This is a genomic window from Pseudarthrobacter sp. CCNWLW217, assembly GCF_037203985.1.
Lineage (GTDB): Bacteria > Actinomycetota > Actinomycetes > Actinomycetales > Micrococcaceae > Arthrobacter.
Genome location: NZ_JBBCBT010000001.1, coordinates 171793 through 228889 on the forward strand (window position 1 = coordinate 171793; position 57097 = coordinate 228889).

The window sequence follows — 57097 nt, forward strand, 5'->3', positions numbered from 1 at the left end:
CCAGGGCTTCCGCGAGATTCGCCACCAAGGCGTCGCCAGCCTCGTAGGGAATGAAGATGAGGCCCGGCTTGGTGCACAATTGCCCGACGCTGCTGGTGATGGACGATGCCAGTTGGGCTGTGATCCGACGTGGTCGCGCCTGGGCTGCGGCCGCTGTTACTACCAGCGGGTTAAGGCTTCCGAGTTCACCGTAGAAAGGGATCGGCGAGGGGCGGGATGACGCGAGGTCAAAAAGGATCCGCCCTGCTGTTGTGGACCCGGTGAAGCCCACCGCTTGGATGTTCGGATCCATAACCAGGTTGCGCCCCGCTTCCATTCCCGTGACTAGGGCAATGGTGCCGGGGGGCATGCCGGACTTGGTCACTGCCCGCTGGATCGCTTCAAAGGCTAGCTGGCTCGTGTGCGGATGCCCGGGATGGACTTTGACGACGACGGGACACCCTGCGGCGAGGGCGGAAACAGTATCTCCGCCCGGGACCCCGAAAGCCAGCGGAAAGTTGCCCGCCCCGAAGACTGCCACAGGTCCGAGCGGAATCCGCGTGAGGCGCGTATCCGGTGTGGTGGCCGTTGCATGGTCGATGGCGGCCTCCAGGTACCCGCCGTCGTCGAGTACTTCCGCAAAAAGGCGTGCCTGCCGCGCAGTCCGCGCTAATTCGATGGAAAGCCGACTGGCGGCAAGCGAGGTTTCCCTCGCAGCGGCGCCCTCTAACGCTTCCCGGTTTTGCTCCAGTTCGTTAGCCAGCTCGTTAAGGAAAGCCGACCGCTGAGATCGGAGAGAGCCACCGAGTTCGGCAGCGGCATCAGCCGCTGCCGAACATGCGGCGGTCACTTCAGCCGGAGTGGAATCGGCCACAGCCGAGGTCCTGAGAGGGTCAGCAGGGTGATCCGTCGCCGTGTTCATCCCTTGACGGCACCGGCACTAAGACCCTGGACAAGGAACTTCTGCACGTAAGCGAACAGGAGGACCACCGGGATGATGGCGATGACCCCGCCTGCGGCGAGGGCCCCAAAGTCGGCACCGAATTCTCCGAGCAGATAGCTGAGCCCGACGGGCACGGTAAAGCGGTCCTGGCTGCTGATAAACATGATGGCGAAAAGGAAGTTGTTCCAAGCGCTGATGAAGGCAAATGAACCTACAGCAACGATTCCCGGCTTCAGGAGCGGCAGGACCACAAGCCGGAAAGCCTGGATTCGAGTGCACCCGTCCACCCACGCGGCTTCCTCCAGTTCCATGGGAACATTCCGGATGAATCCGGCCATCAGGATCAGGGACAACGGAAGGTGGAACACGGTATCAGAGATGATGAGGCTCCACAGGCTGTTGGTCAGGCCCACCGCGTTGAAGATCTCAAACAGCGGGATCAGCATCATGGCTCCGGGAACGAACTGCGTGCAGAGCATGGCTACCAGGAACAATGCTTTTCCGCGGAACCTGAACCGGGCCAGGGCATATCCACCGAGCAGCGCGATGACGGTGGAGCAGAGCAGGCTCATCACAGCGACGAACAGGCTGTTCTTGAAGTAGATGCCGAATCCCGAGCCGTTCCATACCGTTTCGAAGTGCTCGAAAGTGATTGGCCACGGCACCAGTGAGGTGGAACCGGTAGGCCGGAAGGCAAACAGCAGCATCCAATAGAAAGGAACGAGCGTAAAGATGAGGAACAATGCCAACGGAAAGTAGGTCAGCACGCGGTCGATGCGGCGTGCCCGCTTCCTCAGTGGACTGACGGGGCGGGCCTCCTGCGCGCTGTCAATGTCTGCCAGTGCTCTGGCCGATGGTGCCTTGGGAAGCAACGAGGTCATTTCTCATCCTCTTTGGACTTGGTGATACGCAGGTAGACCAGCGAGAAGAAGGTCAAAATTATGAACGCGACGACGGTGAGCGCAGAGCCGTAGCCGAAGTCCCTGTCATGGATGGCAGTCTGGGCCACGTAAAGAGGCAGCGTGGTAGTGGAGCTTGCCGGACCACCACCGGTCAAGGTGTAGAGCAGATCAACATTGTTGAACTCCCACACGGCCCGGAGCAGGGTGGCGATGATGACCGCCTGCCTGATGTGCGGCCAGGTGATGGACAGGAACTTCCGGACCGTGCCGGCGCCGTCCACCTCCGCGGATTCGTAGAGCTCAAGGGAGACCGATTGCAGGTCCGCCAGGATAAGGATCGCAAAGAACGGGATGCCCTTCCACATCTCGGCGAGGACTACGGCCCAAAACGTCGTCCCACTGCCTGAAAGCAGCGATACTCCGTACTCGCCAATGCCGATGTCGGCGAAGTAGCGGCCAATACCGGTTGAAGGGTTGTAGATGAGGATCCAGATGGTGGTGGTCAGGATTCCGGAGACGGCCCAAGGGGAGAACACGAGGGACCGGGCAAGCCCTCGCCCGATGAACGTCTTATTAATCAGGAGGGCCAGGGCGAGGCCAAAAATGAACTGGAGGCCTACTTCCACTGCCACCCATTGGACGGTAAAGGTAAGGCTCCGCCAGAAAAGGGGATCAGAGCCCATGGCAACAAAGTTCTCCAGCCCGGCGAAGCCGTCGTTCCAGGGTTGGGTCACATTCGAATGCTGGAGGCTGTAGTAGAACACACTGCCCACCGGGTAGACGAGGAAGACCAGAGTCAGGACAGCGGCCGGGGCGATGAGGAAATAGGGGTAATAACGTCGCAGTTTGGCATGCCGGCCCGGATGCTTGGACCGGGCAGGCCGCGGGGGTGCTATGACTGACATGGGGCTACTTCTTCAGGAATTTTTGCTGGGCTTTGGTGAGTTTCTCCGCTGCCTGGGTCAGGAACTCTTTCACTGAGAGCTCGCCCTGGAGAACCCGCTGCCACTCCGGAAGCATTTCAGTGGTGGTGATCGAGTTGAATTCCGGCAGGTAGAAGGGCTGCTCAAGCACCACGGCGTCCTTGTTCTCGACTGCCTTGATGGAGGTCTGCATGGCGGGGTTCTCAGTGACCCAGGGTTCCTTGGCGACTTCGAGGTTGCCGGGGAGATAGCCCGATTTCTGTGCCCAGAAGCTGTTTCCTTCAGCACTCATGGTGTATTCGAGGAACTTCCACGCGGCTTCCTGGTGCTCGCTTGCCTTGAACATGGCAAAACCCGTAGTCATCCGGCCGGAGAGGACTGACTTGCCCGATTCGGACGGGAAGGGAGCCACGGCTGCGACCTTGTCGGCGCCGAGGGCTGCGACGTGGGTGGGGTAGGACCCGATGCTGTGGCTGAGCATGGCAGCGCCTCCTGAGCCAAACTGGGCAACCATGGTCTTGAAGTCGGCGGTCAGGTCGCTTTCGGCGGTGTCTTTGCCGTAGAGGTCAACGTAATCTTGTGCCGCGGCGATAACAGCCGGATCGTCAAGAGTGGATGTCCCGTCTTCGCGGAAAAACCTGTCCACGCCGGCTTGCGGGTAGACCATCTGGACGAACTGTGAAAAGAATCCATTCCCTCCCCTCAGCGTGTAGCCGAATTTCCCGGCGGACTTGTCTGTGAGTTTGTCGGCTGCGGCATAAAAGTCGTCCCACGTGGTGGGCGTGGCCAGCCCGGCGTCCTTGAAGAAGTCCGCCCGGTAGTAGATGACGTCCGCAAGGCTCGTGGCGGGAGTTAGGTAGAGCTTCCCATCCGGCGACGCGGCCTTAGAGGATTTGGTCATTGCCTGCGAGACCTTGTCATCCCAGCCGCCGCTCTCGAATTTCTCATCGAGCGGGGCCAAGGCACCTTGGGCCACGAGTGCTGAAACGTCGGACGCCTTGGGCGTAACGATGTCCGGAGTCGCCTTCGTGGCAATCGCCGTGCTGATCTTCTGCATGTAGGAATCCGTGGGAAGCCCAAGGTAATTGACTTTGATAGTGGGATTCTTTGCCTCAAACATGCTGATGAGCTTCTTGAGGTTCTCAGTACGTTCCGGGCGTGTGTCGGTGTCCCAAAGTTCGAGCACCACCTCGCTACCCTCGGCGCTGCTGCTGCCGCCGGACCCGCACGCCCCAAGAGCCATGGAGCTGGCGAGGACTGCGGCCAAGGCCAGTGCTGCCCTCTTCTTACCAGTCCTGATTGCCGATGGGCCCTGGTTCATACGCTTCATTGCGTTCCTCTCGTTAGGCGCCGGCCGGAGAAACCGGTGAATCGCCGCTGTCATACATCATATACTACATACGATACACCTGATATGATGGGCAGCATGGAAAGGAATTATTGTGATCACTGAATCCACGCCCAGCGGTCTGCTGCCAGCCTCGTCCCGGACCGGCCTTGTGGTGGAGGCGCTTCGGCGGTCCATCCTCACTGGCGAACTACCTGCCGGGCAGCCCCTGGTTGAGACCGAGCTGGCCCGCCGATTCGGCATTTCCAAAACTCCCGTGCGGGAGGCCCTGAAGACGCTCGTCGGCGCAGGCCTGGTCACCATGAGCGAATACAAGGGCGCCACTGTGCGGGTAGTGGATGAGGAGATGGCCCGCAGCGTCTTTGATGTCCGCTCCCTTCTGGAACCGGTGGCCGTCGCGCGGACCATTGAACGCGGCTTCGACGTAGAGCTTGCACAGGAAGCGCTGGACCGTGCCTCGTCGTCAGTCGATGAAGCTGAACGAAGCCTGGCCAACCGCGACTTCCATCAGCTGCTGTATTCCAACTGCGGCAACCCTGTCCTCGTGGACATGCTGGACGGCCTGCGCGAGCAGACCGCCCTGATTTCAGTCAATGCCTGGATCCAGCAGCCGTCGTGGGATGAGGAGGCGGCCGAGCATGCCGAGATTCTCGCTGCGGCGCGCAACGGCGATGCCGGCCGGGCAGCGGAGCTGGTCCTCAACCACATCAACAGTTTCGAGGTCCGAGCAGTCGGACAGATCGCTGGCAGAAAACGATGACATTCTCCGAGCTCCGGACAGCTCTTGCAGACGTGGTTGCGATTCCCGTGACCCCCTATCGGAGCGGCGCCGTGGATGTCGCTGCGTTCAAGAAGCTGCTGCGGCGGCTGGTGGACAACGGCGTCACCACCATCACGCCCAACGGCAACACCAGCGAGTTCTACGCACTGACTGCCAGGGAACGCCATCAGCTCATCGAGGCTTCGGCTGAGGCGGTTGGCCCGGAAGCCTACCTGCTTTTGGGTGTCGGCCACGACGTGGACTCTGCCATCGCCGATGTCCGGGCCGGCGTGGCAGCTGGAATCCGCATGGCGATGATCCACCAGCCGACCCATCCCCATGTCTCTGCTGCAGGCTGGGTGGAGTATCACGCCCGGATCGCCTTAGCCGAGCCGGACGTCGCCTTCGTGCTGTACATCCGCAATGAGTGGGTGACAGCAGCAATGCTGGTTGAGCTCGCCGGCCGCTGCCCGAACGTCATCGGCATCAAGTATGCGGTGCCTGACCCCGCGCAGTTTGCCCGGATCCGGGATCTGGCCGGCGCCGACCGGTTCGTCTGGATCGCCGGACTGGCGGAACCGTATGCCCTGTCCTACGCGGCCCACGGTGCCACTGGTTTTACTTCCGGCCTTGTCAACGTGAACCCGCAGCTGTCCCTCTCCTTGCGGGACGCCCTGCGCGCAGGGGACTACCGGCTGGCAGGAGTGCTGCTGTCCCGGATATCCAGGTTTGAGGAGCTGCGGGCTGAGGACAGATCGGCCAACAACGTGAGCGTGGTCAAGGAAGCGCTGTCCCAGCTGGGCCTTTGCGAGCGGACCATCAGGCCGCCCAGCCACGAGCTCAGTGAAGGCGCCCGCGAAGAGATCGCCGGTATCCTGGCGGACTGGAGCACCGTTAACGACCTCTTCGCGGTGGGCGCCCACACGGACACGGCAGTGAACGCATGAAGATCACCGGGTTCAAGACCTTCATGCAGCGTGTGGGCAACCGGCCAAGGCTGCTCTTGCGCGTGGACACGGACGAAGGCATTTCTGGCTGGGGCGAGGCATACAACCACGGCCCGGACTGGGCCCTCGTGCCAGTGCTGGACTACCTGTTTGAACAGGTCAAGGGCGACGACCCCCGCCGCGTGGAGTATGTGACCCAAAAGCTTATCCGCAAGGCGCGCTTCCCCCAGGGGGCGATTGGCCTCGCCGCGATCTCCGCCGTCGACCATGCGCTCTGGGACATTTCGGCCAAGGCACTGGACGTGCCTGTGTATAGCCTTCTAGGCGGGACTGTGCGCGACAGGGTTTCCGTCTACGCCGGCGTCTACTCGGCGCCGGACCCAGCTGAGTGCCGCGCCGTGACCGAGGAGCTGAACGAACGGTACGGCTTCACGGCCTTCAAACTCAGCCCGTTCCGGGGCGACATCCACAACCGCCGGTGGGGCCTCGTCGTGTCCGAGACGGCGAATTATTTCGCCGCCGTCAGGGAGGCCTGCCCCGATGCCTGGGACTTCGCGTTCGACGCCCACGCGAAGATCTTCGAGCCTTTCCAGGCCATCCAGCTGGGCAACGCGCTCGCGCCGTACCAGCCGCTGTTCTTCGAGGAACCTATCCGGCCTGAGTTTTTCCCTGCCTGGCACCGGTTGCGCGCCGAACTCCAAGTGCCACTTGCCACCGGCGAAAGCCTGTACTCGCCCAACGAGTTTCTGAGCCTGCTGTCCGGAGGCGGGGCAGATATCGTCCAGCCGGATATTTGCGTGGTGGGCGGAATTTCCCAGATGCGCAGAATCGCAACCATCGCCGAGGCGCACTTCGTCACGGTGGCGCCGCATAACCCGATGGGCCCGCTGGCGGTTGCGCACAACCTCCACTTCGCGGCAGCGTGCAGCAACTTCTCCATCCTTGAGTACAAGCTGGAGGAGACCACCTGGTGCCCGGACCCCTACCTTCCCGTCGACGGCCATCTCGAACTTCGGCCTGACCGATCCGGCTGGGGAATCGACATCGATGAGGCGGCCCTGAGCGAGCACGACTACATCCACTGGGAACGCCAGCTGCCCACCAGGCCCGACGGCTCCCTCGCGTTCTGCTGAGCAGCGCCGGCCTGGCGGTCCCGCTTCAGGCGGCCTACGCGTCCTGCAGCGGGCGCCGGGCCAGCCAGGCCGCGACGATGGCGCCGGAGATGTTGTGCCAGAGCGAGAAAACGGCGGACGGCAGGGCAGCCAGGGGCGAGAAATGGGCGGTGGCCAGCGTGGCCGCCAGCCCGGAGTTCTGCATGCCCACCTCGAACGCGAGGGCGCGCCGTGCCTTGTCATCCAGCCGGCCCACCTTCCCGGCCAGGTAGCCCAGGCCCAGGCCGAAGCCGTTGTGCAGCACCACTGCCAGGAACACGATGCCGCCTGCAGCGACGATTTTGCTTGAGCTGCCGGCCACCACTACGGCAACGATCAGGGAAATCACGACGGCGGACGCCCAAGGAAGTGCGGGGAGAACCTTCGCCACGAGCTTCTTGAGGAAGAGCCGGGCGAGGAGGCCTGCGACGACGGGGAGCAGAACGGTCTTGACGATGTCGCCCACCATGGCGCCGGCGTCGATCTGTAGGTAGGAGCCAGCGAGGAACAGCACCAGGAGCGGCGTGACGATGGGTGCAATGAGGGTGGAAACCGAGGCCACCGCCACGGAGAGGGCCACATCGCCCTTAGCCAGAAACGCCATCACATTGGACGCGGTCCCGGACGGCGCGCAACCGACCAGGATGAGCCCCACCGCCAGTTCAGGTTCGAGGTTCAGTGCCACGGCAATCAGCCAGCCCGCGCCGGGCATGATCACATAGTGCGCCACGATCCCCAGCACTACGGCCCAGGGGCGTTTGGCCACCGCGGCGAAGTCCGGCGGGGTGAGTGTCAGGCCCATGCAGAACATGATGATGCCGAGCAAGTACGGCACGCTGGGACCCAGGGGCTGGAAGGCTCCCGGAATGAAGAATCCCAACACACCTGCCGCTACTACCAGGAGCGGGAAGACGGTGACCGCGATCCGGGCGATCTTCGCTTCCGCGGCCAACGCAGCATTGACGGGCGGCTCGACAGGGGGATTCTGGGATTTTGTTGCCTCAAGCATCTAATCATGCTGGCACCGCCGGGCGTCCGGTGCCAGTCGGTGACCCGGCACGGTAACAACCCAGGCCGTCTGTTTGTGGGTTTCTGCCCGGTACGGCGCGGAGCAGTGCGATACTGAGTTTTGCATCACATCGGCGTCTGGGGGAACTCGAAACATGGTTCTGGATACGGCAACCCTCAGGGTGGCCTTCGGCCTTATGGCTTTGGTGCTGGGACTCCTGTTCTATTTTTCGGCATACCGCATCACGCGCTCGCCCTACAGCGGCTGGTGGTGCCTGGCGCTGGTTTTTTTCCTCGCCGGATCCGCGGCTTTCCTCCTGGACGGAACGGCGCATCAGTGGTGGGCCAATCCGCTGGGAAACGTGTTGCTGGTCCATGGCGGGGTGGCGGTCTGGGCGGGCGCCAGATCGCTCCGGGAGGTCCGCCCGCGGCGCTTGCTTTTCACAGTGGTACCACTGGTTACCCTCGTGGCTTCAGCACTCGACAATCCTGCGACCAACACTTGGTCAGGTGGTCCCGTTTTCCTCGGCTCGATGTGCCTGACGATCGGGCTCGCGTCGCGGGAGCTTTGGCGGCTTGAACCCGGATACTCCCTGGTCAGGGTCCCGATGGCGGCAGCCGCGGGAGGGCTGTCTGCGTTCTACTTCGGCCGGCTCGTCTTCTTCCTGCTGGAGGGTCCGGGCGGCCCCACCTTCGACACGTACTTCGGGTCCGAAGTGACCACGCTGGTCACCATGGTGCTGCTGGTAGTGGTGTCCTTCAGTATGGCGGCGCTCAGCAGCGAACAGCAGACCCGTGCCCTCCGAATGGTAGCCACCCGGGACGACCTCACCGGACTCCTTAACCGCAAGGCCTTCATTGAAATAGCTGACGAACACCTTGCCGACCCTGCCGTCACCCGGGCAACGGGGGCCCTCATTCTCGCCGACCTGGACCACTTCAAGGCCGTCAACGACACCTATGGCCACGCCGCAGGCGATGTGGCCCTTCAGGCTTTCGCCGCAGCCTGCCGGGAAACCGTGCGCTCGACCGACCTGGCTGGCCGGTACGGCGGGGAAGAGTTCATTCTCCTCATCCCCGGAGCCACAGCCGACCGTGCCGAACGGATTGCCGACGCGATCAGCCAGCGGCTCGCGGATTCCGCCCACCGGGAGGGGCCAAGGATGCCCACGGCCAGTTACGGCATCGCCACGTACGACGCCGGGACGCCAGGTTTGGAGGCCCTGATCGCCGCCGCTGACGCGGCACTTTACGAGGCCAAATCGCAGGGCCGGAACCGCACCGCCCGTAGCGACACAGCGCACTGACGGGCGCCGGTTCAGTGGCCAGCGTTGAGCTTGCCCGCCAGCCGTTCCCGCATCTGGATGCTGGCCGAGTTCAGTCCGATCAGGTCCACATCCCGGCCGTGCCGGCGGTACTTTTCTGTCACGGCGTCCAGCACTGCAATGGTGGAAGCGTCCCAGAGGTGTGAAGCGTGCAGGTCAATCACTACCCGGCTGATCTCCGGCTCCGCGTCCATCGCGTACTCGAACTGGGTGTAGAGGTCGTTGGAGGAAGCGAAGAAGAGTTCGCCGTCCACGGTGTAGGTTGCCACCGACTCGCCGTTCAGCTCCACGATGGTGCGCTCGACCGTCACGAAGTGGGCCACCCGGCGTGCGAACATGGCCATCGCGGCCAGCACGCCTGCGCCGACTCCGATGGCCAGGTTGTGCGTGGCTGAGACGACGGCCACGGTGATCACCATAACGGCCGTTTCGGACTTGGGCAGACGGCGAAGGGTCCGCGGAGCAATGGAGTGCCAGTCGAAGGTGATGGCGGAAACAAAGATCATCACGGCCACCAGCGCGGCCATGGGAATGAGCCCCACTACGTCGCCCAGCGCTACAACCAGCACCAGCAGGAAGACGCCGGCCAGGAATGTGGACACCCGGCTCCGTGCTCCTGAGCCCTTGACGTTGATCATGGTCTGGCCGATAACGGCACAGCCGCCCATGCCGCCCAGGAAGCCGGTGACGATGTTTGCGACGCCCTGGCCCCAGGATTCCCGGGTTTTGTTGGAGCGTGTGTCCGTGATGTCGTCCACGAGTTTTGCGGTCATCAGCGATTCCAAAAGCCCCACCAGGGCCATGGACAGCGAGAACGGGGCGATGGTCTGGAACGTCTCCCAGGTCAGCGGCACGTTGGGGATGAACAGCGAGGGCAGGCTCTCAGGCAGCTGGCCCTTGTCCTGGACGGCCGGCACGTCCACCCCGGCTACCACCACAAACGTGGTGAGCAGGACGATGGCCACGAGCGGTGAGGGTACCGCCGTCGTTATTCTCGGCAGGAGCACCACGATGACCAGGCCCACTGCCACGAGCGGATAAACCATCCACGGCACGCCGATCAGCTCGGGGACCTGGGCCATGAACACCAGGATGGCGAGGGCGTTCACGAACCCCACCATCACCGACCGCGGGATGAAGCGCATCAGCCTCGTCACCCCAAGGACCGCCAGCAGGATCTGGAAGACCCCGGCCAGGATCACTGCCGCGATGAGGTGGTCCAGGCCGTGGCTGCGCATCAGCGGTGCTATCACCAGTGCCACGGCGCCGGTGGCCGCCGAAATCATGGCGGGCCGGCCGCCGACAAAGGAGATGGTGACGGCCATGGTGAAGGAGGCAAACAGCCCGATCCGCGGATCGACCCCGGCGATCACCGAGAACGCGATGGCTTCAGGGATGAGGGCAAGGGCCACCACCAGTCCTGCCAGTGCCTCGGTCTTGAGCCGGCGGGGGGAGCGGAGGGTGGCCCTGACGGACTGTAGCTGCAGGGGCTGCATGGATCCCTATTTCTTGGTCTGGCGGTAGCGCTCGATCTGTTTCAGCCGCCGCAGGAGGCTGTCGCGCCGGGGGTGCGGAACGGCGTCGGGCGCCTCGGCGGTGAGGTCAATGTGCTTGGTTCCGTACTGCCACAGCAGGAGGTCATCCAGGAGGCGGTCCGGTCCGGGGGAGTATCGGTGGTCCAGTGCTTTGCGGACCTCGGTGATCCGGTTGGCGCTGAGCAGGCCGGCTAGCTGCACGGTCTGGTTGAGGCCGTGTGCCGCCATGAGTTCGGCGGCCCAGCCCCAGTCATCATCAACTTTACGGTCCACGTGCGGCAGCAGGGTCCGCCAGACATCCCGGATGCGGTTGGGAGTGAGCTGGGCCGCGCCTTCGCCTTCTAGGTCCCAGTAGCTGCGGACTTCCTCATAGCGTTCGTGCAGGTCCGCGAACGCGCTCTCCACGGTCTCCAGCATGGCGGCCGTGGCCGTGAACTGGCGGTCGAAGTGCGGCGTCCAGGCGCGGGGGTCCTCGGCCTTGAAGCGGATGTCGTGCTCGATCTCGCTCCAGGCGTGCGCAAAGACGGTCCGGATCTGGCACTCGAAGAAGTAGCTGCCGTTGGGCTGGATGTCCGGGTTGAAGACCTGCTGGTACTCCTTGACTGCCTCGTTCTGGATGGTCCGCAGGATGAGGTGGCGGCTGGAGTAGCCGTACGTGCCCGACTCGATGGAGCCGATGTCCTTCTCGCGGTCGCCTCGGCAGTCGAACACGCTGCGCTGGCGCTTGATCAGATTGGCCACTAAAGCGTTTTCGGCCGGCAGCTTGGTGATGACGCGGACACCCACCATGTCGTTCAGGGTCCGGAACGGGTCCGGGAACTTCAGGACTGGCGGGCCGCCAGGTTCCAGGGGTTCCTCGATGCGGGAAATCTTCTCCCGGAACGACTCAACGCTCTTGGTGCGGCCGGTGACAAAGAGCGGGGTGACTTCGGTGTCCTTCAGCATGTCGCGGAGGATGTAGAGAACGTCCTTGGTGACCAGCTTGAGCGCAGGCCGGACGCGCTCGTAGATCTCCACGTTCTCCTGCACGGATTCGCGGAGGCTGACATCCAGGCTGTCCCAGTTACTCGGCATGGCTCCAGCTTACGGCGGGGTTCCGACAGCGGCGTCCCGGCGCTCACGGTAGGCTCGGGCACATGGCTGGGCTGCGGCGTCGGGCCCCTGACCGCCGCATGTTTGCCAGGCACGCAGGGGACCGTCTCCCGCGGGAGAGGGCGCAGTGCAGCGGCATAAGTACCAGTACGGTGAGGATCCCAGCCAGTGGGGGGAGTTGTATCTCCCGGAAATGCCCGACGGCGGTGCGGACCGCGGCGTGGTGGTGGTCATCCACGGCGGCTACTGGCGCTCGCAGTACGGTGCGGAGTTGGGTGAGCCCCTGGCCAGGGACCTGGCTGCTCACGGAATTGCAGCGTGGAACCTGGAATACCGACGGGCCGGTAATGGCGGCGGCTGGCCCAACACCTTTGCTGACGTACTGGCCGGGATCGACAAGCTCGCGGACCTCGCCGCCGGCCATTCCCTGAACCTGGACCGCGTGGTGGCACTGGGCCACTCGGCAGGCGGACACCTGGCGGTGTGGGCTGCGGGACGCGACCGGCTGGCCCAGCTGGGACTGCCCGACGCCGACCGTCAGGTCCCGCGGCACGACGGCGCCGGTGCGGTGCGCCTGACCGGCGTGGTCAGCCAGTCCGGGCTTCTCAACCTGGCTGAGGCGGAGAAGCTGGACCTCAGCAATGGTGCCGTGTGCAACCTGCTGGGCGGGTCGTCGTCGAAGTATCCGCTGCGGCTCCGCTATGCCGATCCGATGACCGCGATCCCGCTGGATATCCCTGTCCACGTGGTCCACGCCGTAGGGGACGGGGACGTACCGCTGAGCCAGTCTGAGTCCTATGCTGCTGCCGCCAGCGCGGCCGGCATGTCCGTACGGCTCACCAAGGTGCCGGGGGACCACTACGACCTGATCGATCCCAGGTCCACCGCGTACAGGCAATGCAGGGAAATGGCGCGGTACTTGCTGGGCTGATCCGCCCAGTTCTGTGGACGTTCGCGGTAGGGGAATGTGCCGCCATGCCAAAAGGATTTTCCTGAATCCCGCATTGTGTGACGGGCCCCAGCACTAACCGGCCAGCCAAACTCCAAATGTGATGCTTGACACCTCTCAAGCGATGGATCTATATTGTTGCCAAGTCGTTTTAGCAAAACGATTTTTCACCCCAAGCATCTCGCCATTTCCGTTCGAGAGAAAGTGAGTCGACAGCGATGTCCACTCGAAAGACCATCAACAGGTTCGCCACCATCGGCGGCATCTGCACCGCCGTCGCACTGGTAGCCACCGGCTGCGGCGCAGGGGGCCCGACATCCACGGGTAGCGCCGGCACCAGCACCGTCAACGTCCTCGTGGAGGCTGGCGGCCACGCCGAACTGACCGGCGTTGCCGAGCAGTGCAAAAAGGACGCGGGAGTCGACGTGAACTTCGTCGAACTGCCCTACGACGGCATGTTCAACCGCCTCTCCAGCGAATTCTCCTCCGGCAACGTCTCCTTCGACGTTGCAGCCCTGGACTCCGTCTGGCTGCCCAGCTTCAAGGACGCTGTCCAGCCCATTGACGAGATCTTCACCGACGAGGCCAAAAAGGACATCTTCCCCGCCCTCGTCAAGGAAGCGAACGTGGACGGACATTTCATCGGCCTGCCCGCCTGGACCAACGCAGAGATCATCCTCTACCGCAAAGACCTCTTTGAGGACGCCAAGAACAAAGCAGACTTCAAGGCCAAGTACGGTTACGAGCTGACCGCCCCCACCACTTGGAAGCAGTACCAGGACATCGCGGAATTCTTCACCAAGGACGGCATGTACGGCACCGACGTCAAGGGCGCGGTGGAAACCGAATGGCTCGCCCACGTCCTGCAGGCGGGCTCCCCTATGGTCCTGGATGAGGACAACAAGGTGGTCATCGACAACGACGCCCACAAGGAAGCACTCGATTTCTACGTCAGCCTTTCCAAGTCCGCCCCGTCCGGCGCCGCCCAGGTGGATTGGGCTGCCGCCCAGAACCTGTTCAACCAGGGCAAAACGGCAATGACCCGCTTCTGGGCACACGCGTACAGGCAGATCCCCAAGGATTCGCCAGTTGCCGGCAAGGTGGGCACCGCGCCCATGATCGCCGGATCCGCCGGTATTGGCGGTGTCCCGGGACCGTGGTACCTCACGGTCCCGAAGGCCACCAAGAACACTGAAGCGGCCAAGAAGTTCATCAAGTGCGCCTACGACAACAACAGCATGGGTATCGAATCCAGCCTCGGCCTGGCTTCCCGTATCTCCGCGTTCGAGAAGTACCAGGACAAAGAGGGCTACGAGAGCTTCGGGCCGTTGATCGAGACCCTGAATGGTAAAGCGACGGCCACCCGCCCCGCGACTGAAAAGTGGCAGCAGATCGTAGACACGGTACTGGTTCCCATGCTCCAGAAGGCCGTGGCCGGCGGGGACTCCGCCACCCTCCTCGCAGACGCCAAGAAGCAGATCGAGGACCTCCTCAAGTAAGACCCCCGTGGCCGGCACCTGCCGATACGGCACTCGTAGTCCGGTGCCGGCCACGGTCCCAACCAGCGGAAGAGAAAACCGTGCGTATCTCCGATCGCCGCTTCGCATTGTTCCTGATGACACCAGCGGCGCTGTTCCTGGCAGTTTTTGTCGCCTTCCCGCTGTTTCGCCTCGTAGCGGACAGCTTCTTCAAGATCTCGCCGATCGCCGGCGGCCCCCGCGACTTCGTGGGCCTGGATAACTACTTCCGGGCCTTCGCCTCGGAAGCCTTCATGGGCGCAGGTTGGCGGACCCTGGCCTACACCCTGGTGGTGGTCACCCTCGAATTCGCCCTCGGGCTGGGCATGGCGCTGCTGTTCACCACCCTCGGGCGCAGCTCCCAAATCTGGCGGACCGTGTTCATGTACCCGCTGATGATCGCCCCGATCGTGGCAGGCCTCCTGTGGAAGTTCCTGATGATCGATAACTTCGGGCTCATCGGAACCCTCCTGCACCAGGCCGGCATCCTGTCCAACCCCAATCAGATCGGCTGGCTGTCCGATCCCAACATTGTGCTGTTCTCGGTGGCCATTCCGGACATCTGGTTGACCACGTCCTTCATGTGCCTGGTGCTCTTTGCCGGCCTGCAGAACATTCCCGGTGACCTGATCGAAGCAGCGCGCCTTGACGGTGCACGCGCACCGGCTCTGCTGTTCCGCATTATCCTGCCCCTGCTGCGGCCGGTCATAGCCGTCGCCCTGGTAGTCCGCGGAATCGACGCGGCCCGGGCCTTTGACACCATCCTTATCCAAACCAACGGCGGACCGCAGTCCGCCTCGGAAACCATGAGCCTGCTGATCTACCGGACCATGATCCGCTTCGGTGATCCCGGGCTGGCAAGCGCCATGGGCACCCTCTATCTGCTGGCCATGCTCGCCGTTGCATTCGTCGCGGTGTCCACCATCTGGCGGCCAGGAAAGGACAACTGATGCGCGTCGCTGAACGAATCAGGCCCGACGGCGGGAAATCGCGTGCGGTGACTGCCGAGAATTCTGTGCCAACCACGCATGCCGGTGGCCGCAAGCGCCGGGGCGTCAATCGCGAAGGCCTGGAGGCCGGCCGCCGAAGCACCAGGGCACTGCTGTGGATCCTCCTCGCGGTAGCTATGGTGCTCTACGGATTCCCGTTCCTGTACCTGCTCTTCACGTCCTTCAAGACGCCGATCGATACCATCGCGGTGCCGCCCACCATCCTTCCCCGGGAATGGACGCTGGAGAACTACACCAACGCACTGGGCCGCAACGGAGTCCTCGCCTCCTTCATCAACAGCACCCAGACGGCCATCATCAGCACCGTGCTTTCGCTCGTGCTGGCGGTCCCGGCGGCCTACGGCATCACCCGCTACAAAACCCTCAGCGGCAGGATCTTCATCATGGCCGCCCTGGTGACCCGCATGGTGCCGCCGGTGGCGATCGGTATTCCGCTGGCCTCGATGATGGCAGCCGTTGGCCTGTCAGATACCCCCATTGCCCTTTCCATAGCCCACACCACCATCTCGCTGCCGCTCTCGATCTGGCTGATGTCCAGCTTCTTCGAAGCGGTGCCGCAAGACTTGGAGGAAGCCGCGACCGTGGATGGTTGCAGCCGGCTCGGAGCCCTGTGGCGGGTGGTGATCCCGGTGGTCTCCGGCGGTATCGCCGTCACCGCGATCTTCGCCTTCCTGGCCTCCTGGAACGAGTTCCTCTTCGCGCTCCTGATGACAGCGATCCGCTCCCAGACAACGCCGGTGGTGATCGCGAACTTCCAGACCCAGTTCGGCCTGGACTGGGGCTCCATGACCGCGCTGGCCGCCGTCTACTCCATCCCGGTCATCCTCCTCACCCTTCTCTTACAGCGCAAGATCGTCGCAGGCATGACGCTCGGCGCGGTCAAGGGCTAGCGATGGCAACGAGTAGCCTACTGGTAACCCTCAGGGGCATCGCAGACCATAAGGACGTGGGAGACAGATGAGCAACAAGAACATCGGGATCAAGGACGTGGCCGTCGCCGCCGGTGTGTCCGTGACAACTGTCTCCCACGTCCTCAACGACGTTTCCTACGCTCGAATCAGCCCGGAGACCAAGGACAAGGTCAGGAGCATTGCGGAGCAACTGGGCTATGGCCCCAACCGCCTTGCCCAGGCTCTTCGCACCCAGAGGACCGGCATGCTGGGCCTGGTCAGCGAGGATATCGCCACCACGCCCCACGCCGGCCGGATCATCCTCGGCGCTGATGAGGCCGCCAAGGCCCGGGGTTATAACCTCATGATCATCAACACCTCCGGTTCGGCCAGTTTGGAATCCAGGCAGGCCGATGTCGAGGCACTGTTGGATCGCCGGGTGGACGGAATCCTCTACGCCACGATGTACCACCGCAATGTGGAACTGCCGGCCAACCTCGGCAGCGTGCCCTCCGTCCTGGTCGACTCGGTGGCCATTGGCGGAAATATCACAGCGGTGGTCCCGGACGAAGACGGTGGTGCACGTGCCGCCGTTGGCGCGCTCCTGGAAGCAGGGCACACGCGGGTGGGCTTCATCAACAACACCGACGATGTCCCGGCAACCCGTCAGCGGCTCCAGGCTTTCCGGGCCACGCTCACCGAAGCAGGGCTCGACGGCGAGGCGGCACCTGTCGAGTCCGAGATCTCCGAGGTGCAAGGCGGCTATGAAGCGGCCCGGCGGATCCTGGCACGCGAGGACCGGCCAACCGGCTTGTTTTGCTACAACGACCGGATGGCGATGGGAGCCTACCGCGCCGCTGCGGAGTTGGGACTCACCATCCCTACTGACCTTTCAGTCGTCGGCTTCGATGACCAGGTTTTGATCGCCGCCAACGTCCACCCCGGCCTCACCACCGTGGCCCTGCCCCACTACGAGATGGGTGCGTGGGCCACCGAGCACCTGATTGACGCTGTCGAGGGGAAGACCGACCTCACCCTCATGGCACTCCACCCGACCATTCTGAGCTGCCCCCTGGTGCGCCGTGATTCCATCGCGGCTCCCCGGCAATAGGCAGCCATCCCCTTCCACTTCCCCAGAGGAACGCCAGACATGACCAGTGCCCTTGATGCCGCACGCCCGGAAACAACCCCTGCCGGAACCTCGAGGTTCCGGCCTGCCATCCACTTCACGGCAAGGGATACCTGGCTGAACGACCCCAATGGCCTGGTTTTCTACGAGGGCCTGTACCACCTCTTCTTCCAGAACAACCCGTACGGGAACGTCTGGGGAAACATGTCCTGGGGCCACGCCACCTCCCGTGATTTGCTGCACTGGACCGAACACCCTGTTGCCATTGCCTGCGACGAGGCAGAGGACATCTACTCTGGCAGTGTGGTAGTCGACTACGGCAACACGTCTGGTTTCAGCACGGCCGACGAACCTGCCCTCGTAGCCATTTACACCAGTGCCTACAAAGCCGCATCTGAACACAGCGGCACGCAGGCGCAGTCCCTGGCTTACAGCACAGACGCAGGAATGACGTGGCGAAAATACGAAGGCAACCCAGTCCTCACCAGAGACTCCGCGCACTTCCGCGATCCCAAAGTCTTCCGCTATGACGGGGACGAAGGTGCCTGCTGGATCATGGTCGCCGTCGAAGCGCAGCACCAAAAGGTGGTCTTCTACCGTTCGGAAGACCTCAAGTCCTGGGACTTCCTGAGCGATTTCGGGCCGGCCAACGCCGACGCCGGGGAATGGGAGTGCCCCGATCTTTTTCCCCTGGCGGTGGATGGGGACCCGGAGAACATCAAATGGGTCCTGATTGTAAACATCAACCCCGGCGGAGTAGCAGGAGGTTCCGGCGGCCAGTACTTCGTCGGCCATTTCGACGGCGTCCGCTTCGTTCCGGACGCCGGTTCACTCGCGGCGCCCGCCGGGGTGTCCGCCATCGCCGACCCTGAGGCGGCTGCTGCCGCCCTGCGGCAATGCCAATGGCTGGACTGGGGGCGCGACTGCTACGCCTCCGTATCCTTCAGCAACGCCCCGGAAGGCAGGCGCATCATCATCGGTTGGATGAACAACTGGGACTACGCCAACGAGCTGCCCACCGCCCCCTGGCGGTCCTCGATGACCCTTGCCCGCGAAGTGCGCCTCACAGGAGTCAACGGCTCTGCCTGCCTGATCCAGCGCCCGGTCCTGGCCGGCCCGGGTGCAGGAGACGAGCGGCCTGCTGCCAAGGACCAAATGACCGCAGACGCCTTTGAGCTGCGGAATTCGGCCCTCCGGTTGCCGGATGCGGTGCCTGGTAGCGCCCAAATCATCGAGGCGGAGATACAGCCAGGGAGCGCCGAACGTTTTGCTTTCCGACTCTTCGGAAGCCGTGACGGGAGCCAGGGCACCCTCCTCAGCTACGACACGACCAGCGCCCAGCTCATCCTTGACCGCAGACAGTCAGGCAACACAGGATTCCACGGAAAGTTTCCATCCGTGGCATCAGCCCCGCTGGTACTTGATGACGGCGTGCTTAAGCTGCAGATCGTCGTCGACCATTGCTCGGTGGAAGTCTTCGCACAGGGCGGCAGGGTGGTCGTGACTGACCTCATCTTCCCTGAAACCGAAAACTCGGAGAACTGGATATCGGCTGAGGGCGGCTCAGCAACAATACTGAAACTCGCGGTCTCGACACTCACCTAGGGGAAGAACCTATGTCAAGCAACAACTACTACGACGTGACGACGTGGCCGGTCGGCAATCCGTCCGAGGACGTCGGTAAAGTAATCAACAGCATCATCGCCGATATCAAGGACCGGCAGAACGTCACCGATGCGAACAGCGGAGGAAAGCCGGGCGCGGTGATCTACATTCCGCCGGGGGACTACCACCTCCGTACGCAGGTGGTGATCGACGTCAGCTTCCTTCGAATCCAGGGCTCGGGACACGGCTTTACGTCCTCAAGCATCCGGTTCAACGTTCCCGAAGACGAATGGCCCAACTTGCATGAGCTGTGGCCAGGAGGCAGTCGCGTTATTGTCGACATTCCCCTGGGAGAAGGGCGGGGGGAATCCAAAGGAGCCGCCTTCTACGTTGAGCGAAGCGGGAGCCCGCGAATCAGTTCGGTCGAGTTCTCCAACTTCTGCATCGACGGGTTGCACTTCACCTCGGATGGCTCGGGAATGCCTTCGGAGAACACCTACGTCAACGGCAAGACCGGTATTTATGTGGCGAGCGCCAATGACTCATTCCGCGTCAATGGCATGGGGTTCGTCTATCTTGAGAACGCCCTCACCATCTACAAGGCGGACGCCCTATCCATTCACGACAACTTCATCGCTGAGTGTGGAAGCTGCATCGAACTGCGGGGGTGGGGACAGGCATCAAAGATCACCGACAACCTGGTGGGAGCAGGCCCTAAAGGCTATTCGATCTACGCAGAGAACCATGGCGGGCTCCTGATAACCGCGAACAACGTCTTCCCCCGTGGTGCGAGCAGCGTCCATCTCAGCGGCGTCACGCGTTCAAGCGTCTCCAACAACCGTTTGCACTCGTTCTACCCAGGGATGGTGATTCTCGAAGCCGACAGTTCGGAAAACCTCGTGGCCACGAATCACTTCTTGCGTGACCATGAGCCCTGGACGCCGTTCCTGGGAGTGGACAACGGACTGAACGACCTCAACGGACTTCTCTGTGTCAGCGGCAGCAACAACTCCGTGATCGGCAACCACTTCTCCCAGATCATCGACTCAGAGAGCATCCGGCCAGTAGGAGCGATGCCTGTCATCATCCGGCTGCTGGCCGGGTCGGGCAACTTCGTCTCCAACAACCACGTGGTGGCGATGGACGTTCACTCCACGTCAAGCGACTCCTGCTTCGAGGCTCAAGTGGACGCTCTGTTGACCACCCAGGCTTCGGATGGGCTTCCCGTTACGGCCGTGATGGTCGATTCCGAATCAGTTCGGAATACGATCCTGGATTCCGGAACTGAAGCCCAAGTTATCGCAGATAGGGCTGTGAACGCCTTGAGGACCACGCCCACGGTTGGTTTCACAGAACAAACCTCAGAAGCCCTGGACCCCCGCCTCAGCACTCCGGCGCCGCCGCAAAGCAGCCCGTAATGGTGGCCGGGATGGATGATGGCGGGTGTCCGGGACCAGCTTCTCTGGCAGAGTATGACCCATGCTCACTGTAATCGGCGAGGGCCTTGTTGACGTTGTCCAGCGCGCCTCCGGAATCGAAGCCCACGTGGGCGGCAGCCCCCTCAATGTAGCGGTAGGGCTCGCCCGCCTGGACCACCCGGTCCAGTTCATCGGCCGCTATGGCCGCGACGCATATGGTGATTCCGTCGCTGCGCACCTTCGCGCCAGTTCAGTGATGCTGCCGCAGGGACCGGACGACCTCCCCACCAGTGTGGCCACCGCCCTGATAGACGACGACGGCGCCGCCACCTACACTTTCGACCTCACGTGGGAACTCCCAGGGCTGGCGGACCGCCTCGCTTTTATGCTGCAGGGCACCACCCTGCTGCACACTGGATCCATCGCCACGATGCTGGCGCCGGGCGCGAGCGCGGTGCTCGCCGCCGTCGAATACGCACACCCGCGCGCCACCATCAGTTTCGATCCCAACTGCCGGCCCAGCATCATCACCGACGTGGATTACGCACGGAACCAAGCGGAGAAGTTCGCCGGCCTGGCGGATGTGGTCAAGGCCTCTGACGAGGACCTGGAGTGGCTCTATCCCGGGGTTGACCCGCTGGACTCAGCCCGCCGCTGGCTGACCCTCGGCGGTACGGAGGGGCCGGCGATGGTGGTGGTCACCCGCGGCGCTGCGGGCCCCTGGGGCATCACGGCGGCTGGCGAAGCGGTGTATCCCGCGCCCGAAGTAGTGGTGGCAGACACCGTTGGCGCCGGCGACTCCTTTATGGCGGCGCTGCTGTCCGGGATCGTGGACCGTGGCCTGGACGGTGCGCAGAACCGGAAGGACCTGCGTGAGCTTCCGGCCGAGGGGTTGGCAGACCTCCTGGCCCACGCCTCCCGCGCGGCCGCGGTCACCGTGTCGCGGCCCGGCGCCAACCCGCCGACACGTGCGGAACTGAACGCCGTCCCGGGGGAGTAGCCCCGGGTGCCCGAGGGGGCTGGGCAGCCGAGTCAGACATCCGTCCCATGGATACCAGCTATCTCAAATGCTTGATTCCCCGATAGCCCAAGCCTTGCCAGAGTGAGGGAAGTCACTTGGCGCCCATATCAGCGCCGTCCCTTAGTGACCACCAAGAGGCTAAGGAAAATTCAATGGAGAATACTCAGCTCAAGGGCACCGAAACCAGGAACGAAACGCCCGGTCCCGCGCCGTCGCGGACGGCCGGACGACTCCAGGCGACCCTCCTGGTTGCCGGCAGTTGCATGCCGGTGCTGGGGGCCGTACTGCTTGCACCCATCCTCCCCACCCTGAACCAGGCGTTCGCGGACACCCCTGGCGTTGCCATTTTGGTGCCGCTCACCCTGACCCTGCCAGCACTGTTCGTGGCGCTCTTCTCGCCCCTGGCCGGCTATGTGGCCGATCGCGTGGGGCGGAAGCAACTGCTGGTCTTCGCCATGCTCGCCTATGCCGCCTTCGGCACAGCACCGCTTTGGCTGACCACCCTGGAATCCATTGCCGTGTCGCGGGTCGGCGTCGGCATCGCTGAAGCCGCCATCATGACCTGCTGCACCACCCTCATCACGGACTACTACTCAGGCGAGCAGCGGAACAAATACCTTGGGCTTCAGACCATGGTCAGCGCGCTCGCGGCCACCGCCTTCTTCGCTCTCGGCGGCGCCTTGGGCAGCATCGGCTGGCGGACGCCGTTCTGGCTCTACGCTGTCAGCGCAGTCATCGTCATCCCCATGGTCTTCAAGCTCTGGGAGCCGGCCAAGAGCCAGCGCACGACGGCGGCCAAAACGCCGGTGCCGTGGCGGCAGATCGGTGCCCCGGCCGCGGTGACGCTCTTCGGCGGAGTCGTTTTCTACGCACTCATCGTGCACTTGCCGTACGTCATTACCGGGCTGGGTGTGGGCGATGCCGCCCTTATCGGACTGGCGGCAGCCATCGCGTCCCTCGCTACCGCCGCAGGAGCCATCTCCTTCCGCTACCTGGCAAAGCTGGGCACACGGAACCTGCTGGCACTCGCGTTCGGGCTGGCCGCCGTCGGGCTCTCCCTGGTCTCGGTGGCGGGCAACGTGCCACTGGCGATCGCAGGGGCAGTCATCGCCAGCGCTGGAACGGGTGTGCTGTTGCCAACCCTGCTCACGTGGGCCGTGAATGGCCTCGAATTCCAGCAGCGTGGCCGGGGGACAGGCATCTGGACGGGGACGCTGTTCATCGGCCAGTTCCTGACGCCCATCGTCCTCGGAGTAGCCGCCGCAGCACTGGGCAGTCTGGGCTTCGCGTTGGGGGCACTGGGAATCGCGTGTGCGGTGGCGCTGCTGGCGGTCCTGATCCGGGGTCCGCGGACGGTGCCCGTCAACCTCTAAAGGACTCTGGTCCATGTGTGGATAACCTATGGGTATGAAGAACCTGGACCTGAACCTGTTGCCCCAGCTGCAGGTCCTGCTGGAGCTGAAGAACGTTTCCCGTGCCGCAGAGCGGCTCCAGCTGAGCCAACCGGCCACCAGCGCGGCCATGGCCAGGCTCCGGCGGCATTTCGACGACGAACTCCTGGTCCGGAACGGCCGCACGTACGATCTCACGCCCTTCGCGCATTCCCTGGTCCCGCTGGTTGATGAAGCCATGCTCCACATCCAGCGGGCCACGCGCGTCCGGTCCGGTTTCGATCCCGCCACCAGCGAGCGGGAGTTCATCATTGCCGCCTCGGACTACGCGGCGGCGCTGATCGTTGGGCCGCTGCGGGGCATCCTGCGGGAGGAGGCCCCCTCCGTGTCAGTGGATTTCGTCCCTACTGCCGGTTCCAGGTTCCAGGGCCAGATGGCTGACTATTCGAAAATCGACTTGCTCGTGGGGCCGACGGGGTACCACATGCAGGGCGCCAGCAAGCAGTTGTTCCGCGACAGCTTCGTTGCCGTGGCTGATACCGATAACCCGCTGCTCCGCCAGCCCCGGCTGACCCTGGCGGACCTGGTGACGGTTCCCCACGCCGTCGGCTATTTTGGGGAGGGAATCAGCACTCCTGCCGACAAGCTGTTCGAATCAAGCGGGATGCAGCGCCGGGTAGCCGCAGTAGTGGCAGGTTTCCTGTCCCTGCCGTTGCTGGTCGAGGGAACTGATTTGGTGGCGGTGGTTCCACGCATGCTGGCAGCCAGGGCGCAGCGCGGGGCCGAGATCGTGGTGCTGGAGTTCTCGGAGGGGTCCGAAGCTTCCCTGGTGGAAGCCATGTACTGGCATCCGTCCCAAACGGAGGACCCGGCCAGCGTCTGGCTGCGCTCGGTGGTCCAGCGCGCGTGCTCCAGGCTGCACGAACTCTTCCCGGTCACGGCCCACCCGGTGCCCATCACCATCCCAACTAGGTAGCAGTTGATGTCGTTTTCGGCGCTCATAACGACATCTGCTGCTACCTAGTTGGGATTAGGGGACGGGTCAGCGCATCGCGTCCGAGACTGACTTGGCGCCACCGTGGCCAGACTGGCCGCCGTCCACCGGAATCTCTGCGCCCGTCACGTAGGAGGACAACGGGCTCAGGAGAAACAGCACGACGCCGGCTACCTCCTCCACGCTTCCAGTCCGGCCCAACGGGGTCTCGGCCAGCGTGGCCTGCTTGAATTCCGGCTTGGCGCTCGCCGTCATGGGCGTTTCGATGAAACCCGGGTGGACGGTGTTTACCCTGATGCCGCGCGGGCCAAGTTCCATGGCCGCCACTTGGGACAGTCCCCGCAGGGCCCACTTGCTGGCGGTGTACGCCACCGGATAATGCGCCGTCAGGCCTGCGACGGAGCCCACGTTCACAATCGCAGAGCCGCTGGCCATCAGAGGCGTGAGGGCCTGGATTCCGAGTAGGGCTCCGGCGACGTTCACTTCATAGACCCGCTGCAGGTCAGCCACCAAGACATCGAGCAGCCTGCTCCGCTGGGTGATCCCGGCGTTGTTGACCAGTCCGTCCACCTGCCGCCCCTCGGACCGGATCCAGTCAGCGAGGCCGACCCAATGCGAGGCATTGGACACGTCGAGTTGCCGGTACAGCAACGCGCCCGCCGAGGCTGGAGGCAAGGCCAGCTCAGCCGGCATCTCCGCCGCGAGGTCGGTGGCGATGACCAGCGCCCCGGCTTCCGCCAGCAACCGGGCCTCGGCAGCACCCTGGCCCTGCCCGGCGCCGGTGACAACCACCGTCCGCCCCTCAAGCTGAAGGGATAGCACGCTAAATCCCGGACGTAGCCGCAGAGGCAACCCGGTTGCGTGGGCGGGGACGGGCCGGAATGCGGGTCACAGCTTCACGCCGTGGGCCTACGGTGTTCTCGATGCTGCCGATTCCTTCGATCGTCATGCGGACAACGTCGCCGGTCTTCAGCGGCGGGGGAGTCTTCGCGCCGTTCCGCCCCCAGAGCTCGGCGAGGCAGCCGCTGCCGCACGTTCCGGATCCCAGGACATCCCCTGGCCGCACCACGGAATCCTGGGAGGCGTAGGCAACGAGTTCGGCGAACGGCCAACCCATGTTGGAGAGCAGGTCCTGCCCGATGGTTTCGCCGTTTACTTCCACGGCCATGGAGATGGGCAGGAATCCCTCGGCGTCGTGCCGGTCCTCGAACTCGTCCGCGGTGACAATCCAGGGCCCCAGCGTGTTGGCGAAGTCCTTGCCCTTGCACGGGCCGAGGCTGACTTTCATCTCGCGGCGCTGCAGGTCGCGTGCGGACCAGTCGTTGAGGATGGTGTAGCCGAAGATGTGCTCGTGTGCCCCTTCCGCCGTCAGGTTCCGGCCATCGCTGCCGGGAACACGTCCGACGACGGCGGCCACCTCCGTTTCAAAGTCCAGCTCCTCACAGCCCGCCGGAATACCGATCACCTCGCCGGGGCCCGTCACCGTGTGCGGATTCGTGAAGTAGAACGTGGGTGCCTCGTACCATTCGGGCAGAACGCCGGCCACGCCGTCGATGCTCTTCCGAACGCCTTCGACGTGTTCCTCGAACGCCACAAAGTCCCGGATGGTGGCGGGGACCAAGGGGGCGACCAGTTGCACGTCGGCCAGTGGGAGAGGTGCGGCGGAAGCGATGGTTTCCTTGGCACGGGCCAGGGTTTCGGCCAGCCCGGCTTCGAGCAGGGTGTTGACGCCCTGGCCTGCGGGCAGTGCGTAGCAGTGTCCGTCATCGACGAAGCCGGACTGCGTCCCGCCGTCGTGGTTCCAGCGTGCGATCTTGACCATTCGCGTGTTCCTTAGGCTGAGGGATGGGCGGTGAAGACTGAGGCGGGCGTGATGCCCAGCGCGGCGGCGTTTCCAGCCAGCACCTTGGCTGCGTCGGCCGCGGACAGGGTCGCCGCACGCACTTCGGCCGCCGGGCTGTCGGAGCCCATATCGAACGGATAGTCCGAGCCCAGCAGCACCTGCTCCGGCCCTGCGGCCGCAACCAGTGCCCGGAGTTCGGCCGCGCTGTGGACCAGGGAGTCGAAATACAACTTCTTCAGATACCACGACGGCGGGTGGGCGCAGCCGTGCGCTTCCGGCCGGACCTTCCAGGCGTGGTCGGACCGGCCAAGGCTGGTGGGAAGGTAGCCGCCGCCGTGCGCGGCCAGCACTTTCAGGTCCGGGTGGCGGTCCAGGACGCCGCTGAAGATCAGGTGGGAGAGCGCCACCGCATTTTCGGCTGGCTGCGAGACGGTGTTGGCGAGGTAGTAGCGGTCCAGCCGTTCATCCAGCGAGCAACCGAAAGGATGCAGGAAGACAAGGGCGCCGAGCTCTTCGGCCCGGCTCCAGAACGGTTCCAGCCGTGGATCGGACAGTTCAACGGTGCTGCGGTCCGGATCGTGCGGGGTGGCGGCGAACGAGCCGACCTCGACGCCGAGCAGACCGCATTCCAGGACTGCGTGCTCCAGCGCTTCGACCATCAGTGCAGGATGCTGCAGCGGGACCAGACCCAGGCCGTTGAGCCGTTCCGGGGCGCGGTCCACGAACTCACGGACGGCTTGGTTGGCTTGCCTGACTACCTGCAGGGACAGTTCGACGCCGGCGAAGTAGTAGAAGTGCGACGGCGACGGTGAGACGAGCTGGACGTCCACACCCTGACTGTCCATGTCCGCCAACCGGCGGTCCAGATCGGTCAGCTGCGGCCAGCGTTCCTTGATCATCCGGCCCGAAGCGGCCAGGGATTCGGGTCCGTTGCGCCGCACTTCCAGGGCCTGTTGGGCGCCGAAGCCGCCGGGGTCGGCTTCGGCAACCAGCTGTTGCAGGGCCGGGAGGAGGATGTGGGCGTGGACGTCAACGGTGCGGGCCGGATCACTAACGGGATGCGCGCTCATGCGGGTTCCTTCAGCATGGTGGACAAGGAGTGCATGAGGCCGGGCACATCGGCGTCGCGGACGCCGTCGAGCATCCACTGGCCCAGCTGGACGGAGGCGTTGACCACTGCTTTGGCACGTTCCAGACGGCGGTCGGTGAACTCCTTCCAGAGAGTTTCGGTGACGTCCTCGGCATTGATGAGCAGTTCAGCCAGGACGGCCGCGTCCTCCAAAGCCATGGCTGCGCCCTGCGCCACCGTCGGTGGGCAGCTGTGCGCGGCATCGCCGATGATGACGGTGCGGCCACGGTTCCAACGGCCGTCCACCAGATGGGTGGTGAACCACGTGTAGTTGATGCGGGCGCTGTGGTCCAGATTGGCGCGGATCTCGTTCCAGGGGCCGCCGTACGCTGCGGCGAGTTCGGTCATGATGCGAGGGCCGTCCTCGTGCTTGCGCTCCTGGGCTTTCTCCACCAGGTAGGCGTAGATGGTGTCCGGACCTGTAGGGCAATAACCGGCGATGAAGCAGGGGCCGCCGTAGGTCAGGTCGGTGCGGACCACGTCCGCGGGCCGCTCAACGAAGGCGCGCCAGATGCCCATGCCGGTGGGCTGGGGCTCGACGTCGATGCCAATGGCTTTGCGGACGGCAGAGTGCAGGCCGTCGGCACCAATCAGGAGGTCGTAAGTGGCGGTGTCGCCGTCGGCGGTGCTCACGGTGACGGAGCCGCCGTCGTCCGTTATCCCTGTGACGGTTTTGCCGTAGCTGATGCGGGCACCGGCCTGCTCGGCCCGTTCGCGGAGGATGGCTGTGAGGTCGGGGCGGTACATCCCCAGGGTGGCCGGAAGGTCGTCGCCGCCAGTACGGATGTCCTCCAGTACGGCGATGACGGTGCCGGCGGGGTCCGGGGCGCGCAGGCCGAGGGTGCTGAACGGGTAGCCCTTTGCCTCGATCTGCTCCCAAACACCGAGCTGGCGGAAGATCCGCAGGGCGTTCCCCTGCAGCGTGATTCCCGAGCCGACGGTCTGCGGGGTTTCGGCCTTCTCGAGGATTTCGACGTGGATTCCCGCGTCGGCCAGCAGGATGGCGGCGGTCAGTCCCGCGGCTCCCGCTCCGACGATTCCGACGTTCTGTACTGCTGCCATCGCTGACTCCTTTGTGTTGACGGCGTTACTGCTGGTGTTTGTTTGCTGCTGTTAACTGAAAGCTACCGGACTGTGTTTACCGGACGGCGATCGGGTTGACTGGGGAGCCCACGGCGCCGGTGATGGGGAGCGGCGCGGCGGTGAGCAGGAAGTCGTACCTGCCATCCGATGCGCATGCTTCCGCAAGGCCGTCCGGGTCCCACATTTCACCCAGGAACAGCCCCAGGTTGGGGATGGCGATCTGGTGGAGTGGCTGGAAAGCACCATCAAACTCGTTCGGACGGACTTCGAAGCCCCAGGTGTCGGTGGCGATTCCGGCGATTTCGCTGCGGTGCAGCCACGGCGCGGTGCTGAAGGACAGGCCCGGGGCAGACCCGCCGGCGTAGTCGCCCCAGCCGTCGCGGCGCACCCTGGTGTGCTGCCCGGTGCGGATCACCACGATGTCGCCGCGGCCCACCTTCGAGCTGCGTCCCTGCAGTTCAATGGTCCGCTCGAGGTGTTCCGGGGTGATGGCGAAACCGTCCGGCAGTTCGCCGTCGTTCCTTCCGAGCTCCGGCCCGAGGGCCCGGCCGACGTCGAGCAGGACGCCGCGCGTGACGATTTTGGCCGCCGCGGTTTCGATGCCGGTCACCAGGTCGCCCTCAGAGGTGACCACGTCGCCGGCGGCCCGGCCGTTCCAGGCCTTGCCCTGGTCGAAAATGTGGCCCAGCCCGTCCCACTGCGTGGAGCACTGCAACGGCATGGCGATGACGTCGTCCGCGCCGCCGAAACCGTGCGGGAATCCCTGGTTGCCGCGTTCAGCGTCCACTCCAGTGTCCGTCATGGTGTGGACGGGGTTGGTGCGGCGCCGCCAGCCCTTCTGCGGGCCGTTGGTGTCGAACGGCTGGGACAGCGAAAACGCTTCACCGCTTGTGACGAGGGCCGCAGCTTCAATCCGCTTGGCGGCATCAATGAAGTTCAGTGTTCCCAGCACGTCGTCGGCACCCCAGCGGCCCCAGTTGTTGTGGGCTGCGGCCATGGCGCGAATGCTGCCCAGCGGGTCTTCACGCCGGATCACCGGGGAATCGTTTGATTCCCCGGTGCCCGTTTTGTCCGCCTGAGCGGTGTGCTGCGAAGTCACTGGACCTCGTCCTTGCAGTGGATCAGCTGGGTGCCCAGGCCGGTGATGGTGCCTTCCATGACGTCGCCGTCCTGGAGCAGCCGGCCCCAGTGCTGGCCGTTGCCGGCGGGGCTTCCGGTGAGGACCAGGTCGCCCGGGCGTAGCGGCATGATCTGGGAGGCCTCGCTGACCAGCTTGGCCACCCCAAAGATCATGTCTGAGGTGGATTCGTCCTGCATCGGCTTGCCGTTGAGCTTCAGCGTGACCTGGACGTCCTGTGGGTCGCCGAAGAACTTGGCGGGCACCAGCAGGGGTCCGGTGGGAAGGAAACCGGGGGCGTTCTTGGCGCGGTACCAGTCTGAGCCGATCGCGGGCATGTCTTTGCGGAAGACGTACTCGCGGGTGGTGATGTCGTTGACCATGGTGTAGCCGAAGACGTAGTCCAGTGCCTCCTCCGGGGTGACCCGGAACGCCGTCTTGCCGATGACCGCTGCCAGTTCGAGCTCCCAGTCGTGGGATGTGGAGTAGGAGGGCAGGGTGAGGTCGTCAGTGGCGGACGCGATCGCCGTCGGCAGTCCGATGAAGAAGTACGGCGTGCCCTGGCCCGCGCGCTTGTCCATCATGGCGGCGGTTTTGGCGCGCACTTCCTCCTCGTCCTGGCCCGGTTCGCGGTGCGCGGCTGCCAGGTCGATCACGTGCTTGCGGTAGTTGGCTCCGGTCTGAAGCACCTGGACGGGTTCCACCGGGGCAAGGATTTCGACGTCGGCGGCTGCCAGGCCGGTGTCCCCGCCTGCCGATGCGGCAAGGGTGTCCAAGTGGTCTTCGGTGGTGTCCCAGTGCTCGATCAGGGAGTTGATGTCGCCGTCAAGCGGCAGGACCCGGCCGCCCACCAGCAGGCCGACGCGGGCCTTGCTGTCACCGGATTCCTGGAACCGGATGAGGGAATATGTCGCTTCAGGCATATTCCTTTAGCCCCGTCCCTGCTTGGCATACGGGTTCAGGAGCGCTTCCTTCATCTCCGGGGATGCCCCTTCTTCGGTGGCGGTGAAGCCTTCGGCCGGAGGGAAGGACTCGGTCATGGAGTGCGGCATGGCGCCGTTCTTGTAGAAGTTGTTGGAGCCCAGGGACGGCTTCCAGGTGTTGGCTTCCCAGTCCGGGACGTAGTTGCGGTAGCCGCCGGAGTTGAGCTCCACCCGGAGGCCCGAGGGATCGCGGAAGTAAAGGAAGTTTTGCTCGCCCACGCCGTGGATGGAGGGGCCGTATTCCATCGGGGTGCCGTTTTCCATCATGACGTCCGCGGTCCGGAGCAGGTCCTCGGTGGCATCTACCCAGAAGGCGATGTGGTTGACGCGGCCGGCGCGGCTGGAGGTGTCCAGGACTACGCCGAGGTCATGGGACTTTTCGTTCGTGGTCAGTACCGAGAACACAGTGATTGGTGCTTCGTCCAAGTCAACGAACGCCATGACGCGAAAGCCCAGGGCCTCGTTGTACCACTTGGCGAAGCCCCGCACATCGGAGCTAGCCACGGTCACATGGTCCAGGAAGCGGGGTGCTGCGGCGTGGCTGCTGCGGCGCTCGGGGCGGTCGGGGTAAGTGGATTCGAAGCCGGGCTCGGCGACGAACTTCTCCACGTCATAGAAGAGGCGCATCCGGTGGCCGTAGGGGCCGGTGAATTCGTAGGCCTTGCCGTAGCCGTGGCCGCCGGCGGTCCAGGCGCCCTGCACGCCTGTCGCTTCGACGCGCTGGGCCGCAGCCTCGAGGGCCGCCTGGGAGTTTGTCCGCCAGGCCATCCGGCCCAGGGATGCTTCAGGGCCTTCGGTAATGACAAGGCTGTAGCGGTAGTAGTCGCCCCAGCAGCGCAGGTAGACGTTGCCGTCCACGCGGTCAATGATGCGCATGCCGAACTTTTCCTCGTAGAACCGGGCTGACGCTTCGACGTCGGGGCTGGTGATCTCGAGGTGGGCAAGATGGGAGAGGGGAGTTTCCACGTTGAAGTCCTTCTGGGTTGCTGGCTGCGGTCGGTTTGGTGCAGGTCCTGTAACCACTGTGAACCAGCTCATGTATTTGGTGAAGAGGCGTTTACTGATATCTGGCATTTGTCTGGCAGATACACCGCATCTGTTTCTGACTATCCGCGGGGCAAATACCACGTAGAACCGATCTGCCGTTCCTCGGAAGGAGCGTCCCTGCGAAACTCGACAGAAACGCCCTTCCGGAAGGACCTCCGTGCCTGTTCCCCAACTCCGCCTCGCTGGCAAGACCGCCGTCATCACCGGAACGGCCAGCGGCCAGGGCAGGGCCGCGGCGCTGGCCTTTGCCGAGGCGGGAGCTTACGTGGTCGGCTGCGATATGGACGACGACGGCGCCGCTGCCACGGTTGCGGCGGTCACCGCATCGGGTGGCCGGATGAGCAGCAGCCGCGTGGACCTCACGGACGAGGCCGCCGTCGCTTCCTGGGCGCAGGACGTGGCAGCAACCCACGGACAGGTCCATATCCTGTATGCCAACGCTGCAGTCACCCGCTTCGCCCCGCTGGATCAGCTCACGTTCGCCGACTGGAAGTGGAATGTGGAGCATGAGATGGATGTGGTGTTCCTGCCGGTCAAATACTTCTGGCCCCAACTGATCCAGACGCCTGATGCCGCCATCGTGCTGGTGGGATCCACAGCAGGTGTCACCGGGTCCATGACCAATGGCCGGCTTGCCCACACGGCCACCAAGGGAGCCGTGGTGGCGATGACAAAGCAACTGGCGGCCGAAGGGGCTCCGCACGGGCTGCGGGTAAATGCCGTCAGTCCCGGAATGATCCGCACTGCGGCCACCGAAGGCAACCTCCTCGCCCCGGACCACCCCATGCGCACTATCGCCGGCAGCATCCCGTTGGGCCGGATCGGTTCGCCGGAGGAGGTCGCCAGATGCGCACTGTTCCTTGCCTCCGACGAAGCGTCGTACGTGACGGGCGCCAACCTGATGGTGGACGGCGGCTGGTCGGCGGTCCTTCCCGGTTAGCGGGTTTAGTAGAATCTCAACAAACTTAGGTGTGAAAGTGACAGAATGCTGTTACGCTGGATTTTGCCCCTACAGAGAGTGAGCAATGATGCTTCTCGAGCGAGACCTCATCCAGTCCGTCGGATTCCGCAATGTCACCGAGGACGGACGTGTTACCGGTTTTCAGTTCCGGCTCCGCATGCCGTCCTACCGGGGCATGGCCGCCTCCCTTATTGACGGGGTTGCGGTTCGTGTGGGCGACATCATCGACGTCGGACCGGACGTTCCGCTCTGGACCTTCGGGGAGCGGACCTACACTCTGCACCAACTCTGGGGAAGCGACGGCGTCCGCTGGCCGCTGGAGGAGGCCGCAGTGGTCACTGTCCCCCTGGAGGGCGGCCTCCCGCAGGGCATCCATGAGCTATCCATCGAACTGCGCCTGCGCATGTCCTACATTCCCCTCGAGCACCAGCCCACAGTGCACCGCACCAGCCGTAAGGTGACGCTCTCGCCTGAAATCGGCGACGGCACTTTCCGCTACGGCGTCTCGCTCTACAGCTTCATGGGCGATTACGGAACGGTCATGGACCTGGAAACGGCGCTCGCAGCAGTCGCGGACGTGGGCGCCACCGGCGTCGAAATCCTCGGTGAGGGGCACGTTCCCCAGTACCCGGAGCCTTCTGCGGCCTGGATCGACAACTGGTTCAGCCTCCTGGAAAAGTACTCCCTGGAGCCCACGAACTACGGTTCCTGGATTGACACCCGGCTGCACCCGGGGAGGGCCATGACTGTTGCCGAGGGCGCCGAGGCGCTGCAGCGGGACCTGCGGCTCGCCCACCGGTTGGGTTTCGGCTTCGTGCGTCCCAAGATCGGCGTCGTCTCCAGCGATTTGGTGCCCGACCCGATCTGGACTGAATCCGTGGAACGCTCCCTTGACCTGGCGCATGAGCTGGGAGTCATCATTTGCCCCGAGATCCACTCACCGACGCCCATCAGGCACCCCGTGGTGGAGGACTACATCGGCCTCATCGAGCGGACCGGCACCAAGAACTTTGGCCTGCTCATCGACACCGGTATCTTCCAGGACCGCCCGATTCCCCTGCGGGAGGGCGAGACCCGCGAAACTCGGCCGCCCTTCCTGGACGGTATCGGTGTGGATCCGGCCGACTTCGCCGGCATCGCCCCCTACGTTGTGTTCATCCAAGCCAAATTCCACGACATTAACGACCAGCTCGAAGACCAGCAGATCCCCTGGCGGCCCGTCCTCCAGAGCCTCAAGGACGCCGGCTACACCGGCTACCTCTCCAGCGAATACGAAGGCGAACGCACACCTTGGCGCTCCATCGAGCAGGTTCGCCGCCAACATGCCCTGATCCGGCGCATCGCCGGCGAACTTGCCTGACCCACCTCACCCGACCTCTCCACCAGCAAAGAGAGAAACCATGCCAAACGGACTTCTTGACGATTCCAGCCTGCGCACGCACCCCGAAGGCTTCGCCCTGGCACTGACCATCCCGTGGTACCGCAGCCTCTGGCTCTCCTCGGTGTCCTCGCTCCGGCTCATGGTCGATGGCCAGGAAGTTCCTTCCGAGGAGCTTTCCCTGGAACTTGGAGGCGTCCGCTATGCGCTGGCGGACCTGCCGGCCCAAAGCGACACGCTCTGGTACCTCCAGGAGCATCCGCTGCTCATCGCACCGAGGGACACCCCGCTGTCCCTTGGTGAGCGGCACCAGATTCAACTCATGGGGGAACTGCGGCTGCCCTACATGCAGATTGCACCGGGCCAGGACGGTGGTCCCGGCATATACGTCCCGAACTTCGTCAACCAGACCCTGGAGCTCACTGTGACGGACAGCGCAGCGCCTGCGCCCGAACTCACGACATCCCTCACGCCGGCTCCACCAAAAGCCGAGGATGATCCCTTCTCGCTGGGACTCACGCTCTACTCGGCAAGCGCGGAATTCCGGGCCGGCTGGTATGACTTCGACGGCCTGCTCAACCGTGTGGCTGAGCTGGGCATCGGTCCCGGGATCGAAATCGTGGCCTCCCAGGTCCTGCCCACGTATCCCAAGGTGACAGATGACTTCGCCCGCTCGTGGCAGGCGGCCTTCGACAAGCATGGCTTCGTGGCCAGTTCTTTCGGCGCCAACCTGGACATGGGCCGCCGCCGCGACCGTGACATGACCCCGGATGAGGAATACGAGTTCACCCAAACGCTGTTCCACGGCGCCAAGAGGTTGGGCTTCCCCCTGGTTCGCATCCAGAGCGCCAAGCCTGAGCTGCTCCGACGGCTCCTGCCGCTCGCCGAGGACCTTGAGCTCAAGCTTGCCTATGAGATCCATGCGCCGCTGGGGCCCAACTCGCCGGAGATCATGAAAGTCCGCGATGTCTACGCCGACCTCGACTCCCCGCTCCTGGGCTTCGTGGCTGACTTCTCCTCCACCATGCACAGCATGTCCCCCACGCTCCTGCGTGCTGTCCGCCGGGCCGGCCTGGACCACGAAGCCGTCCAAACGCTACAGGCGATCTGGGCCACCGACGCGCCGATGCGCGCGCGGCAGGAGGATTTCATCGGTTATCTCCGCGGACGGGACTTTGATCCTGCCCGCCTTGGTTCCTTCGCCCATTTGGCCTTCAATATGCATGGCCATGTCAGCCCGAAGGAGTGGGCGGACATCATGCCCCAGATCATGCATGTCCACGCGAAGTTCTACGACATTGACGAGCAGGGCAATGAGCCCGCGATTGACTACCCGGAACTGGTCCGCGTATTTGTCGAAGGGGGCTACCGGGGCTTCTGGTCCAGCGAGTGGGAAGGGCATGCCTTCGCCGAGCTTGGTGAAGTGGATCCGCTGCTGCTGGTGCGGAAGCAGCACGACCTCATCCGCAGCAGCATGCGGGCTGCGCTCATGAGTGCCTAAGTGCCCCGCCTGGCCGGTAATGGCCCGGTGGAAGGCTGATGCCCGGCTGGTGAAATCCAGCCGGGCATCAGTGTTTTAAGGCACGTTTTTTGCTGCGGCGGCAGCCACGATGCCGGCCGCCTCTTCAAAGAGGCTACGCATCCACTCATGTTCCGAATCCCGGTTGTGCACGGGGTGCCACCACAGGGCGTTGACCAACGGGGTCGCATCAAAGGGCAGCGGCAGTACCCTTATTCCGCCCAGTTGAAGGGCGAAGGGAGCAAGTGCCGCCTGGATGAGTCCGATCCGCTGTGTTCCGACGACGAAGTGGGGCAATGAGAGGAAGCTCTCCACCACCACTTCAACCCGGGGTTCTATGCCCAGCTGCTGGATCTGGCGTTCGGCCGAGGTGAATGCCGAGCGTGACTGGTAGGACATGACCCAGGGAAGTTCTGCCACGTTTTCCATGGTGACCTGATCGCCGACGGCCTCGTTGGACGTGGAAACGACAGCCACCCAGCCGTCCCTCCAAAGGTCCAGGTAGGGGAGTCCGGTGAGGAACCCGTGGGGCAGCACCATACCGTCCACTGAGCGCAGGCGGTTGGCGGCGTCTTCGACCACCATTGGGTTGTGGAGCATGTACCTGAACCGGACGCCGGGGGCCCGCTCGGCAGCCAGTTCGGATGCGACGCGGCCGATGGTGGTGAAGCCGTAGTCCGAGCCGTAGATGGAGAACTCGCGTTCGGACTCGGTGGGCTCCCACGTGGCCTGGCTCTCGAACACACGGCGGGCGGCCTCAAGCGCGGTTGTGGTGTGTTCGGCCAGGCGCAGCGCAAAGGGTGTGAGTTCGTAGGCATTGCCGCGGCGGGCCAGGATGGGGTCGCCGAAGTGGGAACGGAGCCGTGCGAGCGAGGCGCTGAGGGCCGGCTGGCTGAGGTGAAGCCGCTCGGCCGCCCTCGTGACGCTGCGCTCAGTAATCAGGGCATCCAGCGAAATGAGCAGGTTGAGGTCCAGCCGGGAAAGAAGGGCGGAATTTGTCACGGCGCGGCGATCCTTCGAAGAGGAATTCAGTCAGGCCAGTCTATCAGTGCGGTCGATATCCATAGGAAATTCCATCATTGTTCTTGATGCGCCTGAGGGAAGCCCGCGGCACGACTTGGCGCGCCCCCGCTCCTTCCCTGCCGATATGCGCGCCTCGGCGGAACTTATGTCCCGTATAGCAAAGACTTATGTGCTTTTTCGGCACATCTCCTGCATACTGATGAGTGACCGGGGTCACGGCTCCCGGATTTTCGACAACGAAGTCAGAAAGGCTGGACATGACACAGCACAGTCGCTTTTCGGGCCTGAAGGTCGGCGCCCTCGCCGTCCCCACAGCCGCAGCCCTCATCCTTACCGGATGTTCCGGTTCCACCGGAGGCAACACTGCCACGGCGGGAGCCCAGGAGTTTTCCCTCTCCTTTGCCACCTCTAACACCATCGAGAGCCCGTTCCAGACGCTGGGCGAGAAGTACATGGAAACCCACCCGGACGTGAAGATCACCTTCAACCCGCAGCCGAACGATTCCTACGACCAGACCCTGCGGACCCAGCTCCAAGCCGGCAATGCATCCGACGTTGTAGTGACTTCTCCCGGTTCGGGCACCGGCCGCAGCATCCTGCCGCTGGTTCAGGCCGGATTCCTGGAGCCACTGGATGATGCCGCAAAGGCACTCGTGCCCGAGGGCAGCGAAGCCCTCTTCGGCACGGATGGAAAAGTCTACGGCCAAGCACCGGAAATCACGGTGGTTGGATTGGTGGCCAACGAAACAGCCGCCAAAGCAGCTGGCATTTCTGACTTCCCGTCAGACTTCGCGGCCCTCGAGGACGAATGCAGGTCGCTCGCATCCGCCGGCAAGTCGTTCATCGCACTCGCTGGCTCCGCTGCTCCAAACACCGGCCTGATGGCAATGTCCCTGGCAGCGTCCCGCGTCTACGCCGAGGACCCGAAGTGGAACGAAAAGCGGGCGGCCAAGGAAACCACCTTCGCTGGGTCTGATGGCTGGAAAGCCTCCCTTGAGGCGGTCACCAAGCTCAATGATGCGGGCTGCTTCCAGAAGGGCGCTGCAGGTGCCGGGTTCGACGCGATCACCAAGGGCCTTGCCAGTGGAACATCGGTTGCCGGCTTTATCCCGGGCCCCAGCTGGAAGCAGTTGAAGACCGCGGCCGCCGACTCGGATTTCGCTGTGCGCGCGCTCCCGGCGGAGAACGGCTCGGACAAGGGCTTCGTTTACGCCAGCGCGAACTACGCGTTCTCCATCAACGCAGCGTCCAAGAACAAGGATGCCGCCCAGGCGTTCCTCGACTGGGCTGCCGAGCCTGAGCAGACCAAGGCCTTCGCGGAAATCGACGGTGCCCTGCCTGTCACCGGCCTGGACAACTACGATTTCAGCGCAGGTGCCTACGAGAACGTCGGCGATCTCATCAAGGACGGAAATTACGGCCCGCTGCCGAACAGCCAGTGGCCCAACTCCGCCGTCTATGACGCCCTCGCAACCGGCGTCCAGGGTCTGATCACCGGACAGAAGAACGCTGACCAGGTACTTCAGGCCATGGACGCAGCCTGGGGACAGTGACAGTTTCAGATCACCAAAGTTCCGACCACTCAAAGGGACAAGCAAGGATTACCATGACTGCGACGATGCAACCGAAAAGCGAAGCAGCTAAAGCACCCCTGCGAGGCAGGCGCGTTCCGGGGACGGGCGGGAAGACCCGTCCCCGGGGCGCGGGCCTGCAGTTGGGACATTGGTGGTGGGCGTTGCCCGGGATTGTCCTGGTTATCGCCATCCACTACGTGGCAACGGGTATCGGCGGCTTCTTCGCATTCACCAACTGGACAGGCATCGGCTCGTTCAAAATTGTGGGCTGGCAGAACTTCGAGGCCATCTTCAAGGACCCCACCAAACTCGGCGCCCTGACGAACACGCTGTTTCTGGCCTTTGGGTCGGTCTTCCTCGGCAACGTCGGCGGTCTTGTTATCGCCCTCGGCCTCAACCGAATGCTGAAGACACGGTATATTCTCCGCACCCTCTTCTTTATGCCCGTGGTGCTCAGCCCGCTGGCCACTGCCTACGTCTGGAAGTACATCTTCGACTTCGACGGCCCCATCAACGTCTTCCTCACCTCGATCGGCGCCGGCGACCTCGCCAAGCCATGGCTCGCTGACCCAGAGTGGGCCATCTGGACAGTCCTGGTAGTGCTCGTCTGGGGGTCCACCGGCTTTGCCATGGTGATCTTCATGGCCGGACTTGCCAGCGTCCCGGTGGAAGTCGAGGAGGCAGCCGCCATCGACGGCGCCAACCTGTGGCAGCGCTTTACCAACGTCACGCTGCCGGCCATCCGCCCCGCTATCGCCATTGCCACAACATTGGGAATCGTCCAGGGGCTGCGGGTCTTCGATCCCATCATGGCCCTGACAAACGGAGGACCTGCCGGCGCAACCGAAACCCTGGCCACCCAGGTCTACAAACAGGCGTTTGCGCTCGGCAACTTCGGCGGCGGTGCCGCCCTTGCCCTCGTGCTGGCCGCCATCATCCTGTTCTTCGCCGTCATCCAGCAACGGCTGACGCGATCGAACCCGGAGGACTAAGAATGTTCCGCTACACCAAACTCACACTGCTCCGCGAGATTGGCCTCTGGGCCCTGGCGCTGACCTTCCTCGCCCCGTTTTACTTCCTGGTGACCACCGCCCTGAAGCCGGACAGCGAGATGTACACCACCTCGCCCCTTGCGCTCCCGAAGAACCCGGACTTCAGCAACTTCGTGGCCGTCCTGACGGCCCAGGGCAACTCCAACGTGGTGATGGGCCTCGTGAACAGCATCATCATCACCGCCGGAAGCATCGTCGGGCTGATCGCCCTGGGTTCGATCACCGGCTACGTCATCTCCCGCAGCACCCGCCGCTGGAGCAAAGGCATGTACTACCTCTTCCTGATCGCGATCATCCTGCCCGGCCAGCTCGGTGCGGTGCCGCTTTACATGGGTGCGCGGTCCCTGGGCCTCACCGGCTCGGCGTGGGGCTTGATTATCCTGTACACCGGCATGCTCCTGCCGTTGTCCATCTTCCTGTATTCAAACTTCTTCCGCGGGTTGGGTACCGACTATGAGGAAGCGGCAACCATTGACGGCGCCAGCAGGTCGCAGATCTTCTCGAAGGTGGTGCTTCCCATGATGGCCCCCGCCACGGGGACAGTGGTCATCTTCGCGGGCCTCATCGTGTGGAATGACTTCTTCACTTCGCTGATCTTCCTGGGCGGCTCCGCCAACCAGACGCTGCCGGTGGCGATGTACTACTACATCGGGTCGCTGGTCTCGGAGTGGAACTCGATCTTCGCGATTGTGATCGTGTCCATGATCCCCATCCTGGTGCTGTTCCTTTTCGCGCAGAAAAGGTTCATCCAAGGCTTCTCCGGCGGCCTGAAGGGCTGACGCAACGGCTGGTAACCGCGAATCGTTTGAAGCGTTTCGTGGCGATTTTCTACACCCTTAAACCCCTAGATTCCAGGAGATACCCATGTTCCAACTTTCGCCGAATATCGACCTTTTGTTCGCCGAAGCGGGCGAAAGTGCCGCGGATCGGGTCCGTGCCGCAGCGGCCGCAGGCTTTGACGCCGTCGAGATGTGGGGCCCCACGGGCAAGGACATTCCGGCACTCAAGGCCGCCCTGGAGGAGACCGGCGTCCAGCTCACCGCCCAGCTCGCCGAGCCCCGCATGCAGTTCATGATCCCGCCGCGGAACCACGAGCCCTTCTACGAGGGGCTGGACGCGGGCGTCGCCGTCGCCCAGCAGCTCGGTTGCCCCCGCATTGTGGTGGGCAGCGGCACCGGATTCGGCGGACGCAAGCGGCAGGACCAGCTCGACGAACTGATCGAGATCTTCACCCGCGGGGTGGCCCACATCGAAGGGTCCGGCATCACGCTGGTTCTCGAACCCGTCAATGTCCGGGTAGACCATCCCGGCGCCCTGCTTGACCGGACCTCCGAGGCGGTCTACATCGCCCGGGGAGTTGACTCGCCGAACTTCGGCGTACTCTACGACCTCTACCACTCCACCGTCGAAGGCGAGGATGTCGCCGTCGAGCTCGCCAACGCAGGTGACCTCATCCGCTACGTTCAGATCGCCGACACTCCGGGGCGCGGGGAGCCGGGTTCCGGATCCATCGACTGGCCTGCCCGGCTCGCTGACCTGCGGACCAGTGGCTACACCGGCCCCATTGGGCTGGAGTACTACCCCACCATCGACTCGGCAAAGTCGGTCCGCTACATCCAGGAACTGGTGGCCGGATCGTGAGCCACAGGAGGTACCCCGGCTCCGTCGACGTAGCCATTGTCGGCAGCGGCCCGACGGCGTCAGCCTACGCGCGGATCCTCAGTGAGGAAGCGCCGGGCGCCAGCATCGCCATGTTCGAAGTGGGTCCAACCGTCAGCAATCCGCCCGGCGCCCACGTCAAAAACATCGAGGATGCGGAGCGACTCAGCTTCGCCCAGCGTGCCTCCGAAGGACCCGGGGCCGGTGCGAAGACGGTGAACTCGCCCGGCGCCGTGAAAAGCGGTGACCGGCTCGCCCGGCCGGGAACTTTCCTCCTGCAGGAAGGCTTCGCCTTTCCGGGCGAAGATGGACTTCCCGTTGCGGCCATGTCCAGCAACGTGGGCGGCATGGCCGCACACTGGACCGCGGCATGCCCCCGCCCGGGCGGGAGGGAACGCATCGATTTCCTCCCGGATCTGGACAGCCTCCTGGACGAAGCCGGCCGGCTGCTTGGCGTGACCACCCACGCCTTCGACGGCGCGCCGTTCTCGGAGATCGTCCTGGAGCGGCTCTCCGCCGCGGTGGACGAGGGGCGGGAACCGGACTTTCGTGTCCAGCCAATGCCCCTCGCCGTCCACCGGCGCCAGGACGGCCGCCTCGTGTGGTCCGGCGCCGACGTCGTCCTTGGCCACGTAACCCGCGAAAACCCCAACTTTGAGCTCTTCGACGAGTCGCTGGTGACGCGCGTGCTGCTTGAGGACGGCAGGGCTGCCGGCATCGAAGTCAAGAGCCGGCGCACAGGCGAAACCCACCACGTGGCCGCCCGCGTGGTGGTAGTGGGCGCGGATGCGCTGCGTACGCCGCAGTTGCTGTGGGCTTCGGGAATTCGGCCCGACGCGTTGGGCCGGTACCTCAATGACCAGTCGCAGGTGGTGTTCGCCAGCAGGCTGCGCGATGTTACGGCTGGCAACGGGTTGGCGGGCGCCGCCGGTGCGCTCCAAGGGCAAAGCGGCGTGGCCTGGGTACCCTACACCGACGAGATGCCCTTCCATGGCCAGATCATGCAGCTGGACGCCTCACCTGTTCCGGTGGCCGAGGACGACCCCATTGTCCCGGGCTCGATTGTGGGACTGGGGCTGTTCTGCGCCAAGGACCTCCAAAGGGAAGACCGCGTGGCCTTCGACGACGCGTCCCTGGACGCCTATGGGATGCCCGCCATGCGCCTCCATTACCGCCTGACAGAGCGGGACCGGGACGTGCTGGAGCGCGCCAAGCAGGAGATTGTCCGACTGGGCAAGGCGGTGGGCGAACCCCTCGACGAACGTCCGTTCGTCCTCCCGCCGGGAGCGTCGCTGCACTATCAGGGAACCACCCGGATGGGCGCAGCGGACGACGGCGGGAGCGTGTGTTCGCCCGACAGCCAGGTCTGGGACGTCCCCGGCCTCTTTGTGGCCGGCAATGGTGTCATCCCTACGTCCACGGCGTGCAATCCCACGCTGACGGCTGTGGCCCTTGCGGTCAAAGGCGCACGAAAAGTCGCCAAAGACCTCAACAGTCCTTTACTTATGTCTGAATTAGACAATAGAATGATTAAATAATGAAGAAGTGGCCGATGGTTGCACTTCAGCGCCAGGCAAAGACAAGGAGGTCTCGATGATCGCCGACCGCATAATCGAGCAAGGAACACTCACTACCGAGGGCGGACGCACCGCCATAGAGGTCCGTATCCCGTGGTACCGCGCCCTGCCGGGGTCGTGCATTGCAGGTGCCGCGCTGACAATCGACGGAGTGAGCGCCCCGGAGGATTCACTTCGCTGGACCATGAACAACCGGACCTTCAGCTTCGAGGAACTCGTGGATGAGACCGGCGAGTGGTGGTTTCCCCTGGACTCGGCCGTCCTGTCGGGCGACCTTCCTGTGGCAGATGACCAGGACGAGCACGAGGTCCGGGTGGACCTGAAGCTCTATATCCCGTACATCATCACCGACCACGGGGTGCTCCACATCGAAGAACACGACACCAAGACCATGAAGGTGGCACAGCGATGACCAGCCTCGGCACGCCGATCCAGGGCGTCACCCTTTACAGCTTCACCCGGGCCTTCCACGCCCGGCAGTACGACCTCGACGGCCTCATCCGCAAGGTGGCGGCCGAGGGCTTCGGCCCGGGGCTTGAGGTCATCGGATTCTCCAGCCTCCGGGGCTTCCCGGACCACATCGACGATGCCTTCGTTGGGCAGTTCCGCGACCTGGTCGCCGAAGTGGATCTGGTCCCCACCTCCCTTGCCGTTAACGTCGATACCGGCATCCGCCGCGACCGGCTTATGAACCACGACGAGCTCGTCGAGTACATGCGCAGGCAGATCGAAGTAGCCGCCCGGCTCGGCTTCCCGATCGCCCGGGTGCAGATCTCACTGACTCCCGACGCCATGGAAAGCCTGCTGCCCGTAGCCGAGAAGTACGGGGTGACCCTGGCTCTCGAGGTCCACGCGGACCAGCACGGCGCCCACGAGCGTGTCCTGGCCCTCCGCGACCGCTACGAAAAGCTCGACTCCCCACTGCTTGGTTTCACCGCCGACTGGGGCGCGACCGTCACCGGCTTTGCCCCCTCGCTGCTGGAGGCCTACCGCCGGCGCGGCGCTTCTGAGGAACTGCTCCGCCAGGTGGTTGAACTCTGGAACGGTTTCTACGCCGAAGGGCCTCCCAACACCCAGAAGGTCCATGGTGAGCGCTTCGGTGCCTTCATTGGCCTGGCCGCACGCAGCGGCCGGCCGGACCTCGGCATTGACTTCGCCATTAATGGAACCGGACTTTTTGGTCCGGCCCCCATCGATACCTGGCTGGAAATCATGCCGTGGGTCCGCCACGTGCATGGCAAGTTCTTCGGCATTGACGAGCACGGCGAGGAGCCCTCGGTTCCCGTGCGTGGCCTGGTCCGCCAGCTCGTCGAAAACGGCTATTCCGGTGCGATCTCCAGCGAATACGAAGGCTGGCACTGGAACAACTGGCAGGATCCGTTCGAGATCATCCGCGGCGAGCAGGCCGTGCAGCGTTCAGCAGCTGCCGACGCCGGCTCTGCCATGATCACCGATCCCGCCGAGGCCCGCCGCATCCTCAACAGCCACCTCGCCCAGCCCGTCCGCGGCTGAAACTGAAGGAACAAGACATGTCAGAAGGCATCGCAGGCTCGGGAATCGAGCTTGGCATTACCCTGTATTCGCTCACCTCTGAGTTCGCCGCCGGGCTCTACACCCCGGAGACGTTGATCAAGGCAGTTGCAGACGAGGGTCTCGGCCCCGGGGTTGAGTTCAACATTGCGCAGATGCTGCGCACCTACCCCGACGTCGACGACGACTTTGTGCGTCTGTGGCGCGACAGCATGGACCGCTACGGCCTGACCCCCAGTGCAGTGGGCACCAACCTGGACATGGGCCGCCGCAAGGAACGCGACATGACCCCCGAGGAGGAGTACGACTTCTTCGCCAGGCAACTGCACACGGCCAACCGGCTCGGTTTCCACAGGGTAGTAATCCGCTCCGCCGGCAAGGAACTGCTCCGGAAACTGCTTCCCTTGGCTGAGAAGTACGACCAGAAGCTCGGCTACGAAATTCACGCACCCCAAGGCCCGAACGACCCCAAGATCCTGCAGATCCGGGAAATGTACGAGGAACTCGGAAGCGACCGGCTCGGCTTCACCGCCGACTTCAGCTCCACCATGCACAGCCTGTCGCCCACCCTGTTCCGTACCCTGACCCAGATGGGACTGCCCAAAGAGCACTTCGCTGTCATGCAGGAAATCTGGCGCAAGCCCCTACCCATGCAGGAGCGCAACCAGGAGTTCGAGGACTATCTGAACGCCAACAACTTTGATCCTGCAAGGTTGGGCCCGTTCACCCGCCTGGCGTTCAACATGCATGGCCTGGTTCCCCCGGAAGAGTGGCTGGACATCATGCCGCAGATCTTCCACGTTCATGCCAAGTTCTACGACATCGACGAGCACGGCAACGAGCCCGCCATGGACATTCCGCGGATCGTGCGGCAATTCGTCAAGGGCGGCTACAAGGGCTACCTGTCCAGCGAGTGGGAGGGGCACGCGTTCGCTGACCTCGGCGAATCCGATCCGATCGACCTGGTCAAGAAGCAGCACACGCTGATGCGCCGTGCCGTCGAGGAATCCGTCGTCCCAGCCTAAGGAGAACGCCCATGACTGCCACCAATGGCGAAGTCACCACTGAGGTCGAGCAGCTGCGCCGTGAACTCGACGAGGCACTCCGCCTGGCCCGGCGGGCCAACGACAGGGGCGACCTCGAGAACCTGTTCAATCGCTACATGTACCTGCACAATGCCTTCGAGGACGAACAGATCATCCCGCTGTGGGTGAAGCCAGGAACGCCGGGCGTGCGGGCGAGGTACACCAACGCGGGGCAGTACACGGATTACGAGAGTGTGGTCCGCTACCACAAGGGGCGTCCGTCCCCTGTGGGCAAGCTGATCCTGCACTACACCACGACTCCGGTCATCGAGGTAGCCGCCGACGGCAAGACGGCCAAGGGCGTCTGGATCGTCACAGGCAACGAGTCAGGACTCACGGACCCTGAAGTGGCCAAGGAAAGCCCCGACTACATGTACTCGCCCGGTGAGGTACAGGGCAAGAAGGTCTGGGCCCACTGGGTCTGGTGCAAGTACGCGGTGGACTTCCTACGGCAGGACGGTGAGTGGAAGATCTGGAAATTCCGCTGCTACGAGCTCCTCCGGGCGCCATTCGAGGAAAACTGGATCAGCTTCGCGGAAAAGAACCAGCATGCCTTTGCCCTGGACCTGATGTACTTCGGCGACGATGGCAAGCCGGTCTTTATGCCACCCGCCGATGAACCCGTGCCCACGGAGTACCACCCCTACAGCCCATCAACACGGCAGACGCTGGATCCCGCGCCTCCTGTTCCCCACGACACCTTCGTCGACACGTTCAAGTAAGGAAAGCCATGGCAACTCACAACTCCCTGTTCAAGGACACCGATGTCCGCAGGCACCCAGAGGGCATTGCGGTGTCGGTGCAACTGCCCTGGTACCGCAGCCTTTGGCTGTCCGCCGTTGACGACGTCGCCGCGACAGTCAACGGCGTGGAGATCCCCAAGGAATCCCTTCGCTTCGAGCTCCAGGGCCAGTCCTATTCCATCGCCGAACTCCCGGAGCAGTGGGAGACGCTGTGGTTCGTCGCGGACCGGCCCGATGTGATCATTCCCCTGGACCGCGTCCCTGAGGCCGGCGAGGAGATCGACGTCGAAGTCATCCTCACCCTCCGCCTGCTCTACATGCAGATCGCTCCCATGCGTTACGTGGGCAACCGCGTCGCCGTGGAACGGAAAGTCGTGCTCGCATGACCACCCTGCGCGTGGCCATGATTGGCTACGGCTTTATGGGCGCCGCCCATTCCCAGGGCTGGCGCACCGCCCCGCGCGTATTCGGCCTGCCTGCCGAGACGGAGATGGCGGTTATCGTGGGCCGCAACGCCCAGGCTGTCGGTGAGGCAGCCCGAAAATGGGGCTGGGCCGAATCCGCAACCGACTGGCGGCAAGTCATCGCCCGGGAAGACATCGACATTGTCGATATCGTCACCCCCGGTGACTCCCACGCCGAGATAGCCATCGCGGCGCTCGAGGCCGGAAAGCACGTGCTGTGCGAGAAGCCGCTGGCCAACACGGTGGCGGAGGCCGAGGCGATGGCCCACGCCGCCGCCACCGCCGCTGCCCGGGGCATACGGGCCATGGTGGGGTTTACCTACCGGCGCGTTCCGGCGGTGACGTTCCTTCGCGACCTCATCGCCGAGGGCGTGGTGGGCAGGATCAGCCATGTGCGGGCTTCGTACAGGCAGGATTGGCTCGTGGACCCGGAGATGCCGCTGGCCTGGCGCCTGCAGAAGGAACACGCCGGGTCCGGCGCGCTGGGGGACATAGGCGCCCACGCGATCGACCTGGCCCAGTTCGTCACCGGGCAGAACCTCCAGAAGGTCTCAGGGGTCGTCGATACGATCATTAAGGAGCGGCCTGTGCTGGATTCCGGTTCAGGCCTGTCGGGCATAGCCGGCGCAGGGTACGGGCCAGTCACTGTGGACGACATCGCCATCTTCACCGGCCGGTTCGAATCCGGAGCGCTGGCGTCGTTCGAGGCATCACGGTTTGCGACCGGACGCAAGAATGCACTGGCAATTGAGGTCTCAGGTGACAAGGGAGCCCTGGCCTTCGACCTTGAAGACCTCAACAGCATCCAGTTCTACGACCGCACAGTCCCAGCGGACCGGCAGGGTTTCCGGAAGATCCTGGTCACTGAAGCCGGGCATCCCTATGTCTCCGCCTGGTGGCCCGCAGGCCACATGCTCGGGTACGAGCACGGGTTCTCGCACCAGGTCAAGGACCTGGTTGAAGGGATCGTGGCCGGCACTGACCCGCATTCAACGTTCGCTGAGGGACTGCGGGTGCAGCGCGTGCTCGACGCCGTCGAGCGCAGCTCCGAGAATGACTCTGCCTGGACCAGTGTCGGCGCCGACGCTGCAGTGCCGGCTCGCTAAGGAGGGAAAGAACATGGCTCGACCGATTACCTTGTTTACCGGCCAGTGGGCCGATCTGCCGTTCGACGAAGTGGCCCGGCTCGCCGGCGAGTGGGGCTACGACGGACTGGAAATCGCCTGCTGGGGTGACCACCTTGATCCCTGGCGCTGGAACGACGACGCGTATGTCCAGGGCAAGCTAGACGTGTTGGAACGCAACGGCTTGAAAGTATGGACAATTGCCAACCACCTCAAGGGCCAGGCCGTGTGCGATGACCCCATTGACGAACGGCACCGTGGCATCCTGCCGGACATCGTGTGGGGCGACGGCGACCCTGAAGGTGTCCGACGCCGGGCCGCCGAGGAAATGAAGAACACCGCGAGGCTGGCCGCCAAGCTGGGCGTGGAGACTGTGACCGGGTTTACCGGCTCATCGATCTGGAAGTACGTTGCCATGTTCCCGCCCGCCACAGAGGCGATGGTGGAGGCAGGCTACCAGGACTTCGCGGACCGGTGGAACCCGATCCTGGACGTCTTCGACGAGTGCGGCGTGCGCTTCGCCCATGAGGTGCATCCGTCGGAAATCGCCTACGACTACTGGACGACGGTCCGTACCCTCGAAGCCGTCGGGCACCGCAAGGCTTTCGGCCTGAACTGGGACCCGAGCCACATGGTTTGGCAGGACATCGACCCGGTAGGCTTCCTCTGGGATTTCCGGGACCGTGTCTACCACGTGCACTGCAAGGACACGAAGAAGCGCCTGTCCAACGGCCGCAATGGTCGTTTGTCATCCCACTTGCCGTGGGCCGATCCGCGCCGGGGCTGGGATTTCATCTCCACGGGGCACGGCGACGTGCCGTGGGAGGATGCCTTCCGCATGCTCAACTCCATCGAGTACGTCGGCCCGTTGTCCGTCGAGTGGGAGGATGCGGGCATGGACCGGCTCGTTGGAGCGCCGGAGGCCCTGGGCTTCATCCGCAGGCTCTCCAGCTACGAGCCCTCCGTAGCCGCCTTCGACGCGGCATTCAGCACGAAGTAATCAAAAACAGGTCAGCGGCCGGTCCCGGTAAGCCGGGGCCGGCCGCTTTTCTGTGTTTGCGCGCCGGGCACGGCTTCTGTCAGGCGGCGGCTCCCTTACCCAGCGCACCGGCACCCGACGCACCGGCACCCGACGCGCCGGCAGCCAGCGCGGTGGTGGCGAGGGCAAGGTGCCGTCGGGTGATGTCGGTGGGGTCATCCTGGAGCCACTCGTGGCCGCCCCATTCACTGGTCAGAGTACCGGCAAAGCCGATGCCGCCAAGGAGTCCGCCCAGGTCGCGGAGCGGCTGCGATACGCGTCCGTCAGCGTCTTCCAGATCCCAGAACTTCAGGTGGAAGCCGCCAACCAGCGGAAGGATGCTCCGGAGGTCTGAGGCGTCGCTGCGGCCGAAGCGGATGACCAGGTTCATGAAGAGCGTGTGGACGCGTGGCGGCACGTTTCCGGACTGGAGCAGGGCCTTCACGGCGTCGAGCGTGGCAGGGTTCCGCCATTCGTCCGCCAGTCGGGTTACCAGCTCACCGGGTACCCCGCCGCGGCGGAGTTCCTCAAGGTAGCTGGCGGGCAGGGCCGGCATGAGCATGCTGATGTCCACGAGGACCCGCACATGATCGTCCGCCAGCCCTGCGATCGTTTCCAAGGCCGGGGCTATGGCAGGGCTGTCAGGAACCTGCTGCCCTTGAATCTCCTCGTACAGCACCAGGTCGAGCTCGTGCAGCAGCGGCTGCACCAGGGCCAGCAGCTCGGCGCCGGCCTGGCCGATCGGCAACCGGACACCGGCAGCCCCCACCCGCCGGGCCGCTCGGAGCTGGGGAACCAGGAAGTCCAGCCGCTCCTGGGTGGACCGTTGCTGGGTAGCTGAGAGGAAGTCATCCAGGCTCGCGCCCACAATGCTGACCCTTCCACCCACCTGGTCCAGGGCACCGCGAAACTCGTCCACCTCGGCATCCCGGGGCTCCGGAAAGGACCGCCACAGCAGTCCGGGCTCCAGTTCGACAGTATCGGCCACGCCGTCGGCGACGATGCCGGTGACTATGTCCTGGGCCGGTCGGCGTGCCGCCGTGATGTCAGGAGTCCAATTGAAGGCACTTGCGCAGAGGGTCCAGGTTTGAGGAATTCCAGTGGTCAAGGGGCACCTTTTCAAATATGCGTGTTAATGACAAACTTATGTCACTTTTAGGATAAAGGATGGAAATCATGCTGCAAACAGCTCTGCGCGATGATGCGCTCACCACCACTGCGGACGGCTTTGAACTGCGGATTGGACTGCCCTGGATCCGCTCCATGCCGCTGTCCAGCGTGTACGGCCTTGCCGTCGAGGTCGACGGCGTGCGGTTCGGTCCAGAGGAACTTGCGGTGCATCTTGGGGTGCGGGACGTGCTGGCGGGCTCATTGCCGGAGGAGCATGGCTGGTGGTTCGTCCAGGACCGCCTCGTTGTGGCTGGCAGTGGCCGGCTCGCCGCTGGCGCGCATGCCGTCTCGGTGGACTTTCAGCTTTTGGTGCCCTATCTCCAGGCGCGGCCGGGCTCGCCGCTCATTCTGCCGTTCCATCTCGAAGCGGAACTGGAATCCGGGCGGCATGCCGTCTCGGATGTGGCCAGGGACGTGGCCTGACGCTTGTGGCCACGTCCCGGATTTCGACGGCGATACTACTTCTGGGAGGCGGGTTCGCCCGCGGCAACCCAATCGTTGAACATCTCCCGGACCATCGGTTCGAGGGTGGTGGGCCACCAGTCTCCACCGTCCACCGCTTCGCCGAGGTCTGCCGGCGTCGCAATGGTCACGCTGCCGGTGGCAGCCCACTCCGCGCTCCGCGGGAAGAGCGCGCGGAAGGCGGGGTGGCCGATCGCCTGCACGTTGTGGCCGATCCCGATGGAGACTGAGCGGCCCTCGCCGTACTCGACCGCCCAGGCCACCGGATGCTCCTCGCCCATGCCCGGCAGGCTGCGCCACTGCGAGGGAACCTGCGTGTAGCGCAGGGGGTTATCCCAACCTTGCAGGAGGACGGTTTTCTTGACGCCCTCGGGCCATTTGAGGCCGACGTAGAGGTCGTCGTTGTAATGCGGAAACTCGGCCGGCCAGCCGGCTGTGATGGGGTGGGGCTCCGCAGTGTGCAGGAGGAAGTCGTTGTTTGGAGCCCGCCGGGAGGTGTCTTCGCGCATCACGCCGCCGAGCAGGCGCTCGTATTCCGGCTCCCAGCCCACGCCGCCGGCGAGCGTGGGGTGGTAGGCGATCAGGCCCTTGCCGCGCGCCACAAAGTCGAAAAGCGCCTGCTCTGCGACGGGGCCGAAACGCTCCTCCGGGACATTGCGCCACGGGTCGGTACGGCCATAGTAGTTGAGGATGACCAGGTCGTAGGGCTCAAGGGTTGCTGCGGTGGCTCCGCGGAACTCCTCGGTGACGCGCACCTGGAACCGGCCTGTCCCTTCGAGCAGTTCCTTCAGTGCCGGCGTTGTCTTTCGCCAGTCGTGGTGGACATCGGTCATGCCGGTGATGATCAGCGTTTTGATGGGTGTGGACATGGTGCTGGCACTCCTTCGTGGCGAGACTTATGATCCGAAGATACATGCTTAAGTCGAAATCAGGAAGAAGTGTTGACGGAAACCCTAAGCCAGAACAGTTGCCCGTTCCGGCGAGGGCCGGCCTTCCGCGAACCAGCGCGGGAAGGTGACGTCGAAGAGCTGCTCGCGGGCCAGTTCCGCTCCGCCACGCAGGGGCTCGCGCTCATCGTTGACCGAGAGGGTAATGGTGAGGTCCCGTGTAGCGAGCGGCAGTGAGAGTTCGTAGACCCGTTGGCGCACCTCTGCCAGGAATACCTCGCCGGCGGAGCCCATCGCACCGCCGATCACAATGATCCCCGGATTGAACATGTTCACCAGGGCTGAAATGGTCTCGCCTGCCACCCTCGCCGACTTCTGGACGAGGGTTATGGCGAGCGAATCCCCGGCCTGGGCTGCCAGGGTGATCTGTTCAAGCGTCAGCGCTCCCTTCTTCGCACTCACTGCCAAGGAGCTTGTGGCACCTTCCTTGATGGCGAGTTCGGCATCCCGGACGAGCGCCCAGCCGCCGGCCACGGCTTCCAGGCAGCCGATTTTGCCGCAGCGGCATTGTGCATCTGAGTCGGATACCCGGACATGGCCGATGTCGCCGGCGGCCCCGTTCGCGCCCCGGTGGATCCTGCCCTTGGAGAGCAGGCCCGCCCCAATTCCCGAACCGATCTTGCAGTAGATCAGGTCCGCCAGGGAGTCGCGCCGCCGGGCGCGCTCCCCGAGGGCAAGCAGGTTGGAATCGTTGTCCACCCAAACCGGTGCATTGAAGCGTTCTTCAAAGGGAGTGCGGACATCGTAACCGTTCCACCCCGGCATGATCGGGGGCGCCACAGGCTGCCCCGAAGCAAAGTCCACCGGTCCCGGAAGCCCTACCACCACACCCCACACGGGCACCTTGGGGTCCTTCTTCAGTAAGTTCTCGACCAGGGACATGACGGCATCGATGGTCTTCTCCGGACCCTGTGCGATATCCCAGGTGCGGTGCGTGTGTTCCAGGATGTCGCCGTCGAGGGCAGTAATGCCAACCCTCATATGAGCCGCTCCAAGGGCGCAGATGATGATCCGTCCCTGTTCCGCCCGGAAACGCAGGGTCCGTGGCGCGCGACCGCCGGAGGAGGCTCCGAACTCGCCATCGCCCAGGAAGCCAATATGAATGGCCTGGTCCACGCGTTGACTGACTACGCCCCTGCCCAGGCCGGTGACCTTGCCGATTTCCGGCCGGGTGGTTGCTTCGCCCGTGCGCACCAGGTTGACGATCCGTAAAAGGCTCGTCACTTCATCCGTTTGGGCTCCAAAGCGGAGTGTGGAGTCTGTCGTCATGGTCACAATTCTCACACATTGACACCCACTAAGGTGTCGTGTGGCGCGACTATAGCCAGAACGGACCTGACTTATGAATAATAGAGACATAAGAAGGGGGGCGACGATGCCTTGGAATGTAGGTGTGCTGGGCGCCGGGCCGGGGGTTGCTGCACTTCATCTTGCAACCCTGGGCCGGCTGGGAGAGTTGTTCAGCGTGGTGCACATCGCTGATGCCGGCAGCGGGCGCGCCCGTGGCCTCGCGGAGGGGCTTGGTGCACGCTGGTCGCAGGGTGATTCGGATCTTCTTGCCGACCCGGACGTGGACCTGGTGGCGGTGTGCAGTCCGCCCGCAGAGCATGGACGCCAGGTCCTCGCCGCCGTGGCCGCGGGAAAGCGGGCCATCTTCTGCGAGAAGCCGCTGGCCACCAGTCCGGAAGAAGCTGAAGAGGTGGTGGCCGCCTGCCGTGCGGCGGGGACGATCCTCCTCGTCGGCACGAACCACTTGTTTGATGCGGCGTGGGGCCATGCCAGGCATCACCTCGTGGCACTTGAAGGCCGGGTGCAGGCGGTGTCTGTCACGTTGGCGCTGCCGCCGAACGAGCGCTACCACCGGCTCGTGGCTGAGGGAGGGCCCTTCCTGCCTGCGCGGCGGGGCAGGCCGGACCTGACTGACCCCGCCGTGGCAGCGGATGTCCTGAGGCAACTGCTGACGGGGCTGGCCATCCATGATCTCCCGGCGCTGCGGGACCTTGCGCCCGACATTGAAGAAGTGGTGTATGCGCGGCTGGTTCCGCCGATCGGCTATGTGGTGGGCTACCGTGCGAGCGGAGTCCTGGTACAGCTTGCCCTCACCATGCTTCCGGCAGGGCCCGATGCCCTGTGGCGGATGAGCATCTCCACGTCGCATGACCGCATCGAGGTGGACTTCCCGCCGGCGTTTGTCCATGCGGGAAGCGCCGCCACGCGCGTCCGCACCCCAGGCGGGCGTTGGACGGCCTACAGCCGTGATCCGGAAGACGGCTATGTGGCGGAGTGGCGCCTGCTGGCTGCGCTCCTTGAGGAAAGGGTGCCCGTGGAATACGACGAACTGCTTGCGGACTCCCACTACGTCACTGCCCTGGCTGACGGCGCTTCCGCAAAACTGCTCGAGGGTGTGCACGCATGAGCGGGGCGACACTGCGGAGGGGTGTCTGCGCCGTCCTGCCCGACTATCGGGCCGCCGTCGCCGAACTCCCTGTCAGTGCAGCATTGTCGGAAAGCCCTCGCGGTTCTGTGGTGGTGGTGCCCGGAGTTGGCGTGTGGTGGGACCGTGCGCTCGCAGCCCAGGCCGCGGGTGCGGCAGCCATCGTCGTCGCGAACCCGCAGGACCTGCCCCGGGAGGCCCGGGAGGTCCTGCTGGAGCTGACAGACATCCCTGTCATTGTTGAGCGTCCCCGCCTAAGGGCCGATCTGGTTGACGATGCAATCCAGGGGCGGGCAGGTATTCCAGCCAGCATTATCGCCGTCGAGTGCGCCGCGCCCGCATCGGAACTTATCTCGGTGATCCGTGATGGATTTGGGTGGGCAAGGGTCTTCGCGGGTGGGCCACTGGGCCTTCTTGCAGGTTCTGCCACGGCCCAGGCCCGGGTTGCGCTCCTGGAACTCCGGAAAGGGCAGGGCGGTCCGGCCGTCACCGTGGCAGGCAACGTTGAAGCGGGGCACGGCTCGGGAGGCCTGGTGCGGATCCTGGCGCTGGGGGAGGTGAGGTCTGAGGTGACGGTGGACCAGCCGGCAGGCCTGGCTCGGGTTGAGACCTGCACGGAGGAAGGCGCGTTGGCTGCTCCACGTCGGTTTGAGGCCTCGGCGCGGCTGGCGCTCCGGCGGGCTTTCGAGGCTTGCTCCACAGGCAGGGCCGTGAACGACGTCGGGGATTTCCTGGACGACTGCGCACTCGGGTGGGACCTGGCTGCACTCGGAGCGGCTGGGAATGTCAGTGTTTGATCCAGTCATTCTTTTGTTGCTTTCAGACTAAAGTGCGCTATGATGATGGTGGCGTCGGGGTCCCCTCCGGATCCGTTCTCTGTCGTGATGGTGCGGCGGAGGCACAACACGTCGCGTCGATGGCCCGATCGTTCGGGTAGATGACTATGCCACTTTCGCCTTTGAGATTCCGTCTCCTTGTTATTTCCCTGCTCACGGTCTCCTTCCTCGGGGCCCTCGACCACACCGTGGTGTCCACGTCGCTGGCCACGATTGCCGGAGAACTGGGCGCCCTGAAACTCATGAGCTGGGTTGTGGTGGGGTATACCCTCGCAAGCACGGTGCTGTTGCCGGTGCTTGGCAAGCTCGGCGACGTCCTGGGAGCCCGGCGGGTCTTCCTGGTGTCGCTGGTGACGTTCCTTGCCGCTTCCCTGGCCTGCGGCTTTGCCCAGGACATCTCCTGGCTCATTGCCGCGCGTGTCTTGCAAGGGATGAGCTCCGCCGGACTGCAGTTGATGTCCCAGACCATCATTGCCCGCGTGACCACCCAGCGGGAACGGCCCCGTTACATGGCCATTATTGGGGCGGCCTTTCCCATCGCGATCCTGGTGGGTCCGGTGCTCGGCGGGGCCATCACCGACTACTGGGGCTGGTCGTGGGTCTTCTGGATCAACATTCCGGTGGGAGCAGTTGCCTTGGGCCTGGCACTCATCGCGATACCTCACCTGGAACCGGGAACCGTTCCACGGCATTTCGACGTCGCCGGAGCCGCCATCTTCACGGCCTCCCTGGTGTCCTTGGTGTTGGCTGTGTCCTGGGCGGCCGAGCGAACCGCGGGCACTGCCACGATCGCTGCGCTCGCCGTGAGTGTCGCAGGTTTCGTTGCCTTCTTCATCGTGGAGCGCCGTGCACCGGAACCCATCGTGCCCCTGAAGCACTTTGCCAACCGCACTATTGCGGCCGGCACCGCACTGTCGGCGATTATCGGCGTCGGGCTCTTCTCCATCACCGCCTACCTGCCCACGTATTTTCAGATGGCTTACCAGACCACGGCAACGGTGTCCGGGCTTGTTCCGATCGCCACCGTGTTCGGCATGCTGGTCAGCAACCTCCTCTCTGGCTATCTGGCAAGCAGGACGGGCCGTTACCGGGTGTTCCCGATCATTGGGACGTCGCTGGGAGCCGCCGGTCTTTTTGTTATGGCCATGCTGCCTGCCGGGCTTCCGCTCTGGGTCCCGATGATCGTGATGGGTGTGGTGGGAATTGGTACAGGTGCTTTTATGAGCCTGATTATCGCCGTTGTCCAAGGCGCTGCCCCGGCCAGCCAGACAGGCACCATCACGGCGACCGTCAACCTGGTGCGGCAGGTGGGGTCAACGGTGGCGACGGCGATCATCGGCGGGGTGATCGGCTTCGGTGTGGCCGCCCTCCTTCCGGCGGGCCTAGACCCTGCCACCCTGACCCCCCAGTTTGTCCATGGGGCAGCGCCCGCCGTGCAGGCGGACATCGCCCGGATTTACAGCACAGTGTTCGTCCCCATTTTCATCGCCTTGGCGGCCACCTACGCCGTCGGCATTGTCGCAGCCGTGCTGCTTCCCCACGGCCGGCTTTCGGATGAGCCCGTTCCCGCCGCCCAAACAACGTCCGAGACCCAACCGGTCTGACCCTTTGTCGAAGGAGACACCATGTCCACCAACCCCACCATCGCCGTCGTCGGCAGCGGGCCGATTGGCTCCACCTACGCCCGGGTGCTCCTGGAACGAGTCCCCGGCGCGCGGGTGGTGATGTTCGAAGCAGGACCGCAGCTGACGGACCGTCCCGGCGAGAGCGTCCGCAACATCGCCGATCCCGGCCAGAAAGCCCGTGCGCGGGAGATGTCACAGGGGCCGCAGGCCGGCGCGTACCGTGAGTCGCTAGGCATTCCGGCCGGAACCGTCACCGAGGGCATGTTCACCGCCCGCCAGGGCACACACCTGCTCGATTACGGCGGTGCCGGCTCCGCCCACGCCACCAGCTTCCCCGCCGCGGCTGCGGCTACCAACGTTGGTGGCCAGGGTGCCCACTGGACGTGTGCGACGCCGTCGCCGGCCTTCAGCGAAAAGATCCCGTTCATCGCGGACGACGAGTGGGATGAACTGATTGGTTCCGCCAAGGAACTGCTGCACGTGCAGGGGGCCGCGTTCGCCGATTCCGCGGTGGGGGCAGCCATCAGGGCGCTCCTCGATGAGGAGTTCGGCGCTGAGCTCCCGGAAGGCTACGGCGTGGACACACTGCCCGTTGCCGGCGACCCGCAGCCGGACGGCTCGATCCGCTGGGCAGGCGCCGACGTTGTCCTCGGCCCGCTCCTCGATCCGGAGAGCCCCCTCTCGCAGCAGTTCGAACTCCGTGACCTGACTCTGGTCCGCCGGGTGGAACTAAACGGCAACCAGGTCACCGGGGTCACTGTCGAGGATCTCCGCACCCACGAAACGTCTTTTGTTGCCGCGGACATCGTGGTGGTTGCTGCGGATGCCTTCCGCTCACCGCAACTTCTGTGGGCTTCGGGCGTCCGGCCCCAGGCCCTGGGCCACTACCTGACCGAGCACCCCGTAGTCATCTCCACGGTTGCGTTGGATGCCGGAAAGATGGAGCGCTTCGCCACCGAAGAGGACCTCGATGCCGAGCTGTCCCGACGCGCCCTGAATCCCGCTGACCCTGTGGCGGCCGTGAACCGGATCCCGTTCTCGGAGCCGGAGCACCCCTTCTCCGTCCAGGTCATGTACTCCGAATCGACTCCGTTTCCGATGGAGCCCGGAGCGCCCTACGCCGAGAACCGCTGGGGCTACGTCAACATGGGTTATGGCATGCGCAAGCACCCCCGCTACGAGGACGCCGTGACCTTTGACGACAACGAACCGGACTACCGGGGCTTCCCGAACATGACGATCGAATACGCACTCACCGAGCGGGAGAACGCGGAGATCGCCGACGCCACCGAGCGGCTGCGCCGGGCAGGCAAGGCGCTCGGAGCTTTCGTTGCCGAGCCACGCCTGATGCCGAACGGTTCCAGCCTGCACTACCAGGGCACCATGCGCATGGGGGAGTCCGACGACGGCACCTCGGTGGCCGATCCATGGTCGCGGGTGTGGGGCTACAGCAACCTTGTGGTGGGCGGCAATGCGCTCATCCCCACCGCTACGGCCATGAATCCCACGCTGATGAGCGTCGCCATCGCCGTCCGCGGCGCACGGAAAGCCGCGGAGGAGTTGGGCCAGGGGAAAGCCTGAGTGCAGCCGTGGGCGGCTGCCCTACAAATTGGTGACCCGGCGCCGCCGTTTTTCGTTACGGCGCAACTGGAGGATGCGCGCGCCACCTGCGATTGCCACGAGTATGCCGCCGCCGACCGCGGCGATGAAGAAGGCCACGCCCTGGGCAAGCCTGCCTTCCCAGCCGAGGAACTTCACCGCAACCATGTCCTGGTTCTGGATGAAGAAGATGATCAGCAGCACCAGCACCACGAGGCTGACCGCAACGGCACTCCAAATCACCGCTGCACGGGTGACGCGGGAGGGAGCACCTTTAC

General features: G+C 64.2%; 53 protein-coding genes (2 of these 53 running past the window's edge). 34 read left to right on the forward strand and 19 right to left on the reverse strand.

The genetic code is table 11. The features are described from left to right. The 4 genes in view from V9L18_RS00805 to V9L18_RS00820 are tightly spaced (at most 4 nt apart) and all read right to left on the reverse strand, a layout consistent with a single transcriptional unit that may run on beyond the window. Window positions 1-901, reverse strand: partial view of an aldehyde dehydrogenase (NADP(+)) gene (locus V9L18_RS00805; RefSeq protein WP_337345270.1) — the 5' portion only. It extends 578 nt beyond the left edge of the window; the window shows 901 of its 1479 coding nt (coding positions 1-901); the start codon lies at window positions 899-901; its stop codon lies off the left edge, out of view. After that, the gene (locus V9L18_RS00810; RefSeq protein WP_337345271.1) at window positions 898-1803 is read right to left on the reverse strand and encodes a carbohydrate ABC transporter permease; all 906 of its coding nucleotides are present in this window, start codon (window positions 1801-1803) and stop codon (window positions 898-900) included. Before V9L18_RS00810 ends, V9L18_RS00805 begins: the two co-directional genes overlap by 4 nt. Then, window positions 1800-2729 carry a carbohydrate ABC transporter permease gene (locus tag V9L18_RS00815; protein ID WP_337345272.1) on the reverse strand — a complete coding sequence of 310 codons (930 nt, stop codon included), beginning with the start codon at window positions 2727-2729 and terminating at the stop codon, window positions 1800-1802. The genes V9L18_RS00810 and V9L18_RS00815 overlap by 4 nt, the downstream gene beginning before the upstream one ends. A gap of 4 nt (window positions 2730-2733) precedes the next feature. Then, a complete protein-coding gene (locus V9L18_RS00820) occupies window positions 2734-4077 on the reverse strand; it encodes an ABC transporter substrate-binding protein (protein WP_337345273.1) in 1344 nt (447 codons plus the stop codon). Window positions 4078-4189: 112 nt separating this feature from the next. On the opposite strand from V9L18_RS00820, the gene V9L18_RS00825 reads away from it, so the two are divergent. Genes V9L18_RS00825 through V9L18_RS00835 form a run of 3 tightly spaced genes read left to right on the forward strand, consistent with a single transcriptional unit; the run spans window position 4190 to window position 6935 of the window. After that, window positions 4190-4855 carry a GntR family transcriptional regulator gene (locus V9L18_RS00825; RefSeq protein ID WP_337345274.1) on the forward strand — a complete coding sequence of 222 codons (666 nt, stop codon included), beginning with the start codon at window positions 4190-4192 and terminating at the stop codon, window positions 4853-4855. Then, on the forward strand, window positions 4852-5802 hold the full coding sequence (locus V9L18_RS00830) for a dihydrodipicolinate synthase family protein (protein WP_337345275.1): 951 nt from the start codon (window positions 4852-4854) through the stop codon (window positions 5800-5802). The genes V9L18_RS00825 and V9L18_RS00830 overlap by 4 nt, the downstream gene beginning before the upstream one ends. After that, window positions 5799-6935 (forward strand): mandelate racemase/muconate lactonizing enzyme family protein, encoded by a 1137-nt coding sequence (locus tag V9L18_RS00835; RefSeq protein ID WP_337345276.1) that lies wholly within the window; start codon window positions 5799-5801, stop codon window positions 6933-6935. The genes V9L18_RS00830 and V9L18_RS00835 overlap by 4 nt, the downstream gene beginning before the upstream one ends. A gap of 34 nt (window positions 6936-6969) precedes the next feature. Here V9L18_RS00835 and V9L18_RS00840 read toward each other — a convergent pair whose 3' ends face one another. Next, window positions 6970-7962, reverse strand: coding sequence for a bile acid:sodium symporter family protein (locus V9L18_RS00840; RefSeq protein ID WP_337345277.1), 993 nt, complete (start codon window positions 7960-7962; stop codon window positions 6970-6972). A 154-nt stretch (window positions 7963-8116) separates the two neighbouring features. Here V9L18_RS00840 and V9L18_RS00845 point away from each other — a divergent pair, with 154 nt between their 5' ends. Beyond that, on the forward strand, window positions 8117-9268 hold the full coding sequence (locus V9L18_RS00845; protein ID WP_337345278.1) for a GGDEF domain-containing protein: 1152 nt from the start codon (window positions 8117-8119) through the stop codon (window positions 9266-9268). An 11-nt stretch (window positions 9269-9279) separates the two neighbouring features. Here the strand turns inward: V9L18_RS00845 and V9L18_RS00850 are convergent, their stop codons facing one another. Beyond that, entirely contained in the window at window positions 9280-10782 is a 1503-nt protein-coding gene (locus V9L18_RS00850) for a SulP family inorganic anion transporter (RefSeq protein ID WP_337345279.1), read from the reverse strand. 6 nt (window positions 10783-10788) lie between these two features. Beyond that, window positions 10789-11895: a GTP pyrophosphokinase gene (locus V9L18_RS00855; RefSeq protein ID WP_337345280.1), complete on the reverse strand. Its 1107-nt coding sequence runs from the start codon at window positions 11893-11895 to the stop codon at window positions 10789-10791. Window positions 11896-12040: 145 nt separating this feature from the next. Here V9L18_RS00855 and V9L18_RS00860 point away from each other — a divergent pair, with 145 nt between their 5' ends. The 10 genes from V9L18_RS00860 (at window position 12041) to V9L18_RS00905 (ending at window position 23819) form a co-directional block, all read left to right on the forward strand. Then, entirely contained in the window at window positions 12041-12844 is an 804-nt protein-coding gene (locus tag V9L18_RS00860; protein ID WP_337345281.1) for an alpha/beta hydrolase, read from the forward strand. A 236-nt stretch (window positions 12845-13080) separates the two neighbouring features. After that, the gene (locus V9L18_RS00865; protein WP_337345282.1) at window positions 13081-14361 is read left to right on the forward strand and encodes an ABC transporter substrate-binding protein; all 1281 of its coding nucleotides are present in this window, start codon (window positions 13081-13083) and stop codon (window positions 14359-14361) included. A gap of 80 nt (window positions 14362-14441) precedes the next feature. Next, window positions 14442-15329 (forward strand): carbohydrate ABC transporter permease, encoded by an 888-nt coding sequence (locus V9L18_RS00870; RefSeq protein ID WP_337345283.1) that lies wholly within the window; start codon window positions 14442-14444, stop codon window positions 15327-15329. Continuing rightward, a complete protein-coding gene (locus V9L18_RS00875) occupies window positions 15329-16279 on the forward strand; it encodes a carbohydrate ABC transporter permease (protein ID WP_337345284.1) in 951 nt (316 codons plus the stop codon). Before V9L18_RS00870 ends, V9L18_RS00875 begins: the two co-directional genes overlap by 1 nt. A 67-nt stretch (window positions 16280-16346) precedes the next feature. Beyond that, window positions 16347-17390 (forward strand): LacI family DNA-binding transcriptional regulator, encoded by a 1044-nt coding sequence (locus V9L18_RS00880; RefSeq protein ID WP_337345285.1) that lies wholly within the window; start codon window positions 16347-16349, stop codon window positions 17388-17390. Between the two features lie 39 nt (window positions 17391-17429). Beyond that, window positions 17430-19013 carry a glycoside hydrolase family 32 protein gene (locus tag V9L18_RS00885; RefSeq protein WP_337345286.1) on the forward strand — a complete coding sequence of 528 codons (1584 nt, stop codon included), beginning with the start codon at window positions 17430-17432 and terminating at the stop codon, window positions 19011-19013. 11 nt (window positions 19014-19024) lie between these two features. After that, entirely contained in the window at window positions 19025-20431 is a 1407-nt protein-coding gene (locus tag V9L18_RS00890) for a NosD domain-containing protein (protein WP_337345287.1), read from the forward strand. Between the two features lie 61 nt (window positions 20432-20492). Next, window positions 20493-21431 (forward strand): carbohydrate kinase family protein, encoded by a 939-nt coding sequence (locus V9L18_RS00895; RefSeq protein WP_337345288.1) that lies wholly within the window; start codon window positions 20493-20495, stop codon window positions 21429-21431. A gap of 173 nt (window positions 21432-21604) precedes the next feature. Continuing rightward, entirely contained in the window at window positions 21605-22825 is a 1221-nt protein-coding gene (locus tag V9L18_RS00900; protein WP_337345289.1) for an MFS transporter, read from the forward strand. A gap of 34 nt (window positions 22826-22859) precedes the next feature. Continuing rightward, window positions 22860-23819 carry a LysR family transcriptional regulator gene (locus tag V9L18_RS00905; RefSeq protein ID WP_337345290.1) on the forward strand — a complete coding sequence of 320 codons (960 nt, stop codon included), beginning with the start codon at window positions 22860-22862 and terminating at the stop codon, window positions 23817-23819. 66 nt (window positions 23820-23885) lie between these two features. Here the strand turns inward: V9L18_RS00905 and V9L18_RS00910 are convergent, their stop codons facing one another. The 7 genes from V9L18_RS00910 to V9L18_RS00940 all read right to left on the reverse strand — a co-directional run bounded on the left by V9L18_RS00910 (window position 23886) and on the right by V9L18_RS00940 (window position 30958). After that, entirely contained in the window at window positions 23886-24659 is a 774-nt protein-coding gene (locus V9L18_RS00910; protein WP_337345291.1) for an SDR family NAD(P)-dependent oxidoreductase, read from the reverse strand. Between the two features lies 1 nt (window position 24660). After that, a complete protein-coding gene (locus V9L18_RS00915; protein ID WP_337345292.1) occupies window positions 24661-25659 on the reverse strand; it encodes a fumarylacetoacetate hydrolase family protein in 999 nt (332 codons plus the stop codon). A gap of 11 nt (window positions 25660-25670) precedes the next feature. After that, entirely contained in the window at window positions 25671-26750 is a 1080-nt protein-coding gene (locus V9L18_RS00920; RefSeq protein WP_337345293.1) for an amidohydrolase family protein, read from the reverse strand. Then, a complete protein-coding gene (locus V9L18_RS00925) occupies window positions 26747-27871 on the reverse strand; it encodes an FAD-dependent oxidoreductase (RefSeq protein WP_337345294.1) in 1125 nt (374 codons plus the stop codon). Before V9L18_RS00925 ends, V9L18_RS00920 begins: the two co-directional genes overlap by 4 nt. A 76-nt stretch (window positions 27872-27947) precedes the next feature. Continuing rightward, a complete protein-coding gene (locus tag V9L18_RS00930; protein WP_337345295.1) occupies window positions 27948-28991 on the reverse strand; it encodes a cyclase family protein in 1044 nt (347 codons plus the stop codon). Beyond that, window positions 28988-29932, reverse strand: a complete 945-nt coding sequence (locus V9L18_RS00935) for a fumarylacetoacetate hydrolase family protein (RefSeq protein WP_337345296.1) — start codon at window positions 29930-29932, stop codon at window positions 28988-28990. Before V9L18_RS00935 ends, V9L18_RS00930 begins: the two co-directional genes overlap by 4 nt. A gap of 6 nt (window positions 29933-29938) precedes the next feature. Then, entirely contained in the window at window positions 29939-30958 is a 1020-nt protein-coding gene (locus V9L18_RS00940) for a VOC family protein (RefSeq protein ID WP_337345297.1), read from the reverse strand. A gap of 238 nt (window positions 30959-31196) precedes the next feature. On the opposite strand from V9L18_RS00940, the gene V9L18_RS00945 reads away from it, so the two are divergent. The 3 genes from V9L18_RS00945 to V9L18_RS00955 all read left to right on the forward strand — a co-directional run bounded on the left by V9L18_RS00945 (window position 31197) and on the right by V9L18_RS00955 (window position 34879). Beyond that, window positions 31197-31979: an SDR family NAD(P)-dependent oxidoreductase gene (locus V9L18_RS00945; RefSeq protein ID WP_337345298.1), complete on the forward strand. Its 783-nt coding sequence runs from the start codon at window positions 31197-31199 to the stop codon at window positions 31977-31979. An 88-nt stretch (window positions 31980-32067) separates the two neighbouring features. Next, a complete protein-coding gene (locus V9L18_RS00950) occupies window positions 32068-33360 on the forward strand; it encodes a C-glycoside deglycosidase beta subunit domain-containing protein (protein ID WP_337345611.1) in 1293 nt (430 codons plus the stop codon). A 40-nt stretch (window positions 33361-33400) separates the two neighbouring features. Beyond that, a complete protein-coding gene (locus V9L18_RS00955; protein ID WP_337345299.1) occupies window positions 33401-34879 on the forward strand; it encodes a C-glycoside deglycosidase beta subunit domain-containing protein in 1479 nt (492 codons plus the stop codon). Window positions 34880-34954: 75 nt separating this feature from the next. Here the strand turns inward: V9L18_RS00955 and V9L18_RS00960 are convergent, their stop codons facing one another. After that, window positions 34955-35899: a LysR family transcriptional regulator gene (locus tag V9L18_RS00960; RefSeq protein WP_337345300.1), complete on the reverse strand. Its 945-nt coding sequence runs from the start codon at window positions 35897-35899 to the stop codon at window positions 34955-34957. 278 nt (window positions 35900-36177) lie between these two features. Between V9L18_RS00960 and V9L18_RS00965 the strand changes: the two genes are divergently transcribed. From V9L18_RS00965 to V9L18_RS01020, 12 genes are all read left to right on the forward strand, one after another. Beyond that, window positions 36178-37473 (forward strand): ABC transporter substrate-binding protein, encoded by a 1296-nt coding sequence (locus V9L18_RS00965; RefSeq protein ID WP_337345301.1) that lies wholly within the window; start codon window positions 36178-36180, stop codon window positions 37471-37473. Between the two features lie 53 nt (window positions 37474-37526). After that, window positions 37527-38486, forward strand: a complete 960-nt coding sequence (locus tag V9L18_RS00970) for a carbohydrate ABC transporter permease (RefSeq protein WP_337345302.1) — start codon at window positions 37527-37529, stop codon at window positions 38484-38486. 2 nt (window positions 38487-38488) lie between these two features. After that, window positions 38489-39325, forward strand: a complete 837-nt coding sequence (locus V9L18_RS00975) for a carbohydrate ABC transporter permease (protein ID WP_337345303.1) — start codon at window positions 38489-38491, stop codon at window positions 39323-39325. Between the two features lie 85 nt (window positions 39326-39410). Beyond that, window positions 39411-40187 carry a TIM barrel protein gene (locus V9L18_RS00980; RefSeq protein ID WP_337345304.1) on the forward strand — a complete coding sequence of 259 codons (777 nt, stop codon included), beginning with the start codon at window positions 39411-39413 and terminating at the stop codon, window positions 40185-40187. Then, complete coding sequence (locus V9L18_RS00985) at window positions 40184-41743, forward strand: GMC family oxidoreductase (protein ID WP_337345305.1); 1560 nt, start codon at window positions 40184-40186, stop codon at window positions 41741-41743. The genes V9L18_RS00980 and V9L18_RS00985 overlap by 4 nt, the downstream gene beginning before the upstream one ends. Window positions 41744-41798: 55 nt before the next feature. Further along, a complete protein-coding gene (locus tag V9L18_RS00990) occupies window positions 41799-42194 on the forward strand; it encodes a C-glycoside deglycosidase beta subunit domain-containing protein (protein WP_337345306.1) in 396 nt (131 codons plus the stop codon). Next, window positions 42191-43294 carry a sugar phosphate isomerase/epimerase family protein gene (locus V9L18_RS00995; protein WP_337345307.1) on the forward strand — a complete coding sequence of 368 codons (1104 nt, stop codon included), beginning with the start codon at window positions 42191-42193 and terminating at the stop codon, window positions 43292-43294. The genes V9L18_RS00990 and V9L18_RS00995 overlap by 4 nt, the downstream gene beginning before the upstream one ends. A gap of 17 nt (window positions 43295-43311) precedes the next feature. Continuing rightward, a complete protein-coding gene (locus V9L18_RS01000; protein ID WP_337345308.1) occupies window positions 43312-44337 on the forward strand; it encodes a sugar phosphate isomerase/epimerase family protein in 1026 nt (341 codons plus the stop codon). 11 nt (window positions 44338-44348) lie between these two features. Then, window positions 44349-45119, forward strand: coding sequence for a nuclear transport factor 2 family protein (locus V9L18_RS01005; RefSeq protein WP_337345309.1), 771 nt, complete (start codon window positions 44349-44351; stop codon window positions 45117-45119). Window positions 45120-45127: 8 nt separating this feature from the next. Continuing rightward, window positions 45128-45526 (forward strand): C-glycoside deglycosidase beta subunit domain-containing protein, encoded by a 399-nt coding sequence (locus tag V9L18_RS01010; protein ID WP_337345310.1) that lies wholly within the window; start codon window positions 45128-45130, stop codon window positions 45524-45526. Continuing rightward, the gene (locus V9L18_RS01015) at window positions 45523-46710 is read left to right on the forward strand and encodes a Gfo/Idh/MocA family protein (RefSeq protein ID WP_337345311.1); all 1188 of its coding nucleotides are present in this window, start codon (window positions 45523-45525) and stop codon (window positions 46708-46710) included. The genes V9L18_RS01010 and V9L18_RS01015 overlap by 4 nt, the downstream gene beginning before the upstream one ends. Window positions 46711-46723: 13 nt before the next feature. Beyond that, entirely contained in the window at window positions 46724-47728 is a 1005-nt protein-coding gene (locus V9L18_RS01020; protein ID WP_337345312.1) for a sugar phosphate isomerase/epimerase family protein, read from the forward strand. A 79-nt stretch (window positions 47729-47807) separates the two neighbouring features. Here the strand turns inward: V9L18_RS01020 and V9L18_RS01025 are convergent, their stop codons facing one another. Beyond that, window positions 47808-48854 carry a restriction endonuclease subunit R gene (locus V9L18_RS01025; RefSeq protein ID WP_337345313.1) on the reverse strand — a complete coding sequence of 349 codons (1047 nt, stop codon included), beginning with the start codon at window positions 48852-48854 and terminating at the stop codon, window positions 47808-47810. Window positions 48855-48922: 68 nt separating this feature from the next. Here V9L18_RS01025 and V9L18_RS01030 point away from each other — a divergent pair, with 68 nt between their 5' ends. Next, window positions 48923-49339: a C-glycoside deglycosidase beta subunit domain-containing protein gene (locus V9L18_RS01030; protein WP_337345314.1), complete on the forward strand. Its 417-nt coding sequence runs from the start codon at window positions 48923-48925 to the stop codon at window positions 49337-49339. Window positions 49340-49374: 35 nt separating this feature from the next. On the opposite strand, the gene V9L18_RS01035 is transcribed toward V9L18_RS01030, so the two are convergent. Then, a complete protein-coding gene (locus tag V9L18_RS01035; protein WP_337345315.1) occupies window positions 49375-50247 on the reverse strand; it encodes a ThuA domain-containing protein in 873 nt (290 codons plus the stop codon). 84 nt (window positions 50248-50331) lie between these two features. Then, entirely contained in the window at window positions 50332-51594 is a 1263-nt protein-coding gene (locus V9L18_RS01040) for an ROK family protein (protein WP_337345316.1), read from the reverse strand. Window positions 51595-51700: 106 nt separating this feature from the next. On the opposite strand from V9L18_RS01040, the gene V9L18_RS01045 reads away from it, so the two are divergent. From V9L18_RS01045 to V9L18_RS01060, 4 genes are all read left to right on the forward strand, one after another. Beyond that, entirely contained in the window at window positions 51701-52741 is a 1041-nt protein-coding gene (locus V9L18_RS01045; RefSeq protein ID WP_337345317.1) for a Gfo/Idh/MocA family protein, read from the forward strand. Beyond that, complete coding sequence (locus tag V9L18_RS01050) at window positions 52738-53556, forward strand: hypothetical protein (RefSeq protein ID WP_337345318.1); 819 nt, start codon at window positions 52738-52740, stop codon at window positions 53554-53556. Before V9L18_RS01045 ends, V9L18_RS01050 begins: the two co-directional genes overlap by 4 nt. Before the next feature lie 140 nt (window positions 53557-53696). Beyond that, window positions 53697-55199, forward strand: a complete 1503-nt coding sequence (locus tag V9L18_RS01055; protein ID WP_337345319.1) for an MFS transporter — start codon at window positions 53697-53699, stop codon at window positions 55197-55199. A gap of 21 nt (window positions 55200-55220) precedes the next feature. After that, window positions 55221-56801 (forward strand): GMC oxidoreductase, encoded by a 1581-nt coding sequence (locus V9L18_RS01060; protein WP_337345320.1) that lies wholly within the window; start codon window positions 55221-55223, stop codon window positions 56799-56801. A gap of 21 nt (window positions 56802-56822) precedes the next feature. Here V9L18_RS01060 and V9L18_RS01065 read toward each other — a convergent pair whose 3' ends face one another. Next, window positions 56823-57097, reverse strand: partial view of a LapA family protein gene (locus V9L18_RS01065; RefSeq protein ID WP_337345321.1) — the 3' portion only. It continues 103 nt past the right edge of the window; 275 of the gene's 378 nt are visible here — the last part of the coding sequence; the start codon falls outside the window, past its right edge — the gene reads right to left on this strand; the stop codon is at window positions 56823-56825.

Coding starts and splice junctions, on each gene's coding strand:
- V9L18_RS00810 (WP_337345271.1), bottom strand. CDS start 1,803: ATGACCTCGTTGCTTCCCAAGGCACCATCGGCCAGAGCACTGGCAGAC.
- V9L18_RS00815 (WP_337345272.1), bottom strand. CDS start 2,729: ATGTCAGTCATAGCACCCCCGCGGCCTGCCCGGTCCAAGCATCCGGGC.
- V9L18_RS00820 (WP_337345273.1), bottom strand. CDS start 4,077: ATGAAGCGTATGAACCAGGGCCCATCGGCAATCAGGACTGGTAAGAAG.
- V9L18_RS00830 (WP_337345275.1), top strand. CDS start 4,852: ATGACATTCTCCGAGCTCCGGACAGCTCTTGCAGACGTGGTTGCGATT.
- V9L18_RS00835 (WP_337345276.1), top strand. CDS start 5,799: ATGAAGATCACCGGGTTCAAGACCTTCATGCAGCGTGTGGGCAACCGG.
- V9L18_RS00840 (WP_337345277.1), bottom strand. CDS start 7,962: ATGCTTGAGGCAACAAAATCCCAGAATCCCCCTGTCGAGCCGCCCGTC.
- V9L18_RS00845 (WP_337345278.1), top strand. CDS start 8,117: ATGGTTCTGGATACGGCAACCCTCAGGGTGGCCTTCGGCCTTATGGCT.
- V9L18_RS00850 (WP_337345279.1), bottom strand. CDS start 10,782: ATGCAGCCCCTGCAGCTACAGTCCGTCAGGGCCACCCTCCGCTCCCCC.
- V9L18_RS00855 (WP_337345280.1), bottom strand. CDS start 11,895: ATGCCGAGTAACTGGGACAGCCTGGATGTCAGCCTCCGCGAATCCGTG.
- V9L18_RS00865 (WP_337345282.1), top strand. CDS start 13,081: ATGTCCACTCGAAAGACCATCAACAGGTTCGCCACCATCGGCGGCATC.
- V9L18_RS00875 (WP_337345284.1), top strand. CDS start 15,329: ATGCGCGTCGCTGAACGAATCAGGCCCGACGGCGGGAAATCGCGTGCG.
- V9L18_RS00880 (WP_337345285.1), top strand. CDS start 16,347: ATGAGCAACAAGAACATCGGGATCAAGGACGTGGCCGTCGCCGCCGGT.
- V9L18_RS00885 (WP_337345286.1), top strand. CDS start 17,430: ATGACCAGTGCCCTTGATGCCGCACGCCCGGAAACAACCCCTGCCGGA.
- V9L18_RS00890 (WP_337345287.1), top strand. CDS start 19,025: ATGTCAAGCAACAACTACTACGACGTGACGACGTGGCCGGTCGGCAAT.
- V9L18_RS00895 (WP_337345288.1), top strand. CDS start 20,493: ATGCTCACTGTAATCGGCGAGGGCCTTGTTGACGTTGTCCAGCGCGCC.
- V9L18_RS00900 (WP_337345289.1), top strand. CDS start 21,605: ATGGAGAATACTCAGCTCAAGGGCACCGAAACCAGGAACGAAACGCCC.
- V9L18_RS00905 (WP_337345290.1), top strand. CDS start 22,860: ATGAAGAACCTGGACCTGAACCTGTTGCCCCAGCTGCAGGTCCTGCTG.
- V9L18_RS00915 (WP_337345292.1), bottom strand. CDS start 25,659: ATGGTCAAGATCGCACGCTGGAACCACGACGGCGGGACGCAGTCCGGC.
- V9L18_RS00920 (WP_337345293.1), bottom strand. CDS start 26,750: ATGAGCGCGCATCCCGTTAGTGATCCGGCCCGCACCGTTGACGTCCAC.
- V9L18_RS00925 (WP_337345294.1), bottom strand. CDS start 27,871: ATGGCAGCAGTACAGAACGTCGGAATCGTCGGAGCGGGAGCCGCGGGA.
- V9L18_RS00935 (WP_337345296.1), bottom strand. CDS start 29,932: ATGCCTGAAGCGACATATTCCCTCATCCGGTTCCAGGAATCCGGTGAC.
- V9L18_RS00950 (WP_337345611.1), top strand. CDS start 32,068: ATGCTTCTCGAGCGAGACCTCATCCAGTCCGTCGGATTCCGCAATGTC.
- V9L18_RS00955 (WP_337345299.1), top strand. CDS start 33,401: ATGCCAAACGGACTTCTTGACGATTCCAGCCTGCGCACGCACCCCGAA.
- V9L18_RS00965 (WP_337345301.1), top strand. CDS start 36,178: ATGACACAGCACAGTCGCTTTTCGGGCCTGAAGGTCGGCGCCCTCGCC.
- V9L18_RS00970 (WP_337345302.1), top strand. CDS start 37,527: ATGACTGCGACGATGCAACCGAAAAGCGAAGCAGCTAAAGCACCCCTG.
- V9L18_RS00975 (WP_337345303.1), top strand. CDS start 38,489: ATGTTCCGCTACACCAAACTCACACTGCTCCGCGAGATTGGCCTCTGG.
- V9L18_RS00980 (WP_337345304.1), top strand. CDS start 39,411: ATGTTCCAACTTTCGCCGAATATCGACCTTTTGTTCGCCGAAGCGGGC.
- V9L18_RS00990 (WP_337345306.1), top strand. CDS start 41,799: ATGATCGCCGACCGCATAATCGAGCAAGGAACACTCACTACCGAGGGC.
- V9L18_RS00995 (WP_337345307.1), top strand. CDS start 42,191: ATGACCAGCCTCGGCACGCCGATCCAGGGCGTCACCCTTTACAGCTTC.
- V9L18_RS01000 (WP_337345308.1), top strand. CDS start 43,312: ATGTCAGAAGGCATCGCAGGCTCGGGAATCGAGCTTGGCATTACCCTG.
- V9L18_RS01005 (WP_337345309.1), top strand. CDS start 44,349: ATGACTGCCACCAATGGCGAAGTCACCACTGAGGTCGAGCAGCTGCGC.
- V9L18_RS01010 (WP_337345310.1), top strand. CDS start 45,128: ATGGCAACTCACAACTCCCTGTTCAAGGACACCGATGTCCGCAGGCAC.
- V9L18_RS01015 (WP_337345311.1), top strand. CDS start 45,523: ATGACCACCCTGCGCGTGGCCATGATTGGCTACGGCTTTATGGGCGCC.
- V9L18_RS01020 (WP_337345312.1), top strand. CDS start 46,724: ATGGCTCGACCGATTACCTTGTTTACCGGCCAGTGGGCCGATCTGCCG.
- V9L18_RS01030 (WP_337345314.1), top strand. CDS start 48,923: ATGCTGCAAACAGCTCTGCGCGATGATGCGCTCACCACCACTGCGGAC.
- V9L18_RS01035 (WP_337345315.1), bottom strand. CDS start 50,247: ATGTCCACACCCATCAAAACGCTGATCATCACCGGCATGACCGATGTC.
- V9L18_RS01040 (WP_337345316.1), bottom strand. CDS start 51,594: ATGACGACAGACTCCACACTCCGCTTTGGAGCCCAAACGGATGAAGTG.
- V9L18_RS01045 (WP_337345317.1), top strand. CDS start 51,701: ATGCCTTGGAATGTAGGTGTGCTGGGCGCCGGGCCGGGGGTTGCTGCA.
- V9L18_RS01050 (WP_337345318.1), top strand. CDS start 52,738: ATGAGCGGGGCGACACTGCGGAGGGGTGTCTGCGCCGTCCTGCCCGAC.
- V9L18_RS01055 (WP_337345319.1), top strand. CDS start 53,697: ATGACTATGCCACTTTCGCCTTTGAGATTCCGTCTCCTTGTTATTTCC.
- V9L18_RS01060 (WP_337345320.1), top strand. CDS start 55,221: ATGTCCACCAACCCCACCATCGCCGTCGTCGGCAGCGGGCCGATTGGC.